This is a genomic window from Streptomyces sp. MBT53 (genome assembly GCF_016654115.1).
Taxonomy (GTDB): domain Bacteria; phylum Actinomycetota; class Actinomycetes; order Streptomycetales; family Streptomycetaceae; genus Streptomyces.
The window spans coordinates 1-41699 of record NZ_JAEQAZ010000094.1 but is presented as its reverse complement, the minus strand read 5'-3'; the positions used below and the strand labels follow the sequence as shown (position 1 = coordinate 41699).

General features: G+C 70.5%; 39 protein-coding genes. 24 read left to right on the top strand and 15 right to left on the bottom strand.

Annotated features, from left to right (window positions below):
• Positions 1–187: 187 nt before the first annotated feature.
• Complete coding sequence (locus JHN45_RS29790) at positions 188–2479, bottom strand: (Fe-S)-binding protein (RefSeq protein WP_201051593.1); 2292 nt, start codon at positions 2477–2479, stop codon at positions 188–190.
• A gap of 213 nt (positions 2480–2692) precedes the next feature.
• On the opposite strand from JHN45_RS29790, the gene JHN45_RS29785 reads away from it, so the two are divergent.
• The 6 genes from JHN45_RS29785 (at position 2693) to JHN45_RS29760 (ending at position 9379) form a co-directional block, all read left to right on the top strand.
• A complete protein-coding gene (locus tag JHN45_RS29785) occupies positions 2693–3715 on the top strand; it encodes an MraY family glycosyltransferase (RefSeq protein WP_201051591.1) in 1023 nt (340 codons plus the stop codon).
• Positions 3716–3811: 96 nt separating this feature from the next.
• On the top strand, positions 3812–5656 hold the full coding sequence (dnaK, locus tag JHN45_RS29780; protein WP_200711412.1) for a molecular chaperone DnaK: 1845 nt from the start codon (positions 3812–3814) through the stop codon (positions 5654–5656).
• Entirely contained in the window at positions 5653–6306 is a 654-nt protein-coding gene (grpE, locus tag JHN45_RS29775; RefSeq protein WP_200711411.1) for a nucleotide exchange factor GrpE, read from the top strand. Before dnaK ends, grpE begins: the two co-directional genes overlap by 4 nt.
• A 42-nt stretch (positions 6307–6348) precedes the next feature.
• Positions 6349–7536, top strand: coding sequence for a molecular chaperone DnaJ (gene dnaJ, locus JHN45_RS29770; RefSeq protein ID WP_200711410.1), 1188 nt, complete (start codon positions 6349–6351; stop codon positions 7534–7536).
• Between the two features lie 5 nt (positions 7537–7541).
• Positions 7542–7991 carry a heat shock protein transcriptional repressor HspR gene (locus tag JHN45_RS29765; protein ID WP_019070405.1) on the top strand — a complete coding sequence of 150 codons (450 nt, stop codon included), beginning with the start codon at positions 7542–7544 and terminating at the stop codon, positions 7989–7991.
• Between the two features lie 281 nt (positions 7992–8272).
• Entirely contained in the window at positions 8273–9379 is a 1107-nt protein-coding gene (locus JHN45_RS29760) for a sugar ABC transporter substrate-binding protein (RefSeq protein ID WP_200711409.1), read from the top strand.
• A 40-nt stretch (positions 9380–9419) separates the two neighbouring features.
• Here JHN45_RS29760 and JHN45_RS29755 read toward each other — a convergent pair whose 3' ends face one another.
• From JHN45_RS29755 to JHN45_RS29745, 3 genes are read right to left on the bottom strand one after another with little or no spacing between them, the layout of a single operon-like run.
• The gene (locus JHN45_RS29755; protein ID WP_200711408.1) at positions 9420–10262 is read right to left on the bottom strand and encodes a transglutaminase family protein; all 843 of its coding nucleotides are present in this window, start codon (positions 10260–10262) and stop codon (positions 9420–9422) included.
• 1 nt (position 10263) lies between these two features.
• Positions 10264–11196 carry an alpha-E domain-containing protein gene (locus JHN45_RS29750; protein ID WP_200711407.1) on the bottom strand — a complete coding sequence of 311 codons (933 nt, stop codon included), beginning with the start codon at positions 11194–11196 and terminating at the stop codon, positions 10264–10266.
• A complete protein-coding gene (locus JHN45_RS29745; protein WP_200711406.1) occupies positions 11193–12740 on the bottom strand; it encodes a circularly permuted type 2 ATP-grasp protein in 1548 nt (515 codons plus the stop codon). The genes JHN45_RS29750 and JHN45_RS29745 overlap by 4 nt, the downstream gene beginning before the upstream one ends.
• 264 nt (positions 12741–13004) lie before the next feature.
• Between JHN45_RS29745 and JHN45_RS29740 the strand changes: the two genes are divergently transcribed.
• Positions 13005–14063 (top strand): helix-turn-helix transcriptional regulator, encoded by a 1059-nt coding sequence (locus tag JHN45_RS29740; RefSeq protein ID WP_200711405.1) that lies wholly within the window; start codon positions 13005–13007, stop codon positions 14061–14063.
• Here the strand turns inward: JHN45_RS29740 and JHN45_RS29735 are convergent.
• From JHN45_RS29735 to JHN45_RS29715, 5 genes are read right to left on the bottom strand one after another with little or no spacing between them, the layout of a single operon-like run.
• Entirely contained in the window at positions 14026–15015 is a 990-nt protein-coding gene (locus JHN45_RS29735; protein ID WP_201051588.1) for a helix-turn-helix transcriptional regulator, read from the bottom strand. The two genes, JHN45_RS29740 and JHN45_RS29735, sit on opposite strands and share 38 nt — an antisense overlap.
• Positions 15012–16004 carry a helix-turn-helix transcriptional regulator gene (locus JHN45_RS29730; RefSeq protein WP_201051586.1) on the bottom strand — a complete coding sequence of 331 codons (993 nt, stop codon included), beginning with the start codon at positions 16002–16004 and terminating at the stop codon, positions 15012–15014. Before JHN45_RS29730 ends, JHN45_RS29735 begins: the two co-directional genes overlap by 4 nt.
• Positions 16001–16999, bottom strand: coding sequence for a helix-turn-helix transcriptional regulator (locus JHN45_RS29725; RefSeq protein ID WP_200711402.1), 999 nt, complete (start codon positions 16997–16999; stop codon positions 16001–16003). Before JHN45_RS29725 ends, JHN45_RS29730 begins: the two co-directional genes overlap by 4 nt.
• Positions 16996–17988, bottom strand: coding sequence for a helix-turn-helix transcriptional regulator (locus tag JHN45_RS29720; RefSeq protein WP_200711401.1), 993 nt, complete (start codon positions 17986–17988; stop codon positions 16996–16998). Before JHN45_RS29720 ends, JHN45_RS29725 begins: the two co-directional genes overlap by 4 nt.
• Positions 17985–19022, bottom strand: coding sequence for a helix-turn-helix transcriptional regulator (locus JHN45_RS29715; protein ID WP_200711400.1), 1038 nt, complete (start codon positions 19020–19022; stop codon positions 17985–17987). Before JHN45_RS29715 ends, JHN45_RS29720 begins: the two co-directional genes overlap by 4 nt.
• A 279-nt stretch (positions 19023–19301) precedes the next feature.
• On the opposite strand from JHN45_RS29715, the gene JHN45_RS29710 reads away from it, so the two are divergent.
• A complete protein-coding gene (locus tag JHN45_RS29710) occupies positions 19302–19637 on the top strand; it encodes a hypothetical protein (protein WP_200711399.1) in 336 nt (111 codons plus the stop codon).
• A gap of 140 nt (positions 19638–19777) precedes the next feature.
• On the opposite strand, the gene JHN45_RS29705 is transcribed toward JHN45_RS29710, so the two are convergent.
• The gene (locus JHN45_RS29705) at positions 19778–20191 is read right to left on the bottom strand and encodes a pyridoxamine 5'-phosphate oxidase family protein (protein WP_200711398.1); all 414 of its coding nucleotides are present in this window, start codon (positions 20189–20191) and stop codon (positions 19778–19780) included.
• A 121-nt stretch (positions 20192–20312) separates the two neighbouring features.
• Between JHN45_RS29705 and clpB the strand changes: the two genes are divergently transcribed.
• On the top strand, positions 20313–22910 hold the full coding sequence (gene clpB, locus JHN45_RS29700) for an ATP-dependent chaperone ClpB (RefSeq protein WP_201051585.1): 2598 nt from the start codon (positions 20313–20315) through the stop codon (positions 22908–22910).
• Positions 22911–22920: 10 nt separating this feature from the next.
• On the opposite strand, the gene JHN45_RS29695 is transcribed toward clpB, so the two are convergent.
• The gene (locus JHN45_RS29695) at positions 22921–23451 is read right to left on the bottom strand and encodes a hypothetical protein (protein ID WP_201051584.1); all 531 of its coding nucleotides are present in this window, start codon (positions 23449–23451) and stop codon (positions 22921–22923) included.
• 108 nt (positions 23452–23559) lie between these two features.
• Here JHN45_RS29695 and JHN45_RS29690 point away from each other — a divergent pair, with 108 nt between their 5' ends.
• Positions 23560–24096: a YbjN domain-containing protein gene (locus JHN45_RS29690; protein WP_200711395.1), complete on the top strand. Its 537-nt coding sequence runs from the start codon at positions 23560–23562 to the stop codon at positions 24094–24096.
• A gap of 144 nt (positions 24097–24240) precedes the next feature.
• On the opposite strand, the gene JHN45_RS29685 is transcribed toward JHN45_RS29690, so the two are convergent.
• The 3 genes from JHN45_RS29685 to JHN45_RS29675 all read right to left on the bottom strand — a co-directional run bounded on the left by JHN45_RS29685 (position 24241) and on the right by JHN45_RS29675 (position 26826).
• Positions 24241–24774, bottom strand: a complete 534-nt coding sequence (locus tag JHN45_RS29685; RefSeq protein WP_201051583.1) for an NADPH-dependent FMN reductase — start codon at positions 24772–24774, stop codon at positions 24241–24243.
• Between the two features lie 40 nt (positions 24775–24814).
• The gene (locus JHN45_RS29680; protein ID WP_201051582.1) at positions 24815–25693 is read right to left on the bottom strand and encodes an oxidoreductase; all 879 of its coding nucleotides are present in this window, start codon (positions 25691–25693) and stop codon (positions 24815–24817) included.
• 143 nt (positions 25694–25836) lie between these two features.
• The gene (locus JHN45_RS29675; RefSeq protein WP_200711392.1) at positions 25837–26826 is read right to left on the bottom strand and encodes an Lrp/AsnC family transcriptional regulator; all 990 of its coding nucleotides are present in this window, start codon (positions 26824–26826) and stop codon (positions 25837–25839) included.
• 100 nt (positions 26827–26926) lie between these two features.
• Between JHN45_RS29675 and JHN45_RS29670 the strand changes: the two genes are divergently transcribed.
• Together JHN45_RS29670 and JHN45_RS29665 are read left to right on the top strand one after the other, a co-directional pair.
• Positions 26927–27937 carry an NADP-dependent oxidoreductase gene (locus tag JHN45_RS29670; protein WP_236584262.1) on the top strand — a complete coding sequence of 337 codons (1011 nt, stop codon included), beginning with the start codon at positions 26927–26929 and terminating at the stop codon, positions 27935–27937.
• 31 nt (positions 27938–27968) lie between these two features.
• On the top strand, positions 27969–28430 hold the full coding sequence (locus tag JHN45_RS29665; protein WP_201051581.1) for a GNAT family N-acetyltransferase: 462 nt from the start codon (positions 27969–27971) through the stop codon (positions 28428–28430).
• Here JHN45_RS29665 and JHN45_RS29660 read toward each other — a convergent pair.
• Positions 28411–29616, bottom strand: a complete 1206-nt coding sequence (locus JHN45_RS29660; protein ID WP_201051579.1) for a pyridoxal phosphate-dependent aminotransferase — start codon at positions 29614–29616, stop codon at positions 28411–28413. The two genes, JHN45_RS29665 and JHN45_RS29660, sit on opposite strands and share 20 nt — an antisense overlap.
• A 129-nt stretch (positions 29617–29745) precedes the next feature.
• Between JHN45_RS29660 and JHN45_RS29655 the strand changes: the two genes are divergently transcribed.
• The 12 genes from JHN45_RS29655 (at position 29746) to JHN45_RS29600 (ending at position 41511) form a co-directional block, all read left to right on the top strand.
• Positions 29746–30060 (top strand): hypothetical protein, encoded by a 315-nt coding sequence (locus JHN45_RS29655; RefSeq protein WP_236584261.1) that lies wholly within the window; start codon positions 29746–29748, stop codon positions 30058–30060.
• A 319-nt stretch (positions 30061–30379) separates the two neighbouring features.
• Positions 30380–30916, top strand: a complete 537-nt coding sequence (locus JHN45_RS29650; RefSeq protein ID WP_019070386.1) for a DUF2617 family protein — start codon at positions 30380–30382, stop codon at positions 30914–30916.
• A 189-nt stretch (positions 30917–31105) separates the two neighbouring features.
• Positions 31106–32701, top strand: coding sequence for a polyamine aminopropyltransferase (locus tag JHN45_RS29645; RefSeq protein WP_201051577.1), 1596 nt, complete (start codon positions 31106–31108; stop codon positions 32699–32701).
• An 80-nt stretch (positions 32702–32781) separates the two neighbouring features.
• Complete coding sequence (locus JHN45_RS29640) at positions 32782–33618, top strand: SRPBCC family protein (RefSeq protein WP_236584260.1); 837 nt, start codon at positions 32782–32784, stop codon at positions 33616–33618.
• A gap of 21 nt (positions 33619–33639) precedes the next feature.
• Positions 33640–34428 carry an aldose 1-epimerase gene (locus JHN45_RS29635; protein WP_201051575.1) on the top strand — a complete coding sequence of 263 codons (789 nt, stop codon included), beginning with the start codon at positions 33640–33642 and terminating at the stop codon, positions 34426–34428.
• 31 nt (positions 34429–34459) lie between these two features.
• Positions 34460–35008, top strand: coding sequence for an orotate phosphoribosyltransferase (gene pyrE, locus JHN45_RS29630; protein ID WP_200711387.1), 549 nt, complete (start codon positions 34460–34462; stop codon positions 35006–35008).
• A 132-nt stretch (positions 35009–35140) separates the two neighbouring features.
• Entirely contained in the window at positions 35141–36163 is a 1023-nt protein-coding gene (gene fbaA, locus JHN45_RS29625; protein ID WP_200711386.1) for a class II fructose-bisphosphate aldolase, read from the top strand.
• A gap of 60 nt (positions 36164–36223) precedes the next feature.
• Positions 36224–37702, top strand: coding sequence for an MFS transporter (locus tag JHN45_RS29620; RefSeq protein WP_201051572.1), 1479 nt, complete (start codon positions 36224–36226; stop codon positions 37700–37702).
• Positions 37703–37748: 46 nt separating this feature from the next.
• Complete coding sequence (locus JHN45_RS29615; RefSeq protein ID WP_033284811.1) at positions 37749–38162, top strand: DUF3151 domain-containing protein; 414 nt, start codon at positions 37749–37751, stop codon at positions 38160–38162.
• A 162-nt stretch (positions 38163–38324) separates the two neighbouring features.
• Complete coding sequence (locus JHN45_RS29610; protein WP_200711384.1) at positions 38325–39164, top strand: tryptophan 2,3-dioxygenase family protein; 840 nt, start codon at positions 38325–38327, stop codon at positions 39162–39164.
• Entirely contained in the window at positions 39157–40350 is a 1194-nt protein-coding gene (kynU, locus tag JHN45_RS29605; RefSeq protein WP_200711383.1) for a kynureninase, read from the top strand. The genes JHN45_RS29610 and kynU overlap by 8 nt, the downstream gene beginning before the upstream one ends.
• A 267-nt stretch (positions 40351–40617) precedes the next feature.
• Positions 40618–41511: a S9 family peptidase gene (locus JHN45_RS29600; protein WP_200711382.1), complete on the top strand. Its 894-nt coding sequence runs from the start codon at positions 40618–40620 to the stop codon at positions 41509–41511.
• The last annotated feature ends 188 nt before the right edge of the window (positions 41512–41699 follow it).

The following is a 41699-nucleotide window of genomic DNA, read 5'->3' as shown; positions in this document are numbered from 1 at the left end:
GTAGGGGGTAGGGGGTAGGGGGTGCGTTTTCCTCAACAAGTCACATGACGGCGGGAGTTGGGCGGCATACGAGCGGCTCGTCGTGAAGGGGCCCGTTTCTCCGCACGGGACGGCACGGCACGGCACGACAACGCCCCGCACTCTCCAGTGAGAGTGCGGGGCGTCGTCGTAGCGGACTGGCTGGTTGTTACTTGACCGGCTCGGGCTCCGGGGCGTTCTCCGGTTCCGCGGTGCCCGCGGGGGGCTCGTCGTCGGTCGGCTTCTTGACCGAGTCCAGGAGGAGCTGGGCCACGTCGACGACCTGGATGGACTCCTTGGCCTTGCCGTCGTTCTTCTTGCCGTTGACCGAGTCGGTGAGCATGACCAGGCAGAAGGGGCAGGCCGTGGACACGATGTCCGGGTTCAGGGAGAGGGCCTCGTCGACGCGCTCGTTGTTGATGCGCTTGCCGATGCGCTCTTCCATCCACATGCGGGCGCCGCCCGCGCCGCAGCAGAAGCCGCGCTCCTTGTGGCGGTGCATTTCCTCGTTGCGGAGGCCGGGGACGCTGGCGATGATCTCGCGCGGGGGCGTGTAGATCTTGTTGTGGCGGCCCAGGTAGCACGGGTCGTGGTAGGTGATCAGACCTTCCACCGGCGTCACCGGGATCAACTTGCCCTCGTCGATCAGGTGTTGGAGCAGCTGGGTGTGGTGGATGACCTCGTAGTCGCCGCCGAGCTGCGGGTACTCGTTGCCGATGGTGTTGAGGCAGTGCGGGCAGGTCGCGACGATCTTCTTCGCGGCGCGGGGCTTCGCCGACTCCGGGACCACCTTGCCGTCGTCGTCCAGTTCCTCGCCGAACGCCATGTTGAGTGCCATGACGTTCTCCATGCCGAGCTCCTGGAAGAGGGGCTCGTTGCCGAGGCGGCGCGCGGAGTCGCCGGTGCACTTCTCGTCGCCGCCCATGATGGCGAACTTGACGCCCGCGATGTGGAGGAGTTCCGCGAAGGCCTTCGTCGTCTTCTTGGCGCGGTCCTCCAGGGCGCCGGCGCAGCCGACCCAGTACAGGTACTCGACCTCGGTGAGGTCCTCGATGTCCTGGCCGACGACGGGGACCTCGAACTCGACCTCCTTGAGCCACTCCAGGCGCTGCTTCTTGGCCAGGCCCCAGGGGTTGCCCTTCTTCTCCAGGTTCTTGAGCATCGTCCCGGCTTCCGACGGGAACGCGGACTCGATCATCACCTGGTAGCGGCGCATGTCGACGATGTGGTCGACGTGCTCGATGTCCACCGGGCACTGCTCGACGCAGGCGCCGCAGGTGGTGCAGGACCACAGGACGTCCGGGTCGATGACGCCGTTGTCTTCGAGCGTGCCGATGAGGGGGCGCTCGGCCTCCGCCAGAGCCGCCGCCGGTACGCCCGCCAGCTGCTCCTCCGTCGCCTTCTCCTCGCCCTCCATGGACTTGCCGCCGCCCGCGAGCAGGTACGGCGCCTTGGCGTGCGCGTGGTCCCGGAGGGACATGATCAGGAGCTTGGGGGAGAGCGGCTTGCCGGTGTTCCAGGCGGGGCACTGCGACTGGCAGCGGCCGCACTCGGTGCAGGTGGAGAAGTCGAGCAGGCCCTTCCAGGAGAACTGCTCGACCTGGGACACGCCGAAGACGTCGTCGTCGCCCGGGTCGGTGAAGTCGATCGGCTTGCCGCCGGACGTCATCGGGAGCAGGGCGCCCAGGGACGTACCGCCGTCCGCGTTGCGCTTGAACCAGATGTTCGGGAAGGCCAGGAAGCGGTGCCAGGCGACGCCCATGTCGGTCTTCAGGGCGACCGTGATCATCCAGATGAAGGAGGTCGCGATCTTCACGCCGGCGAAGAGGTACGTGAGGTTCTGGAGGGTGGAGACGTCCAGGTGCCGAAGGGCCGTCACCACGGGGTACGAGATGAAGAAGGACGCCTCGTACGCGTCGACGTGGTGCTGGGCGCCTTCGAGCGCGTGCAGCATGAAGATGCAGACGCCGACGATGAGGATGACGGCCTCGACGAAGTACGCCTGGCCGAAGTTGGAGCCGGCGAAGCGGGACTTGCGGCCCGGCTTGTTCGGCTTGCTGAGCTGGCGGATGACGATCAGGGCGAGGATGCCGACGACCGTCATGGTGCCGATGAACTCGACGAAGACGTTGTACGGCGCCCATTCGCCGATGACCGGCAGCAGCCAGTCGGCCTGGAAGAGCTGGCCGACGGCGTTGACGATCGTCAGCAGCAGCGAGAAGAAGCCCACCGCCACGAACCAGTGCGCGACCCCGACGACGCCCCAGCGGTTCATCCGGGTGTGCCCGAGGAACTCCTTGGCCACGGTGACGGTGCGCTGTACGGGCTCGTCGGTGCGGGTGCCCGCGGGCACGTTCTGGCCGAGTCGCATGAAGGTGTAGATCTGCAGGACGGCGCGCGCGAACAGCGCCACACCGACCACGATCAGAACCAGCGACACGATGATCGCGGCGAGTTGCATTTCAGGGCTCCTCGGGCCTGCGAGGGGTCATTACCAAACCAAGAACATTACTAAGCGGTAACTTAATCGGTCCGACCGAGATTACCCCCATTCTCTGTCGCACTGTAGCCAGCGGTGCGGTGATCTATGTCGCTGAGGGTCGCCTTAAAAACCTGTGACGGTCCGATCGTGTTATTCGTACTGAATTGGTACATTTGCGTCTAATTTGGAACCGTGCTCTACGGGATTCTCGCCGCCACGACCGCCCTGCTCCTCTCCGCCCTCCTCGCCGCGCTGCTCCGGGTGCCCGCCCTGCGCGCCCGGATCCTCGACCGGCGGCGGCGCACGCGCCCGGTACCGCTGCTCGGGGGACTGGCCGTCGCGATCGCCGTCGCGGCGGTGACCTGGGGGTGCGACTGGACCGGTGTCGCGCCGGTCGGCGACGGCGTCGGCGGACTGCTGGTCACCGGGTCCGCCGTGGCCGCGCTCGGGCTGGTCGCCGACGTGTGGCGGCTCAAGACGCGGTTCCTGGTTCTCGGTACGGCGGTGGCGGCTGCCTGTGTCGTGCCGTACGGCGAGCTCGGGGTGGCCGGCGGGCTGCTGGCGGCGGCCTGGATCGTGTTCGTCGCCGCCGCCTTCAAGGGGCTCGACCACGCCGACGGGCTCGCGGGGACCGTGGGGGTGGTCACCGCCTTCGGGGTGGGCGCCTGTGCCGCGATGGAAGTCATGGACGGGCTCGCGGTGTTGCTGAGTGTGCTGGCCGCCGCGCTCACCGGGTTCCTGATGCACAACTGGCATCCCGCGCGGATCGCGCTCGGCGCCTGCGGATCGCTGTTCACGGGGTTCGTGCTCGCCTCGGCGGCCGTGGTCACCTGTGCCGGGCACGATCTCGCGTCCGGTGCGGGCGTGCTGTTCGCGCTCACCGCCGTCGCGAGCGCCGACGCCGTCCTGGTGCTGCTGTCGCGGCGGCTGGCCGGGCGGGCGCTGCTGCGGGGCGGTCCTGACCATCTCGCCCACCGGCTGCGGCGGTTGGGGCTCACTCCGCAGGGGGCGGTGGTGCTGCTCGGGATCGGGACGTTCTCCGGGGTGCTCGTCGGGGTGCTCGTGCACAACGGGTGGGCGGGTGAATCCGCCGTGATGTGGGTGGCGGGCGGGGCCCTGGTCGTCGTAGGAGGACTGCTCAGAGTCTCTGTCTACGGGGGGCGGCGGGCGGCATCGACGCAGGTCGGGGCGCGGTTGCGTGTAAGGAACGGATAAGAGTTGAGCCTGCTCGACTCAGCTCTGTTGACCCAGCGGTGAGTGTCGTGCACACTTGAGTCCGTTCCACTCAAGTCATTGCTGGAGGAATCAACCATGGCACGTGCGGTCGGCATCGACCTGGGCACGACTAACTCCGTCGTCAGCGTTCTTGAAGGCGGCGAGCCCACCGTCATCACCAACGCAGAGGGCGCCAGGACCACGCCGTCCGTCGTCGCCTTCGCCAAGAACGGCGAGGTGCTCGTCGGAGAGGTGGCCAAGCGCCAGGCGGTCACGAACGTTGACCGGACCATCCGTTCCGTGAAGCGCCACATGGGCACGGACTGGAAGATCGAGCTGGACGGCAAGAGCTTCAACCCGCAGCAGATGAGCGCCTTCATCCTGCAGAAGCTGAAGCGCGACGCCGAGGCGTACCTGGGCGAGAAGGTGGCCGACGCGGTCATCACCGTCCCGGCGTACTTCAACGACTCCGAGCGTCAGGCGACGAAGGAGGCCGGCGAGATCGCGGGCCTGAACGTCCTGCGCATCGTGAACGAGCCGACCGCCGCCGCGCTGGCGTACGGCCTCGACAAGGACGACCAGACGATCCTCGTCTTCGACCTCGGTGGCGGCACCTTCGACGTGTCCCTCCTGGAGATCGGTGACGGCGTCGTCGAGGTGAAGGCCACCAACGGCGACAACCACCTCGGTGGTGACGACTGGGACCAGCGGGTCGTCGACTACCTGGTGAAGCAGTTCGCCGCGGGCCACGGCGTGGACCTGGGCAAGGACAAGATGGCCCTCCAGCGTCTCCGTGAGGCTGCTGAGAAGGCCAAGATCGAGCTGTCCAGCTCCACCGAGACCTCGATCAACCTGCCCTACATCACGGCCTCCGCCGAGGGCCCGCTGCACCTGGACGAGAAGCTCACCCGCGCCCAGTTCCAGCAGCTGACGGCCGACCTGCTGGAGCGCTGCAAGACGCCGTTCCACAACGTCATCAAGGACGCCGGCATCTCCATCAACGAGATCGACCACGTCGTCCTCGTCGGTGGCTCCACCCGGATGCCCGCCGTCGCGGAGATCGTGCGCGAGCTCACCGGCGGCAAGGACGCCAACAAGGGCGTCAACCCGGACGAGGTCGTCGCCATCGGCGCGTCCCTCCAGGCCGGTGTCCTCAAGGGCGAGGTCAAGGACGTCCTGCTCCTCGACGTCACCCCGCTGTCCCTCGGTATCGAGACCAAGGGCGGCATCATGACCAAGCTGATCGAGCGGAACACGACGATCCCGACCAAGCGGTCCGAGATCTTCACCACCGCCGAGGACAACCAGCCCTCCGTGCAGATCCAGGTCTACCAGGGCGAGCGCGAGATCGCGGCGTACAACAAGAAGCTCGGGATGTTCGAGCTGACCGGTCTGCCGCCGGCCCCGCGTGGTGTCCCGCAGATCGAGGTCTCCTTCGACATCGACGCCAACGGCATCATGCATGTCACGGCCAAGGACCTCGGCACCGGCAAGGAGCAGAAGATGACCGTCACCGGCGGCTCCTCGCTGCCGAAGGACGAGGTCGACCGCATGCGCCAGGAGGCCGAGCAGTACGCGGACGAGGACCACCGCCGCCGCGAGGCCGCCGAGTCCCGCAACCAGGGCGAGCAGCTCGTCTACCAGACGGAGAAGTTCCTCAAGGACAACGAGGACAAGGTTCCCGCCGACGTCAAGACCGAGGTCGAGGCCGCCGTCGAGGAGCTGAAGGCCACGCTGAAGGGCGAGGACACCGCCGAGATCCGCACCGCCACCGAGAAGGTCGCCGCGGTCTCGCAGAAGGTCGGCCAGGCCATGTACGCCGACGCCCAGGCCGCGCAGGCCGCGGGCGGCGACGCCCCGGGCGCGGAGGCTCCCCGGGCGGACGACGACGTGGTGGACGCCGAGATCGTGGACGACGAGCGCAAGGACGGTGCCGCGTGACGGAGGAGACCCCGGGCTTCGACGAGAAGCCCGACGTCCCCTCCGGCGCCACCCCCGACGACGCCGAGCCGCAGGCCGCCTCCCCCTCCAGCAGTGGGGAGGGGGCGGCCCCGGCAGGGGACGCAAGTGCTCAGATCGCCGGTCTGACGGCCCAGCTGGACCAGGTGCGCAAGGCGCTCGACGAGCGCACCGCGGACCTCCAGCGGCTCCAGGCCGAGTTCCAGAACTACCGCCGCCGGGTCGAGCGCGACCGGATCGCGGTCAAGGAGATCGCCGTGGCGAACCTCCTGACCGAGCTGATGCCCACGCTCGACAACATCAACCGCGCGCGGGAACACGGTGAACTCGTCGGCGGTTTCAAGTCGGTGGCGGAGTCGCTGGAGACCGCCGCGGCGAAGATGGGACTGCAGCAGTTCGGCAAGGAGGGCGAGCCCTTCGACCCGACGATCCACGAGGCGCTCATGCACTCGTACGCGCCGGACGTCACCGAGACGACCTGCGTGGCGATCCTGCAGCCCGGGTATCGCATCGGTGAGCGCACCATCCGCCCCGCGCGGGTGGCCGTCGCCGAGCCGCAGCCCGGCGCGCAGGCGGTCAAGGACGAGTCCGAGGCCGCCGACGAGAAGGACAACGGCCCTGAGGAGGGCTGACGCAGAGAACGTGGAGACCGGGCGGAAGGAGGGACGTCGAGGATGAGCACCAAGGACTTCATCGAGAAGGACTACTACAAGGTCCTCGGCGTCCCCAAGGACGCCACCGAGGCCGAGATCAAGAAGGCGTACCGGAAGCTCGCCCGCGAGTTCCACCCGGACGCCAACAAGGGCAACGCCAAGGCCGAGGAGCGCTTCAAGGAGATCTCCGAGGCCCACGACATCCTCGGTGACCCCAAGAAGCGCAAGGAGTACGACGACGCCCGCTCCCTCTTCGGCAACGGCGGCTACCGCCCGGGGCCGGGCGGCGCGGGCGGCGGCAACTTCAACTTCGACCTGGGCGACCTCTTCGGAGGCGGCGCCCAGGGCGGCGGCACCGGTGCCCCCGGCGGCTTCGGCGGCGGCATCGGCGACGTCTTCGGCGGCCTGTTCAACCGGGGCGGCGCGGGCACGACCCGTACCCAGCCCAGGCGCGGCCAGGACATCGAGTCCGAGGTCACGCTCAGCTTCACGGAGGCCATCGAAGGGGCCACGGTCCCGCTGCGGATGTCCTCGCAGCAGCCCTGCAAGGCCTGTTCGGGCACCGGCGACAAGAACGGCACACCGCGCGTGTGCCCGACCTGTGTCGGCACCGGCCAGGTGGCGCGCGGCTCCGGCGGCGGCTTCTCGCTGACGGACCCGTGCCCGGACTGCAAGGGCCGGGGCCTGATCGCCGAGCATCCGTGCGCCGAGTGCAAGGGCAGCGGGCGCGCCAAGTCGTCGCGGACCATGCAGGTCCGTATCCCCGCGGGGGTCACGGACGGTCAGCGCATCCGGCTGCGCGGCAAGGGCGCGCCGGGTGAACGGGGCGGTCCCGCGGGCGACTTGTACGTCATGGTGCATGTCGACACGCACCCCGTGTTCGGCCGCAAGGACGACAACCTCACGGTGACGGTCCCGGTGACGTTCGCCGAGGCGGCGCTGGGCGGCGAGGTCAGGGTGCCCACCCTGGGCGGACCCCCGGTGACGCTGAAGCTGCCGCCGGGCACCCCCAACGGCCGCACCATGCGGGCCCGCGGCAAGGGCGCCTTCCGTAAGGACGGCACCCGGGGAGACCTTCTCGTGACCGTCGAGGTGAGTGTCCCGAAGGACGTCACGGGGAATGCTCGTGACGCACTCGAGGCGTACAGAGAGGCCACCGCGGGTGAGGACCCGCGGGCGGAGCTGTTCCAGGCCGCGAAGGGAGCATGAGAGAGATGGACGGCCGTCGACGCAACCCGTACGAGCTGACCGAGGAGACCCCGGTCTACGTCATCTCGGTGGCGGCCCAGCTCTCCGGCCTGCACCCGCAGACGCTGCGCCAGTACGACCGCCTCGGCCTGGTCTCCCCGGACCGCACGGCCGGGCGCGGCCGGCGCTACTCGGCCCGCGACATCGAACTGCTGCGCACCGTCCAGCAGTTGTCGCAGACCGAGGGCATCAACCTGGCCGGCATCAAGCGCATCATCGAGCTGGAGAACCAGGTCGTGGCGCTCCAGCAGCGCGTCGCCGAACTCCAGGCGGCGGTCGACGGAGCGGCGGCGGCGATCCAGCAGCGCGAGGCCGCCGTGCACGCCTCCTACCGCCGGGACCTGGTCCCGTACCAGGAGGTCCAGCAGACCAGCGCGCTGGTGGTGTGGCGGCCGAAGCGTCAGTCCTCGGACTGACACACCGACAAACCGGGAAGGGGCCCGGAGGCTCACCCGCCTCCGGGCCCCTTCCCGGTTGTGCGATCTTTGCCCACTCATGAACTCCCGTTGAGTGGAGGGTCGGTAAAGAGCGTTTGGATGGGATTCCGCAACGTCTCCACATACCAAACGGAACGTGGTGTTGCCATCTCGTTAAGTAGTTCCGCTTGACGCCGACGGCCGCAGCCGCGTTGGCTTTTCAGTCACCTGGGTTGCAATGCTGCGCCCACGTCCGGACGGCACCAGAAGTGAGCTCACCAATGCGTCGTATCGCCATATCCGTGGCCGCGTCCTCGCTGGCCCTGCCCCTGGCCGCCTGTGGCGTGCTCAACTCGTCGGGGAGCAGCTCGGACGCCACCCCGGCCAAGGGCAACGACATCACGGTGGGCGTCCTGATGCCGGAGAAGACGAACACGCGGTACGCGGAGTTCGACTTCCCGATCATCAAGTCGACGGTCAGTGAACTGACCGACAAGAAGGGCAAGGCCGAGTACCAGAACGCGGGCGGTGTCGCGAGCGTCCAGGACACGCAGATGCAGAAGATGATCGACCAGAAGGTCGACATCATCATCCTCGACTCCGTCGACTCGCACCTCATCCTGCCCATGGTGAAGAAGGCCAAGGCCGCCGGCATCCCCGTCATCGCCTACGACCGCCTGGCCGAGGGGCCGATCGACGCGTACGTGTCCTTCGACGGCGAACTGGTCGGCGAGGTGCAGGGCCGCTCCCTGGTCGAGGCGCTGGGCAGCAACGTGGACACCTCCGACAAGGTCGTCATGATCAACGGCTCGCCGACCGACCCCAACGCCGGGGTGTTCAAGGCGGGGGCGCTGTCCGAGCTGCAGGGCAAGGTGACGGTCGCCGCGAGCTACAACACCAAGGCGTGGGACCCGAAGGTCGCCCAGCAGGAGATGACCGAGGCGATCGGCAAGCTCGGCAAGGACAACATCGCCGCGGTGTACTCCGCCAACGACGCGATGGCCGGCGGCATCATCGACGCCCTGAAGGCGGCGGGCGTGACGAAGATGCCGCCCATCACCGGCCAGGACGCCGAACTCTCCGCCGTGCAGCGGATCGTGACCGGCGAGCAGTACATGAGCGTCTACAAGCCCTACCCCGACCTGGCGGAGGCCGCCGCGAAGATCGCGGTCGCCAGGGTCCAGGGCAAGGACATCGAGTTCGACGCCCTCACCCGCGACTCGGTGGACAGCCCCACCAACAAGAAGATCCCCGCGCAGCTGGTGTCCGTGGTCGCGCTGACGAAGGACAACATCGCGTCGACGGTGGTCGCGGACGGGATCTACAAGATCTCCGACATCTGCACGAGCAAGTTCAAGTCGGCGTGCACGGAGGCCGGGCTGAAGTAGGGCGGAGGCCTCCGCGCCGCCATGCCCGAAGGCACGGAGTTCACGCCACCCGCGTGAACTCCACCGTCACCTCCGGCGGTCCGCCCGCCACTCCCCGGTAGATCCCCTTGTGCGGAGTCACGTCGTCGTAGTCCCGCCCCCGCCCGACCACCACATGGGACTCGTCGGGGCGGGTCCGGTTGGTCGGGTCGTAGCCGCACCAGTCGCCCGCCCAGTACTCGATCCAGGCGTGGCTCTGGCCGGCCACCGGGCGGTGGAGTTCCGCCTCGCGTTCGGGGTGGAGATAGCCGGAGACGTAGCGCGTGGGCAGGCCCAGGCCGCGCAGCAGGGCGATGGTGACGTGGGCGATGTCCTGGCAGACGCCCGCGCCCTGTTCCCAGGCCTCGGCGGCGGAGGTGTTCACTCCGGTGACGCCGGGGAGGTAGGCCACCCGGTCGGCGACCAGCCCGGAGACCGCCACCGCCGTCTCGTGCGGGTCCAGTCCTACGGCCGCCTTGCGCGCCTTCTTCAGCAGCTTGGGCGGGACCGTCGTACGGACCGTGGGGCCGATGAACTCCAACAGGCGGGAGTTCGTGGTGCGTTCGGTCACCTCCTGCCAGGTCGGGGCGGGGGCGAGCGCGTCCGCGGGGGAGGTCTCGACCAGGCTCGACGCCGTGATCGTGAGGTCCGCGTGCGGGTCCATCAGGTCGAAGCCGGTGACCTGGGTGCCCCAGTAGTCCCAGTACGACCAGGTGGGGGTCGTGGGGTTCACCGTGACGCGCGCGTCCAGTGTCGTCTGGCCGGGGAGTGTCAGCGGGGTCATCCGCACCTCGTTGTGGGAGGACACGGCCGCCTGGGCGTACGACACGCGGGTGGTGTGGCGGATGCGAAGCCTACGGGTCATCTCAGGCTCCTTCCTGGGCCCACTCGACGGGCCCCTGGTACGGGAAGAACAACTCCGCGACCGCCTCCGCCGAGGCCATGCAGGCGTGCTGCAAGTCCTTGAGGAGCGCGGGGAGTTGTTCCTCCAAGGCGTGCGAGTCCAGGTATTCGAGGCGGGTGCGGAGTCGGCCGATGGGGCGGCGCGCGGGGTCCTGGCGCTGGCGGCCGAGCGCCGTGAGGCACTCCTCGGCCGTCGTCAGCGCGTGCAGTGCCGAGCGGGGGAAGTCCCGGTCCAGGAGCAGGAATTCGGCCACGCGCGGGGTGTCGCCGAAGCCGCCGTAGACGCGCGCGTACGCCTCGTCGGCGCCGGAAGCGCTCAGCAGCGTCGGCCAGTCGGGGGCGTGGGCCGCGTCCAACACCCGTACGGACAGCAGTCGTACGGTCATGTCCACCCGTTCGAGACTCCTGCCCAGGACGACGAAGCGCCAGCTGTCGTCGCGGCTCATCGTGGAGTCGGCGAGGCCGAAGAACAACGCGGCGCGTCTGCGCACGAGTTCGAGGTAGGCGTAGGGGCCGGTACGGCGGGCCGCGAGGCGCTGGTCGGCCAGGGCGTGCCAGGTGGAGTTGAGGCATTCCCACATCTCGGAGGAGACCGCCTCGCGGGCGCTGCGGGCGTTCAGCCGGGCCGCGCCCAGGGCGCCCTCGATGGAGCACGTCGAACGGGCGTCGAAGGCGAGCTGGTCCAACACCTGCTGCATGTCGACGCGTTCACCGCCCGCGTCGACCCCGAGGATCGCGTACAGCGACCGGCAGGCCGCGTCCTCGTCGCGCCAGGGGTCCTCCAGCAGGCGGTGCAGATAGGCGTCGAGGATGCGCCCGGTGGCGTCCGCGCGCTCGACGTAACGGCCCGTCCACGTCAGGGCCTCGGCTATCCGGGAGAGGATCACGTCGTTCACTGCTGCTGCGCCCCTTCCTGTACGACCGCGGGGTTGCCGTCGGGGCCGAGCTGGCGCGGGGCCACCTCGGGGGGTGTGCCGTCCGCGGTGAGCGGCTCGGGCTGTTCGGTGGGGCCCTCGGCGAGTACCCAGGTGTCCTTGGAGCCGCCGCCCTGGCTGGAGTTGACGATCAGGTTGCCCTCCTGGAGGGCGACCCGGGTGAGGCCGCCGGGGAGGACCCAGACGTCGGTGCCGTCGTTCACGGCGAAGGGCCGTAGGTCGATGTGGCGGGGTGCCATGCGTTCACCCGCGAGGGTGGGGGAGGTGGAGAGGGCGACGGGGCGCTGGGCGATCCAGCCGCGCGGGTCGGCGGCGACGGCTTTGCGAGTGCGTTCGAGGGTCTTCGCGTCGGCCTTGGGTCCGATGACGATGCCCTGGCCGCCGGCGCCGTCGACCGGCTTGACGACCAGGTGCTCGATCTGGTCGAGGACCGCCTCCAACTGGCCCGGCTCGTCGGGACGGTAGGACTCCACGTTGGGGAGAATCGGTTCCTCGGAGAGGTAGTAGCGGATGAGGTCGGGGACGTAGGTGTAGAGGAGTTTGTCGTCCGCGATGCCGTTGCCGACGGCGTTCGCGAGTGTGACGTTCCCGGCCTGGGCGGCGTTCATGATGCCCGGGCAGCCGATCACCGAGTCGGGGCGGAAGTGCAGCGGGTCGAGGAAGTCGTCGTCGAGCCGCCGGTATACGACATGGACGGGCACCTCGCCGCGCGTGGTGCGCATCCACACCCGGTTGTTGCGGCACGTCAGGTCGTGCCCCACCACCAGCTGCACGCCCATCAGCCGGGCGAGCAGGGCGTGTTCGAAGTAGGCGGCGTTCCCCGGCCCCGGGGTGAGGACCACGACCCGGGGGTCCTGTGTCCCGGCGGGCGCGGCGGCCCGCAGTGCGGCCAGCAGGCGCCCCGCGTATCCGTCGACGGGGACCACGTGCTGCTCGGCGAAGAGGGACGGGAAGATCCGCGTCATCGCTCTGCGGTTCTCGATGACGTACGACACCCCGCTGGGGACCCGCACGTTGTCCTCCAGCACCCGTAGGTCCCCGGCCTCGTCCCGGACCAGGTCGATGCCGGCGACGTGGATGCGGACCCCGCCCGGTGGCTCGACGCCCTGTGCGGCCCGGTGGAAATGGGCCGAGTTGAGGAGCAGCCGCCAGGGCACGACCCCGTCCTCGAAGGCGCGGCAGTGGGAGTACGCGTCGGAGAGGTAGGCCTCGAGTGCCCTTACCCGTTGCGCCACTCCGCGCTGGATGAGATCCCACTCCAGCGCGTCGATGATCCTCGGCACCAGGTCCAGCGGCCAGGGCCGTTCCTCGCCCGCGAAGGCGTAGGTCACACCGCGGTCGGTGAACGCGCGGGCCATCTGGTCCGCGCGGAAGCGCAGTTCACTCGGCTCGATCGGCTGGAGTGCCGCCAGTACCGGCTCGTAGGCGGTTCTGACCTCACCCGGCCGCACAAACATCTCGTCCCACGCATCGGCCAATGCGTATGCGTCAAATATGTCCGCCATGAGGGGACGTTAGAGGCGGTACGTAACACGGCGATCTCTGAGTGATTTCCGGCAGCTCACGCGGAAAGTGATACGGCGAAGCGGCCGGCGGCCGGGGCCCGGTACCCCCCCCAGCTTGTTGCAAGGTGACACGCGGAGGTGGGGAGATAGTGAGTGATATCGGTGGTTTTCGGGGCCCGTTCGAGGGGGAGCCGTGTTGCGGAGCAGGTCGGGTCCGCGCATAGTTGCGCTGCAAAGAGCCGGGAACCGGGGGTGGGATGGGCAATGACCGGGCACGGGACGGACGCGCATCCACACGGTGCTGACCGACTCTGCGACGCCGGGGACCTCGTGTACTCACGGGCCGTACGGCGGGGCCGGGTGCCGCGCACGGACGCCGAACCGGTGCCGTGTCTGCTGGAGCTCGCCCTCCTCCACCCCGACCCCGACGACATGGACTGGCTGGTGCCGACCTCCCCGCAGGAGGTCATGACCCGGCTGCTGCGCGGGGTCTACGACGAGGTCAGCGAGAGCCACCGGCGGGTGGGTTCGGCGGTCGACGCCTTCGAGCGGTACGCCGGTCTCGGCCGCCGTATCGAGGCGTCCGCGTTGGCGTCCGGGGCGCTGGAGGGCGCCGCGATCCGCGTCCTGGACGGTCTCGCCCGCATCCAGGCGGCGATGGACGCCGCGACGGAGGCCTGCACCGGCGAGGTCCTCACCGTCCAGCCCGGCGGCATCCGTCGCGAACCGGAACTCACCGAGGGCCTGCACCGCGCCCTGGCCCTGCGCTCGCGCGGGGTACGGATGCGCGACCTGTACACCCATGTCGCCCGGCACGGCCAAGGCCTGCTGAACTACCTGGAGTTGATGGGCGACGCGGTCGAGGCACGGACCCTCGACGAGGTCGTCGACCGCCTCATCCTCTTCGACCGGACGGTCGCCTTCATCCCCGCCAACGCCGACCACACCATGGCGCTGGAACTGCGCCACCCGGCGCTGATCGACTACTTCGTCACGGTCTTCGACCGCCTGTGGCGCCTCGCGATCCCCGTAGCCGCCCCCCTGCCCGACACCGGCATCGAGGGCATCTCCCACCGCGAACAGTCCATCGCGGCCCTGCTCGCGGAGGGTCACCAGGACGCGGTGATCGCGGAACGGCTCGGCATAAGCGTCCGCACCTGCCGCGCCCACATCGCCCGGCTGTCGGAGACGCTCGGCGCGGCCAGCCGTACCCAGCTCGGCGTCCGTATCGCCCAGGCGGGCCTGGAGGGCGCCGCGTCACGGATGCCGGACCTGCCCGCCCAGCTCACCCCGGCGGATCAAGAATCCCCGACTGCCCTATGAGGTAGCCGAGTTGGGCGCGGCTTTCGCTGCCGAGGGTGGCGGCGAGTTTGGCGATGTGGACGCGGGCGGTGCGGATGTTCATGCCGAGGCGGTCGGCGATGACGGCGTCGGTGTGGCCTTCCACGAGGAGTCCCGCGATGGCGCGTTGGCGGGTGCTGATGCCGTTGAGGGAGGGCTGTGGGACCGCCTCGGGGTACATGGGGGTGGCCAGGTGCCAGAGGCGGTCGAAGACCGTGACGCAGAAGGCGACCAGGGAGGGATGGCGGACTTCCAGGGCCATCGTGCGGTCCGCGTTGGCGGGGAGGAAGGCGACCGTCCGGTCGACGACGATGAGGCGGTCCGGGATCTCGTCCAGGGTGCGCGCCTCGACGTCGCCGCGGAGCCGTTCGTAGCGCGCGAGCACGGAGGGCGCGTGGCGCAGGGTGTGCTGGTAGAGCGTGCGGATACGGCCGCCGCGGTCGAGCAGGGCCTGGTCGCGCGCCAGCGCCTCGACGTGGGCCTCCGGGGCCGTATGGCTGGAGTGGGAGATGTGCGGCTGGATGGCGAGGAGCTCGCCCGAACTCGCGGCCAGTGCCTGGGCGATGGCGGAGCCGATCCGGTGCACGCCGCTCAGCACACTGAGCGTGGGGACCTGCTCCGGGCCCGCGCGGCGGCCGTCGATCCGCAACAGGGGCTCGAAGGTCTCCGCGAGCCGCTGCTCGCGCCGGCGCTCCGCGGCGACGCGGTCCTCCATGGCGCTCAGCATCCGGTGGAAGGCGACCGCGGGGGTGACCGGTTCCAGGCGCCGTGGATCCGTGACGGAGTGGGTCAGCAGCCCGAAGTCGACGAGACAGGGCGCCCGTTCGGCCTCGGAACCGCTCACCCGCCCTTCGCGCAGGGCCTGTTCGTACACCTCGACGCCCGCCGCGCACAGGTCTTCCACGTCGTGCTCGGGGTGCGGCGGCGTGTTCACTCCGCCGCTCCTTCCTGCTTGAGGATGCCGGATTCCGCGATGAGGTAGCCGAGTTGGGCGCGGCTTTCGCTGCCGAGGGTGGCGGCGAGTTTGGCGATGTGGACGCGGGCGGTGCGGATGTTCATGCCGAGGCGGTCGGCGATGACGGCGTCGGTGTGGCCTTCCACGAGGAGTCCCGCGATGGCGCGCTGGCGGGTGCTGATGCCGTTGAGGGAGGGCTGTGGGACCGCTTCCGGGTACATGGGGGTGGCGAGGTGCCAGAGGCGGTCGAAGACCGTGACGAAGTGGGTGAGCAGCGCCGGGTGGCGGACTTCGAGGGCCTTCGTGCGGTCCGCGTTCGCGGGAATGAAGGCGACCGTGCGGTCGATGACGATGAGGCGGTCGGTGACCTCGTCCAGGGTGCGGGCCTCCGCGTCGCCGCTCAACTGCTCGTAGCGGGCGAGGACGGCGGGCAGATGCCGGAGCGCGTGCGGGTACAGGGTGCGGATGCGACCGCCGCGGTCGAGGAGGGTCTGGTCCTGTTTCAGGGCGTCGAGGCTGAGTTCGAGGGACTCGGGGTTCCGTCTGCGCGGCTGGATCGCCAGCACCTCCCGGGACGCCTCGGCCATGACGGCGGCGATCGTCCCGTTGATCTGGTCGAAGGTGCTCAGGACGTTGATCGTCTCGGTACCGGCGGTCGTCGGCCGGTGGCCGTCGATGAGCATGAGCGGTTCGAAGGCCTCGGCCAGCCGCTCCTCGCGGCGCCGCTCGTCCGCGATGCGCGCCCCCGAGGTGCGCAGCAGCCGGTGCAGCGCCACGGCGGGCGCGACCGGCTCCAGCCGGTCCGGGTCCGTGGTGGTCGGGTGCAGCAGGCCGTGGTCGACGAGGCACGGCGCGGTGTCGGCGTCCGCGCGGTTCACCTGGCCTTCGCGCAGGGCACGTTCGTACACCTGCGTTCCGGCGGGACAGAGGTCTTCCACACGGTGCTCCGTGTGGGGCAGGGATGTCACTCCGTCGCTCCCTCCTCTCTGAGAATCCCCGACTGCCCTATGAGGTAGCCGAGTTGGGCGCGGCTCTCGCTGCCGAGGGTGGCGGCGAGTTTGGCGATGTGGACGCGTGCGGTGCGGATGTTCATGCCGAGGCGGTGGGCGATCACCGCGTCGGTGTGGCCCTCGACGAGCAGTCCCGCGATGGCGTGCTGGCGCGGGCTGATGCCGTTGAGGGAGGGCTGTTGGACCGCCTCGGGATACATGGGGGTGGCGAGGTGCCAGAGGCGGTCGAAGACCGTGACGAAGTGGGTGAGCAGCGCCGGGTGGCGGACTTCGAGGGCCGTCGTGCGGTCCGCGTTCGCCGGGATGAACGCCACCTGCCGGTCGATGACGATGAGGCGGTCGGTGACCTCGTCGAGGGTCCGGGCCTCCGCGTCGCCGCGCAGGTTCTCGTAGCGGGCCATGGCGTACGGGTTGTAGCGATGGGTGTGCTGGTAGAGGGTGCGGATACGGCCGCCGCGGTCCAGCAGGGTCTGGTCGCGGGCGACGGCGATGGCCTCGGCTCGGGCGGTCAGCCGTCTGTCACGGTTGCTGCTGGGCTGGATGGCGAGTATTTCGTCCGTGGCGTCCGCTATGGCCGCGCTGATCGCCGTGTTGATGCGGTCCTTGTCGTCGAGGACCGTGAGGGCCGGCGCTTCCGTGGCCGCCGTACCGGAGTCGCCGAGCCGCGCCAGCGGGCCGAGGAAGCGCTCCAGCCGTTCCTCGCGGCGCCGCTCGTCCGCGATGCGCTCCGCGGACATCCGCAGCAGCCGGTGCAGCACGGAGGCCGGCGCGACCGGCTCCAGCCGGTCCGGGTCCGTGGCGGTCGGATGCAGCAGGCCGAGGCCGATCAGGCACGGCGCGGTGTCGGCGTCCGCGCGGTTCACCTGGCCTTCGCGCAGGGCGCGTTCGTACAGCTCTGCACCGGCGCGACAGAGGTCTTCCACACCGTGTTCCGGATGGCGCGCGGATGTCACTCGGCCGCTCCCTCCTGCCTGAGGATTCCGGATTCCGCGATGAGGTAGCCGAGTTGGGCGCGGCTCTCGCTGCCGAGGGTCGCGGCGAGCTTGGCGATGTGGACGCGGGCGGTGCGGATGTTCATGCCGAGGCGCTGGGCGATCACGGCGTCGGTGTGGCCCTCGACGAGCAGTCCCGCGATGGCGTGCTGGCGCGGGGTGATGCCGTTCGTGGAGGGCTGTTGGACCGCCTCGGGGTGCATGGGGGTGGCCAGGTGCCAGAGGCGGTCGAAGGTCTTCACGAAGTAGTTGATCAGCGTGGGGTGGCGGACTTCGAGGGCGAGGGTGAGGTCCGCGTTCGCCGGGATGAACGCCACCTGCCGGTCGACGACCAGGAGGCGGTCGGTGACCTCGTCCAGGGTGCGGGCCTCCGCGTCGCCGCGCAGCTGCTCGTAGCGGGACAGGGCGACGGGGCTGTAGCGCTGGGTGTGCTGGTAGAGGGTGCGGATGCGGCCGCCGCGGTCCAGCAGGGCCTGGTCGCGGACGAGGGCGAGGGCCCGGGCTTCGGGAGTCGGCCTGGTGTCACGGTTGGTGCTGGGCTGGATGGCGAGCAGCTCGTCCGTGGCGTCCGCCATGGCCTCGCTGATCGCGGTGTTGATGCGGTCCCGGCCGCGGAGGACCGTGAGGGTCGGCGCGTCCGTGGCCGCCGTACCGGAGCCGTCGAGCCCCACCAGCGGGCCGAAGACGGTCTCCAGGCGCTCCTCGCGGCGCCGTTCGTCCGCGATGCGCTCCGCGGACATCCGGTGCAGCCGGTGGAGCACGAAGCCGGGCGCGACGGGCCGTAGCCAGCCCAGGTCCTCGATCTCGGGCTGCAGCAGCCCGAGACCGACCAGACAGGGTGCCTCGTCGGTGTCGTCGACCCGCACCCGCCCGGCCTGCAGGGCGCGGACGTACAGGCTCAGACCTGCCGCGCACAGGTCGTCCGCTCCGTGCGTGTGCGCGTCGGTCACAGTGGGCCGTCTCCTCCCGGCGTGGGGTGGTCCTGGTTGAGGATCCCCGACTGCGCTATCAGGAAGCCGAGCTGCGCGCGGCTGCCGCTGCCCAGGGCCGTGGCGAGCTTGGCGATGTGGGCCCGGCAGGTCCGCACGTTCATGCCGAGGCGGCGCGCGATGGCCTCGTCGACGTGGCCCTCGATGAGGAGCTTGGCGATGGAGTGCTGGATGTCCGTGATGCCGTCGGGCGCGGTTTCGTACGGGGTTCCGGCCTGGAGGGGGACGGCGCGGACCCACATGAACTCGAAGACCTTGATCAGATAGCGGACCAGGCCGGGGTGGCGCAGTTCGAGAGCGACCTGGCGATCCTCGCGTATGGGGATGAAGGCGACGGTCTCGTCGCAGATGATCAGCCGCTCGACGAGTTCGTCGATGGTACGGACCTCGACCTTGCCGCTGGAGATCTGGTCCACGTAGGCCAGGGTCTCCGGGCTGTGCCTGGCGGTGTGCTGGTAGAGCGTCCGCAGCCGGACACCGCGGTCGAGCAGCGGCCTGTCTCGTTCCAGTCCCTTCAGGAGGTTGCTCTCCAGGCGCCGGCCCCCGGGCTGCACGCTGAGCACCTCGGTCTGGCTCTCGGACGTCGCGATGTTGAGTGCGCCGTTGATCCGGTCCCGGCCCTCAAGGACCGTGATGGCGTGGGTGGACGTGGGGCTCTGGGCCGTGGCGGCCATGAAGGGCTCGAAGGCGTCGGCGAGCCGGATGGAGAAACGCCTGCGCTCCGTGATCTCCCGTTCCACGGGATGCAGCCGCTGCGCCAGAGCGACCGAGGGAGCCACGGGGCACAGCCAATTGGGATCGTCGGGGTCCGGGTACAGCAGGGCGAACTCCATCAGGCAGGGAGCGGCCTCCACGTCCGCTCTCGCGATGCGACCAGCGCGAAGTGCGTTGGCGTAGAGCCGACTACCGTCGTCGCAAAGGTCTGTTACAGCATGGGGATGCCCCGATTGCGTCCCTTTTGTCACGAATTCTCCACCCCCCAGGGTCCTGAACATGCAGGAACATGATGCATCGATTGTGTGGCCATGACGTGCCTGAATGAGCCATCGTCTTATCCGACGGGGGTATAGAGGAGACCATCAAGTGAGGACGAAGCCGACTATGCGTAAGAGAATCCTTCGTTCGGTACTTGCCGCTGCTCTGTCCGCCGTCGTCGTTCTTGGGGTCGCGAGCGGCCTGGCCGGTAAGTCGAGTGACGTTCGAGCGGACAGTACTTCGAGTTCGGTGTCTGTCGGCGTGGATCACACCGATGACACTTCCTGGAATTGATCCCGATGTCGACTCCTCCGGACGACCGCAGCTTCCGCCGGGAAATGGCCACGGCCTACCGCTCCGGCTGGCACTTCATCGACCTGGCCACCGCCATCCCCCACAGCGGTGACTCGCTCATGGTGACCGTGTTCGGTGAGCCGGTCGTGGTGACGCGGGACGAGGACGAGGATGTACGTGCCTACCGGTGTCTGCGGCGGCCTCGGGGGGCGCCGCAGCCGGTGCGATGCGCCATCCGGTACGGAATGATCTTTGTGAATCTTGACCAGCGAGACCATCGGCTGGTGGAAACGGATGCCCCCGACGTCCAGACCATCTCAGCCACCCCCCGCAGTGCCTGACGCGATTCCCCCGTCGTAACAGATCGCTCAGGTGCTTCCCCCCGCAGCGGCGTCACCGTGACCTGAACACGGTGACGCCGCTGCAGTTTGGGCGAAATGTCAGGGTATGGGCCCGGCCGTGGTGGCCGGAACTGATCGCTTCACCCCCTCCCCAGCGCCCGCGTCAACTCGATCTCGATCACCACCCGTGACGGGTTCGGCGACGGCGTCCGCCCGTAGCGCCCGGCGTACCGGCGCTCCGCCTCCGCGACCCGGTCCGGCTCCGCGCGCACGAACGCCCGGCCCTCCAGCGTCGCCCAGCGCCGCCCGTCCACCTGGCACACGGCGACCCGCGCCCCGGACGGACCGGCGGCCAGCACGTTCGCCACCTTCCGGCTCGACTTGTTCGCGATGACCCGAGCCAGCCGCGCCTCCGGGTCGTATGTCACTCCGACAGGAACGACGTGCGGGCTGCCGTCGGGGCGCGGGGTCGTGAGGGTGCACAGATGCCGTTCCTGCCAGAAGGTGAGGTACGGCAGGTCGGGGTCGCCCGGGTCGACCGGATATGAGGCCATGGACCCGGAACTTAGTCCCCCGATCCGCCCCGCCACTGCCTTGAGTGGAATAGACTCAACTTTGTGCACGTTGGCCGAGTCAGTCCGTGCACGAAGGCTGTAGGAGGAGGAGTACCGGAACGTGGACGCCGAGCTGACCAACAGGAGCCGGGAAGCGATCAACGCGGCCAGCAGCCGCGCCGTCACCGGAGGGCACGCCGATCTGACCCCGGCGCACCTGCTTCTCTCGCTGCTCGCGGGGGAGGACAACGAGAACATCACCGACCTGCTGGCCGCCGTCGACGCCGACCAGGCCGCCGTACGGTCCGGGGCCGAGCGCGTGCTCGCCTCGCTGCCCAGCGTGACCGGGTCGACCGTCGCGCCCCCGCAGCCCAGCCGCGAACTGCTCGCGGTGCTCGCGGACGCCGACGAGCGCGCGAAAGAACTCGGCGACGAGTACCTCTCGACCGAGCACCTGCTGATCGGCATCGCCGCGAAGGGCGGCGCCGCCGGGGACGTACTCTCCCAGCAGGGGGCCAGTGCGAAGAAGCTGCTGGACGCGTTCCAGAAGAGCAGGGGAGGGCGCCGGGTGACCACACCCGACCCCGAGGGGCAGTACAAGGCGCTGGAGAAGTTCGGTACGGACTTCACGGCCGCCGCGCGCGAGGGCAAGCTCGACCCCGTCATCGGACGGGACCAGGAGATCCGGCGGGTCGTCCAGGTGCTGTCCCGCCGCACCAAGAACAACCCCGTCCTCATCGGCGAGCCCGGCGTCGGCAAGACCGCCGTCGTCGAGGGGCTCGCCCAGCGGATCGTCAAGGGCGACGTGCCGGAGTCCCTCAAGAACAAGCGGCTGGTCTCGCTCGACCTCGGCGCGATGGTCGCGGGCGCGAAGTACCGCGGCGAGTTCGAGGAGCGGCTCAAGACCGTCCTGGCCGAGATCAAGGACTCCGACGGCCAGATCATCACCTTCATCGACGAGCTGCACACCGTCGTGGGCGCGGGCGCCGGCGGCGACTCCGCCATGGACGCCGGCAACATGCTGAAGCCGATGCTCGCCCGCGGCGAACTCCGCATGGTCGGCGCGACCACCCTCGACGAGTACCGCGAGCGCATCGAGAAGGACCCGGCGCTGGAGCGCCGCTTCCAGCAGGTGCTGGTCGCGGAGCCGTCCGTCGAGGACACCATCGCGATCCTGCGCGGCCTGAAGGGCCGTTACGAGGCCCACCACAAGGTCGTCATCGCGGACAGCGCGCTGGTCGCCGCCGCGACCCTCTCCGACCGCTACATCACCTCCCGCTTCCTCCCCGACAAGGCGATCGACCTCGTCGACGAGGCGGCCTCCCGGCTGCGCATGGAGATCGACTCCTCTCCCGTCGAGATCGACGAACTCCAGCGCTCCGTCGACCGGTTGAAGATGGAGGAGCTGGCCCTCGACAAGGAGACCGACGCCGCCTCCATCGAACGCCTGGAGAAGCTGCGCCGCGACCTCGCCGACCGCGAGGAGGAACTCCGCGGCCTCAACGCCCGCTGGGAGAAGGAGAAGCAGTCCCTCAACCGGGTCGGCGAGCTGAAGGAAAAGCTCGACGAACTCCGTGGCCAGGCCGAACGCGCCCAGCGCGACGGCGACTTCGACACCGCCTCCAAGCTGCTCTACGGCGAGATCCCCACCCTGGAGCGGGACTTGGAGGAGGCTTCCCAGGCGGAGGAAGAAGCCTCCAAGGACACCATGGTCAAGGAGGAGGTCGGCCCCGACGACATCGCGGACGTGGTGGGCTCCTGGACCGGCATCCCCGCAGGCCGCCTCCTCGAGGGCGAGACGCAGAAACTCCTGCGCATGGAGGAGGAGTTGGGCCGCCGGCTCATCGGCCAGCAGGAGGCCGTACAGGCGGTCTCCGACGCCGTACGACGCACCCGCGCGGGCATCGCGGACCCCGACCGCCCCACCGGCTCCTTCCTCTTCCTCGGCCCGACGGGCGTAGGCAAGACGGAGCTGGCGAAGGCCCTGGCGGACTTCCTCTTCGACGACGAACGCGCCATGGTCCGCATCGACATGTCGGAGTACGGCGAGAAGCACAGCGTGGCCCGGCTGGTCGGCGCGCCTCCCGGCTACGTCGGCTACGAGGAGGGCGGCCAGCTCACGGAGGCGGTGCGCAGGCGCCCGTACTCGGTGATCCTGCTCGACGAGGTCGAGAAGGCGCACCCGGAGGTCTTCGACGTCCTGCTCCAGGTGCTGGACGACGGCCGGCTGACGGACGGCCAGGGCCGCACGGTCGACTTCCGCAACACGATCCTGATCCTCACGTCCAACCTCGGCAGCACCTTCCTGATCGACCCGCTCACCGGCGAGGACGAGAAGAAGGCACAGGTGCTGGAGGTGGTCAGGGCCTCCTTCAAGCCGGAGTTCCTCAACCGCCTCGACGACCTGGTGGTCTTCTCCGCCCTGAACCGGGAGGAGCTGGGCCGGATCGCCGCGCTCCAGATCGGCCGCCTGGCCAAGCGCCTCGCGGAACGCCGCCTCACCCTGGAGATCACCGACGAGGCCCTGACCTGGCTGGCCGACAACGGCAACGACCCGGCCTACGGCGCGCGACCCCTGCGTCGCCTGGTCCAGACGGCGATCGGCGACCGCCTCGCCAAGGAGATCCTGGCGGGCGAGGTCAAGGACGGCGACACGGTCCGGGTGGACGCGTTCGGCGACGGGCTGATCGTGGGGCCGGCGACCGGGAAGACGCTGTGACGCCCGGCGGTCAGTAGGAACTCGCGTCGAAGCTGACGAGGGCGGTGTCCCCTGCGGACCCGCCCTCGCTCTTGTCTCCGCCCTCGCTCTCGTCCCCGTCCTCGTCCCCGTGCTCGTAGTGCACGCTCACCGTCACGTCGTAGGCGCCGGGGGTGTGCGTGTGCGGGTGCGCGTGCGCTTGCGTTTCGCGGATGACGTGGACGCATCTGTCGTCGTCCCCGTCGCAGGGGAAGTCCGCGGCGTCCGGGAACGACTCGGCCAGCCATCCGCCCACCGCCGAGCGCGGCATGCGGAAACTGCCGTCGTAGGCCTGGCCTCCCCAGGTGTACGAGGTGCAGTCCTCGTCCCGGGTGTCCTCGGGCAGCGTGGTGCCGGAGAAGTCCATGGCCTCGGCGCAGCCGGCCTTGGTGACGGTGCCGGGAGGGTCGTCACCGGAGGCGGTGTAGACCATCGTCCGTACGAACGACCAGCCCGCCCACACCACGAAGAGCAGGCAGATCCCCCACGTCCCCCACAGCAGCCACCGCGTCACCGTCCGCATGTGCGTGACCGTATCCGGTCAGCCCGTGGCGGACAGGCCCGGCAGGGGTTGCCACGCCCCTCCCCGCATGGGGGAGGATGGCGGAATCCGTACGAAGGGAAATACACGGTGAGCATCGACCCGTCCTCGATTCCGAACTTCGGGGGCCAGCCCGAGCCGCAGCAAGGACCGGCGGGCCCCGTCGTCCCGGATCAGGACCTCGTGAAGCAGCTCCTCGAACAGATGGAGCTGAAGTATGTCGTCGACGACGAGGGAGACCTCGCGGCGCCGTGGGAGCAGTTCCGTACGTACTTCATGTTCCGCGGTGAGGACGACCAGCTGGTCTTCTCGGTCCGGACGTTCTACGACCGTCCCCACGAGATCGACTCCAAGCCGCAGCTGCTGGAGTCCATCGACGACTGGAACCGGCGCACCCTGTGGCCCAAGGTCTACAGCCACACTCACGACGACGGCACCGTCCGTCTGATCGGTGAGGCGCAGATGCTGATCGGCACCGGCGTCGACCTGAACCACTTCGTCTCCTCGACGGTCAGCTGGGTGCGCGCCGCCATCGAGTTCGACCGCTGGCTCGTCGAGCAGCTCGGTCTGACCGAGGAGGTCGACGAGGCGGTCGAGAAGCCTGAGGACGAGGGCGACGAGGAGTAGTCCTCGGTCCCGTAGTGCCCGTAGTACCTGCGGTACCTGCAGTACCCGGAGTACTTCATGTACTTCTGTGAACGAGAGCCCGGCCCGGTACGCGACCATCACCGTCGTGTGCGGGGACCGGGCTCTCGTCGTCCCCGCCGGTGGTCATGCGGTGTGCAGGGCTGCGAGGGCCTGGGTCACCGCGGTGGTGACCCGGTCCCCGTCGGTGGCGCGCGGGTTCAGTACGGGGGTCGGGGCCGGGGTGGTGCGGGCGCCGGTGGCGCGGAGGATCGTCTCCAGGTGGTCCTCCGCGCCGTGGGAGTGGTAGCCGACGACCAGGCCGGTGGCGGGCTTTCCGGCGAGGGGGGAGTCGTCGCGGGGGCGGGAGAGCCAGTCCAGGGCGTTCTTCAGGGCGGCCGAGATGCTGGCGTTGTTGACCGGGCTCAGGACCAGCAGGCTGCCGGCCGAGGTGACCTGGGCCCGCAGGGCGGCCACGCCGGGCGGGGCCGGGTCGGTGTCCAAGTCCTCGTTGAACAGGGGGAGTTGGTCCAGGCCGGTGGCCAGGACGACTTCGTGTGCGGGGCCGTCCTGCGCCACGGCCGCGTGGGCGACCCGGGTGGTGACGGCGCCGGTGCGCAGGCTGCCGGACAGGACCAGCGTGCGGTGACGGGCGAGGGGCTGTGGCTGTGGCTGTGGCATGGCGGGGGACTCCAGTAGGGGGCTAAGTCGGCCAGGGGGCTCAGGTGGCGGTCGGGGTGGCGGCGATCGCGTCCAGCGTGCGCAGCGTCTCCGCGGACAGGCCGATCTCGGCGGCGGCGATGTTCTCGGCGAGGTGGGCGCGGGTGGAGGTGCCGGGGATCAGCAGCACCGTGGGGGAGCGGTGCAGCAGCCAGGCCAGCGCGATCTGGCGCGGGGTGGCGCCGAGGCCGGCCGCGACCTGTTCCAGCGCCTTGACCTGCAGCGGCCGGAATCCGCCCAGCGGCCAGAACGGCACGAACGCGATGCCCAGTTCGGCGCACCGGTCCACCAGGGCGTCGTCCTGGCGGAAGGCGATGTTGTAGTGGTTCTGCACCGCGACCACCGGTGCGATCCGCCGGGCGGCCTCGACCTGCTCCGCGCTGACGTTGCTGACGCCGAGGTTGCGGATCAGGCCCTGCTCGCGCAGCTCGGCCAGGACCGTGAACGGTTCGACGATGTCGTCCGCCGCCAGGGTGTCGGTCATCCGCAGGTTCACCAGGTCCAGCGCCTCCAGGCCCAGGTGGTCCAGGTTGTCGTGGACGGCCTGCACCAGTTCCGGCCGGGACAGCGCGGCGGGCCAGCCACGTTCGGCGGTGCGGCGGGCACCGATCTTGGTGGCGATGTGCAGGCCCTCGCGGTACGGGTGCAGGGCCTCGCGGACCAGCCCGTTCACGAGGTGCGGGCCGTAGTAGTCGCTGGTGTCGAGGTGCGTGATGCCCGCGTCCACCGCGGCGCGCAGGACGGCCAGGGCCTCGACGCGGTCGCGGGGCGGGCCGTAGGCCATGGGCCCGGCCAGCTGGAGGGCGCCGTAGCCGACGCGGGTCACCGTCAGGGTGTCGGAGAGGCGCAGGGTGCCGCCGGGAAGTACGTCGTCGCTCATCGCGAGCTCCTTGCTGAGAACACACTCGGGGGTGTTTCGGGGGTGGTCTCAACAGTGCCGTCGCGACGGCGGAACCAACAGCCGATGCAAGCGAAAGCGGGCCGAACCTCCACTGGAGTGGATTCCAGCTGCCTGTACTTCCGTCAGGTCGGGATCAGGCGACCGTCGCGGAGTCGGGTGCCCGCCTGCTTGAGGCGGTGCAGGACCGGGACGACGTCGACCTGGCGGACCGCTTCGAGGGCGCCGACCTTGGTGGTCACGTAGGAGAAGAGGTCGTCCATGGTGCGGCAGGTGACGGTCACCAGGAGGTTGGCCGAACCGGTCACCGCGGCGGCGAAGGTGGTCTCGGGGTGGGCGGAGAGGAGTTCGCCGGTGGCGTCGAGCCGGCCGGGGGCGACGGTGAGCCAGAGGTAGGCGGGGGCGTGGAAGCCGAAGCGTGGGTAGGCCAGGTCCACGGCGACGCGCAGGGCGCCCGCCGCGAGCAGTTCGTCCAGGCGCGCGGAGACCCGGGACTTCGACCAGCCGCAGACGCGCGCGAGTTCGACGACTCCGGCGCGGCCGTCACGGGCGAGTTCGGCCATCAACGGGGCGTCCTGGTCGCGGAGTTCCAGGTCGGCCGCGCTGCCGGTGGTGGTGTGCTGCTGCTGGTCGGAGGTGTGCAGCAGGGCCGCCTGGTCGTCGCTGAGCGGGTCGTCGAAGGCGAGCCACTTGGCGTCGCTGCCCACGTACATGTGCATGACCGCACAGGCGTCGAAGCCCAGGACCCTGGCGGTGCGGGGCAGGCGTTGCAGAACGGATCCGCCCTGGTCGCGGAGGCCGGTATGGGTCTGGCAGACGATCTCGGAACCGCCGGAGGTGACGCTGACGTAGGCGGTGTCCTCGCGGGCGGCCAGCGCGTCCGCGAGGGCGTCGGTGGCGTCGGGCCGGCACCGCACCCGTACGAACCAGGTCTGGTCGCCGAGCCGCACATGGCTGGGCAGGGCGCGCACGCGGACGGCTCCGTCGGCGACCAGGGCGCGGTAGCGGCGGGCCACGGTCTGCTCGGAGACCTCGGCCACGTCGGCGATACGCCGGAAGGAGGCCCGCCCGTCCCGCAGCAGGCATTGAACGATCCGCCGGTCCGTCCGATCCATGACGGAAGTGTAGAGGCGTCGGATCGATCGTCATGGAACTTCGGCCGCGGTACGGCGATCTGGCTGGGAGTGCGAGGTGGGCCGGGCGGACAGTGGTGCCATGACTGGATCCCCACACACCCACCAGACCGACGTCATGCGCGCCGTCACGTTCACCGAGTTCGGTGGCCCGGATGTACTGGCCGTCGCCGAGCGTCCGATGCCCGAGGTCCCCGCCGGGCACGTACGAGTAAGAGTCCACGCGGCGGCCGTGCACCCGCTGGACGTGGTCGCCAGGGCGGGCCGCCTGGGTCCGATGGTGCCCCCGGGACCGACGTACGTGCTCGGTGTGGACGCCGCCGGCACCGTCGACGCGATCGGGGACGGCGTGTCCGGCTTCGACCTCGGGCAGGCGGTGGTGGCGATGTCGAACTGGCCGGAGACCAAGGTCGGTACGCAGGCGGAGTTCGTGGTGCTGCCCGCGGCCTTCCTCGCGCCCGCCCCGGCAGGCGTGACACCGGCCGCCGCGGCGACGCTGCCGCTCAACGCCCACACCGCGGCGCAGGCGCTGCGGATCCTCGGGCTGCGGGCCGGTGACCGCATCGCCGTCACCGGGGCGGCCGGTGCCATCGGCGGGTTCGCGGTCCAGCTGGCCCGGCACCAGGGCCTGCGGGTGGTCGCCGTCGCGGCCCCCGAGGACGAGCCGTACCTCACCGGTCTCGGGGCGACCTTCGTCGCTCGTGGCGACCATCCCGCCTATGCGGTGCGCAAGGCGGCACCGGGCGGGGAGGTCGACGGACTCCTCGACGCCGCGTCGCTCGGGTCCTCGGTGATCGGGGCCGTGCGTGACGGCGGTTCCTTCGTCGCGGTGACACCGCCGAGCGCACCGGCCGCGGAGCGCGGTGTCAGGGTCGGCCTGGTGCAGGCGCGTGCGGACGGCGCCGAACTCGCCGAGCTGGCGGGGCTGGTCGAGAGCGGCCGGCTGGATCTGCGGGTCGCCAGGACGTTCCCGTTCGAGCGGGTCGCGGAAGCGCACACCATGCTGGCGAAGGGCGGGTTCCGCGGGGGCGTCGTGCTGGTGGCCGACTTCGCGTCGTCGCGGGGCGCGGACACGGGTGATCGGCGGAGTTGACGTTCAGGAGGTGTTCGGGTTCGCTGCCGGGATGCCTGGCCTTCGCATTCAACAGCCGGACGACGACGCCACGTTGAAAGACTGGCGGTACGTCCACAACACGATCATCCCGACCCACGTCCTCTCCCTGGACGACGTACGGGAACGTGCCCGGCGCCACCACCTGGAGGTCGCCTACCTCGACGACGGAGACGGTGAACTCGCGGGCTGCAGCACGGTCCGCCCGCCGGCGGACGAGACGCGGACGGCCACCGTCATCGCCCGCGTCCTCGCCCCGCACCGCGGGCGTGGGTTCGGCCAGGAGCTCTACGCCCGCGGGCTCGACCGCGCCCGCGAACTGGGCGCCGAAGTGATCGAGACCGTCGTCCTGTCCTCCAACGAGGACGGACTGCGGTTCGCACTACGGCACGGCTTCGTCGAGACCGAGCGGTATCTGCTGCCCGGGGAGGACATCCCCTGGATAGACCTCCGGCTCAGCCCGCCAGTGACTTGAGCCGCCCCACCGCCTCCTCCAGCACGCCGGTCTGCTTGCAGAACGCGAACCGTACGAACGGTGCCCCCGCCTCCCGGTGGTCGTAGAAGACCGCGTTGGGGATGGCGACGACGCCGGCGAGTTCCGGGAGGGCGCGGCAGAAGGCGAAGCCGTCGCCGTTCTTGGAGAGTTCGGGGCCGAGGGGGCGGATGTCGGTGGTGATGAAGTACGTGCCGGCCGGGCGGAAGACCTCGAAGCCGGCCTCCGTCAGGCCCGTCGCCAGGACGTCCCGCTTGGCGAGCATGTCCGCGCGGAAGGCGTCGAAGTAGGAGTCGGGCAGCTGCAACGCCTCCGCGACCGCGTACTGGAACGGACCCGACGCCACATACGTCAGGAACTGCTTGGCCGAGCGTACGGCCGTGACCAGGTCCGGGGTGCCCGTCACCCAGCCGACCTTCCAGCCGGTGAAGGAGAAGGTCTTGCCGGCCGAGCCGATCGACACCGTGCGCCCCCGCATCCCCGGGAAGGAGACCAGCGGGATGTGCTCGGCCGCGTCGAAGACCAGGTGCTCGTAGACCTCGTCGGTGATCACCAACAGATCGCGTTCCACGGCGAGTTCGGCGATGGCGGTGAGTTCCTCGCGGGTGAGGACGGTGCCGGTCGGGTTGTGCGGGGTGTTGATCAGGAGGAGGCGGGTGCGGTCGGTGACGGCGGCGCGCAGTTCGTCGAGGTCGAGGCGGAACGCCCCTTCGTGCGGGCGGAGCGTGACCGGTACGCGCGTGCCGCCGGCCATCGCGATGCAGGCGGCGTAGGAGTCGTAGTACGGCTCGAACGCGATGACCTCGTCGCCCGGTTCCACCAGGGCCAGCAGCGCCGCGGCGATCGCCTCCGTCGCGCCCGCCGTGACGAGGACCTCGGCGTCGGGGTCGTAGGACAGGCCGTAGCGGCGTTCCTGGTGTGCGGTGATCGCGGTGCGGAGTTCGGGGACTCCGGGGCCGGGCGGGTACTGGTTGCCGCGTCCGTCGCGCAGCGCGCGGACCGCCGCCTCGCGGATCTCCTCGGGGCCGTCCGTGTCGGGGAAACCCTGGCCGAGATTGATCGAGCCGGTCTTCAGGGCGAGGGCGGACATCTCGGCGAAGATCGTCGTCCCGAACTCGGCGAGCCGGCGGTTGAGGAGGGGGCGTGCGCTGGAGGTCATGCCCGTCATCCTGCGCCCAAGCTCTGGACTTCCTCAACTCTGCTTTGGCTGGTGAGACGGCCGGGCATCCCTGCTTCACGCACCACACGAGGCGCCCACGGGGGGCCGCTTCGGGGGAATCGGAAGGAGGGTGACGCCATGTTCGGCATTCTCGGTGGAGACATGTTCTTCGGCATCATCCTGGCGGTGATCGCGGTCGCTTTCGTGGGGGCCCTGGTCCGCGCGGGCCGCAGGAGCAGGATCAGCAAGGGGTCGGGTCGCCGGGCCGGGATCCGCGGCGGGGGAACCGCGGCCGGTACGAGCAGCTGGTGGGCCGAGGACGGCAGCACCTCCTCCGGGGGAGGGCACGGCCACCACCACTCCTGCGGCGGGCACTCCTCCTGCGGAGGCGGCTCGTCGTGCGGCGGAGGGTCGTCCTGCGGGGGCGGAGGCGGCTGCGGAGGGGGCAGCTGACCGGCGCGACGGGGGGCGGAGCGCCCGTCGGGAGTCCGCTCCCGGCGGGCGCTCCGGCGCGCGCTCGACACGCCTGGGCGTACGCCTTGGTTGAACAGTTGAGCTGTGGAGCCCCCTGAGGGATGGAAACCCCACGAAGTTGGGTAAAAACACTGTGGTGGCGCCACCGTTCATGATTCCCTCTAAATCACCAACGCGGCCCCTCGGAAGCCCGCAGACACCTTCTCCTGACTGGGCTGACCGGGCCGATCCCCCGGTGTCTACCGGGGTGCGCCGGACCCACACCTCCCCTTTCTTTGCGTGCTAGCGGAGCCGATCCATGCTCACGACCCTTCAGACCTCCTACACCGACACGCGCGCGGCCGACCTCGCCTGGACCCTGGGGCGCGAGCCGCTGCCCGCGCTGGCCACACTCGACCTGGAACTCGCCGGTGCGCGGCTCCAGTTGAGACTGCTCGGCGCGTCCCACCAGGTACTCCTGGACGAGGAGCGGGGCAGCTGTTCGGAGACGGTCGCGTGCATCCCGGGTTCCAGTACGCCGCTGCCGCTCGGGGTCGCCAAGCGGGTCGGCGACTGGGAGTACGAGTTCGCGGCCCGGGTCGAGGTGCTGTCCCCGGGGCAGTTCGCGGGCCGCGCCCAGGAGCTGCTGGCCCTGGTCGCCGACCATCCCAACGGTCTGGCGGGCGTCTTCCCCGGCAGCCCGCACGCCTTCACCGCGATGCTCGCGCAGCGGTACGAGGGCCAGGTGCACTGGCGCACCTGGCACGCCTATCCGCAGGACGGCCAGTTGGTCGCGACGCGGACGAGGGTGGGGGTGCGGGTGCCGGTGGCCTATCCGGTGCCGTCTCCTGTCTGAGGACCGGTGACCGGTGGCCTGTCCGGTGGCGTCTCCTGTCTGAGGACCGGTGACCGGTGGCCTGTCCGGTGGCGTCCCCTGTCCGAGGATTCGGGGCCGCGGGGATACGACACCGGTCCCGGCCGTCGTAAACACATTCCACACGTGTGGGTGACGAAGCGTGCCCGTCCCGTGACGTAACGTCGCAGCGTGATCGAACCGCACGCGCCGGCCCGGCCGGGCACCCAGCCGCCCTGGGCAGGCCCCGCGCGGCTGCCCGTACGGCCGGGCACGGGCCGGTTCCTGGTGCTCGCGGGGGTCTTCGTCTGCGCGGCCTGCGGACTCGTGTACGAACTCGAACTCGTCGCCCTCGCCTCGTACTTGATCGGCGACTCGGTCACCCAGGCGTCTGTCGTCCTCTCCGTGATGGTCTTCGCGATGGGCATCGGCTCGCTCGCGGCGAAGCGTCTGCGCTGGCACGCGGCGGCCGGTTTCGGCGCGGTCGAGGCGGCCCTCGCGCTGATCGGCGGCTGCAGCGCGATGGCGTTGTACGCGGTCTTCGCCTGGACCGGGAACTGGGGCGGCCTGTGGGCACAGGGCCCGCGCTGCCTCCTGGTCGCCTTCTCCCTCGCGATCGGCCTGCTGATCGGGGCCGAGGTGCCGTTGCTGATGGAGCTGATCCAGCGCATCCGCCGCCAGGACGCGGGCGGCGCGGTCGCCGACCTCTTCGCGGCGGACTACGTGGGCGCACTGGTCGGCGGCCTGGCGTTCCCCTTCCTGCTCCTGCCGTTCCTGGGCCAGTTGACCGGCACCCTGCTCACCGGCACGGTCAACGTGGTCGCCGGCGGCTGTCTGGTCCTCGGCCTGTTCCGCCGCGACCTCACCCGCCGGGGCCGCTGGCTCCTGGTGATCGCCAACCTCACGGTCCTCGGCCTGCTCGCCTCCGCCGCCGTCCTGGTCGACGACTTCGAACGGGCCGCCCGGCACGCGGTCTACGGCAAGGACGTCCGGGTGGCTCTCCAGACGGACGTGCAGGAGGTCGTCCTCACCGGCGGCGACCACGGCCGCCCCCTCGACCTCTTCCTCGACGGCCGCCTGCGGGTCAGCGGACGCGACGAACGCCGCTACCACGAGGCCCTCGTCCACCCCGCGATGGACGGCCCCCACGCGCGCGTGCTCGTCCTCGGCGGCGGCGACGGCCTCGCGGCCCGCGACGTCCTCCGCAACCGGGGCGTGCGCCGCGTCGACATCGTCGAACTCGACGCGGCCGTCGTCCAGTTGGCCCGCCACGACGCCGCCCTTGCCGCGCTCAACGACCACGTCTACGGCGACCGGCGCGTCCACGTCACCACCGGCGACGCCTTCGACCTGCTGCGCCGGGTCCACCCCGGGACGTACGACGTGGTCATCGCCGACCTCCCCGACCCCGGCATCACCGCCAGCACCAAGCTCTACTCCCAGGAGTTCTACGGCCTCGCCCGCCGCGCCCTCACCGAGCGGGGCCGGCTGGTCGTGCACGCGGGGCCGGTCTCCTCCCGGCGCCGCGTCTTCTGGACGGTGGTCTCCACCCTCCGCGCGGCCGGCCTCCACCCCGTCCCGTACCGCGTCGGCGGCCGGGTCTCGGGTTTCGCGGCGGGACCCGACCGTACGGCCGGAACGTCGCGTTCCCCGCGCGACTGGGGGTTCGTGCTGGCGGCGCGGGGGGCGGTGCCCGCGGAGCCGGGGTTGGAGAGCGACGAACGGGCGGCGGAGCGGACGTGGGTGCCGGGCCTGCCGGCTTCCACGTTGGTGCACCCGCGGTACTGATCCCACGCCGGCACCAACACGCCACCACTTCCGAGCAACGGCACGTGCACCTCCGGCCAACCTGGGTAGGCTCCGCAAGCATGGAGCTTGAGGTGCACGTTCCGGTCTCGCCCGAGCGGCTGTGGTCCGCGCTCGGCGACCCCGCCCGGGTCGCCCGCGCCGTCCCCGGCCTCCAGCAGGACGCCGGCACCGAACCCGTCGCCGGCCGCCTGAAGGTCCGCGTCGGCGGCCACTCCATCACCTACCGCGGTTCCGTCCGTGTCACCGCCCGGGACGACGGTACGTACGCCGTCGAGGGCGACGCGACCGAGGCCCGCGGCACCGGCTCGGTCAAACTCGCCCTCACCGTGCGCGTCCGCGAGGCCGACGGCGGCTCCACGATCACCTTCGACGGTACGGCGACGGCGGACGGCCGGGTCACCGAACTGGCCCCGGACGCGGTGAGCGCGGCGACGACCAGGCTGCTTGAGCGGTTCGCGGCGAACCTGGGCGAGGAGCCGGAGCAGGCCGACGACACCGACGCCGTGGATGACGTAGAAGTCGATGACGTGGACGACGTAGAAGCCGATGACGCGGACGATGCGGACGACGCGGACGATGTGGACGATGTGGCAGCGGACGACGTGGATCTCGACGCCCCGGAGACGGACTTGGCGGGTGCCATCGAGGAGCTCCACGTGACCGAGACCTTCGCCGAGACGCCCCAGCCGCCCGCCGAGGCCGCGCACGCGCGCCGCACGATGATCGGCCGCAGCGCGGAGGAGGTCGACCACGCGCCGCCGCGCGGGCGTTACGCACCCGTGCCCGCGCCGCTGACCGTCTCCGCGAACGCCACGCTCCGCTGGGCGGCCCCCGCCGCCGCGCTGGTCCTGGCGTCGGCGATCGTGGTGAACAGGGTGCTGCGCAAACGGCGTTGAGCGGCCCAGTAGGGTCGTGCCGTGAGTAACGAAGAGATCACGCTGACCGCGGGCGACGCGGAGGTGACGGTGCAGCCGGGCAACGGCGGCCGTATCGGAGGACTTCGCGTCGGCGGCACCGAACTGCTGCGCCAGGGCGAGCGGTTCGGGTGCTTCCCGATGGTCCCCTGGTGCGGGCGGATCCGCGACGGCCGCTTCCTGGACGGCGGCACCGTCCACCAGATGCCCCTCAACTCCCCGCCCCACGCCATCCACGGCACCGTCCGCGACGGCGCCTGGCGCACCGCCCGCCGGGCGCCCGACGAGACGGTCATCACGTACGACCTGGTCGAGCCGTGGCCCTTCCCGGGCCGCGTCACCCAGGCCGTCGCGCTGACCGCGGACGCCCTGACGCTCACCATGGCGATCGAGGCGTACGGCGACTCGTTCCCGGCGCAGATCGGCTGGCACCCGTGGTTCAACCGCAACCTCGGCGGCGAGGACGTGCTCGTCGACTTCAGCCCCGCCTGGCAGGAGGAGCGCGGCGACGACCACCTCCCGACCGGCAACCGCGTCGACGTGAAGCCCAGCCCCTGGGACGACTGCTTCGGCATGCCGGACGGCGTCGACGTCACGCTGACCTGGCCGGGACAGCTGGCGCTGAAGGTGACGAGCCCCGAGCAGTGGGTCGTCGTCTACGACGAGCAGGAGGCCGCCGTCTGCGTGGAACCGCAGACCGGCCCGCCGAACGGCCTCAACACCCTGCCCCGCCTGGTCACCCCGATCGAGCCGCTGGAAGCCACGATGACCTGGGCCTGGACGCGCTTCTAGGCCGGTGGACATCGCCTCTAAGCTGGGCGGCATGACGGACGTACGCGGCGCGCTGCTGCAGCAGATCAAGGACAAGGCCGTGGTGCACGGCAAGGTGACCCTGTCGTCGGGTCTGGAGGCCGACTACTACATCGACCTCCGGCGCGTCACCCTCGACGGGGAGGCCGCCCCGCTCGTCGGGCAGGTGCTGCTGGACCTGACCGCCGATCTCGACTTCGACGCGGTCGGCGGCCTGACGATGGGCGCCGACCCGGTCGCCACGTCGATGCTGCACGCCGCCGCCGCGCGTGGACAGCAGCTGGACGCCTTCGTCGTGCGCAAGGCCGCGAAGGCGCACGGCATGCAGCGCCAGGTGGAGGGTCCGGAGATCGCGGGCCGCCGGGTCCTGGTCGTCGAGGACACCTCCACCACGGGCGGTTCCCCGCTGACCGCCGTCGAGGCCGTGCGCGCGGCCGGTGCCGAGGTCGTCGGCGTCGCGACCATCGTGGACCGGGCGACCGGCGCCGCCGAGAAGATCGAGGCGGGCGCGGGGGTGCCGTACCTCTTCGCGTACTCCAAGGACGACCTGGGCCTGGACTGACCGCCCACTCTCAGCATCCGGCCGCGTCTGGAAAGATGGGCACGACGATGACGTCGCACCCAAGGTCTAGGTCAGGGCCGTAGTACGCAGATCGCGAAGATCGCCAACCCGCAGATACCAAGGAGCGGACACATGCCCATCGCAACCCCCGAGGTCTACAACGAGATGCTCGACCGGGCGAAGGCAGGCAAGTTCGCCTACCCGGCCATCAATGTGACCTCGACCCAGACCCTGCACGCTGCGCTGCGCGGCTTCGCGGAGGCCGAGAGCGACGGCATCGTCCAGATCTCCACGGGTGGCGCCGAGTTCCTGGGCGGCCAGTACGCCAAGGAGATGGTCACGGGTTCCGTGGCGCTCGCCGAGTTCGCGCACATCGTCGCCGCGAAGTACCCGGTCACGGTCGCGCTGCACACCGACCACTGCCCCAAGGACAAGCTCGACGGCTACGTCCGTCCGCTGCTCGCCGTCTCCGAGGAGCGCGTGAAGGCCGGCGGCAACCCGCTGTTCCAGTCGCACATGTGGGACGGCTCGGCGGAGACCCTCGCCGACAACCTCGCCATCGCGCAGGAGCTGCTGGCCCGCGCCGCCGCCGCGAAGATCATCCTTGAGGTGGAGATCACCCCGACCGGCGGTGAGGAGGACGGCGTCTCGCACGAGATCAACGACTCCCTCTACACCACGGTCGACGACGCGATCCGTACGGTCGAGGCGCTCGGCCTCGGCGAGAAGGGCCGCTACCTGCTGGCCGCGTCCTTCGGCAACGTGCACGGCGTGTACAAGCCGGGCAACGTCGTGCTCCGCCCCGAACTGCTCAAGGAGCTGAGCGACGGCGTGGCCGCGAAGTACGGCAAGGCGTCCCCGTTCGACTTCGTCTTCCACGGCGGCTCCGGCTCCACCGAGCAGGAGATCGCCACCGCGCTGGAGAACGGCGTGGTGAAGATGAACCTCGACACCGACACCCAGTACGCGTTCACGCGCCCGGTCGCGGACCACATGCTGAAGAACTACGACGGTGTCCTGAAGGTCGACGGCGAGGTCGGCTCCAAGAAGACCTACGACCCGCGCACCTGGGGCAAGCTCGCCGAGGCGTCGATGGCCGCGCGCGTCACGGAGGCCTGCGCCAACCTGCGCTCGACGGGCACGAAGATCAAGTAACCGATACGGTCTGCCGCGACCCCGGTGCTACGGCACCGGGGTCGTTGTATACCTGGGGGCATGTCCTCCGATGTGCGCATCGCCTCGCCCCAGGGCAAGTGGGTCCTGCTCACCACGGTCCTCGGCTCCAGCATGGCCATGGTGGACTCCACCGTCGTCAATGTGGCCCTGCCGCGCATCGGCCGCGACCTGAACGCCGACCTGGCCGCCCTCCAGTGGACGGTCAACGCGTACATGCTGACGCTGGCCGGACTGATCCTCCTCGGCGGCTCGCTCGGCGACCGTTACGGACGCCGCAAGATCTTCGTCCTGGGCGTGGTGTGGTTCGCGGCGGCCTCCCTGCTGTGCGGATTCGCCCCCAATGCCGGGGTCCTGATCGCCGCCCGCGCGCTCCAGGGCATCGGCGGCGCGCTCCTCACCCCCGGCTCCCTCGCCCTCATCCAGGCCTCCTTCCACCCCGACGACCGGGCCAGGGCGGTCGGCCTGTGGTCCGGTTTCGGCGGTATCGGCGCGGCGATCGGCCCGTTCCTGGGCGGCTGGCTGGTGGACGGCCCCGGCTGGCGCTGGGTGTTCCTGATCAACGTCCCGATGGCGCTGGTCTGCGCCCCCATCGCCGTACGCCACGTCCCCGAGTCGGCGGACGGCCGCGCGCACGGCCGCTTCGACGTACTGGGCGCGGCACTGGGCGCGGTCGCGTTGGCGTTGGTGACGTACGCGCTGATCGAGGCGGCCGACGGCCCGCTGCCCGTCGTGATCGTCACCGCCGCGGCGGGCGTGGCCGCGGGAGTCGCGTTCGTCCACGTCGAGAAGCGCAGCCCCGATCCGATGATGCCGCCGGGCATCTTCGCGTCCCGCCAGTTCACGGCGGTCAACCTGGTCACGCTCTGCGTGTACGCGGCCTTCAGCGGTTTCTTCTTCCTGACGGCGCTCCAACTCCAGGTGGTGGCAGGCTATTCGGCGCTGGAGGCCGGCACGGCACTGCTCCCCACGACCGCCCTGATGCTTCTCTTCTCGGCCCGCTCGGGCGAACTGGCCCAGCGCATCGGCCCCCGCATCCCGCTCACCGTCGGCCCGTTGTTGTGCGCGGCGGCGATGCTCCTGATGCTGCGCGTCGGCCCGGACGCCTCCTACCTCACCGACGTCGTACCGGCCCTCCTCGTGATGGGCGCCGGCATGGTCATCCTGGTCGCCCCCCTCACGGCCACCGTTCTCGCCTCCGTCGACACCGCCCGCGCGGGCCTGGCCAGCGGCATCAACAACGCGGCGGCCCGCGCGGCCGGCCTCATCGCGATCGCCGCGCTGCCGCTGCTCGCCGGGATGGGCTCGGAGGCGTACCGCTCGGCGACCGCCTTCGACCACGCCTTCGACCGGGCGATGGGGTGGTGCGCGGGGGTGCTGGTGGTGGGCTCGGTCCTGGCCTTTACGACGGTCCGCCGCCCGCCCCCGGACTGCCACCGCCCGGAGTGCCTCACCCACGGCTCGATCACGGCCCCGCCCCTGGAACCACGGGTGGGGAAGGGGCGTCTCGACGCGGGGTAGCGGGCGGATGCCGGGCAATGGCCGCCCCTGGGGGAGACTGGAACCCATGACGATTCACGAGAACCTCCTCGGGGGACCGCCCCCGACCCACCTCCCCGAAGACCCCGGGCCGCGCGACCTTCTCGCGAGCGGGGCGACGCCCGCCGATGTCGCCGCGAAGTATCCGACCTCCTCGCTCGCCTGGGCCCTGCTGGCCGACGACGCGTTCGAGCGGGGCAGCGTCGTGGAGTCGTACGCCTATGCCCGTACGGGCTACCACCGCGGGCTGGACTCGCTGCGGCGCAACGGCTGGAAGGGCCACGGACCGGTGCCGTGGGAGCACGAGCCGAACCGTGGCTTCCTGCGCGCGCTGCACGCCCTCGCGCGGGCCGCGCAGGCGATCGGGGAGCAGGAGGAGTACGCGCGGTGCAGCCAGTTCCTGAAGGATTCCTCGCCGACGGCGGCCCAGACGCTGGGCTAGTCCTGTAGTCCGGGTGCGGTGATGCGGGTCCGCCTGGTGTGACCAGGCGGACCTTGCGGTCTTGCGGGACGATTGTGCAGGATGCCCGGTGGGGACCGGGGCCCCCGTGTCGGAATTCGGCAGGGGCGGACCGCTACCCGGAGTACGCATCAGGAGACAGCGATGTCCCAGCAGGCTCAGGAAACGCAGGAGCCCGAGGCCCCGCATCTCGACTTCCAGGGAACGACCCCCTACGAGGACTACGTCCAGGCGGACGTCCTCACCCACCTCCAGCACACCCGCTCCGACGACCCCGGCGAGATGGTCTTCCTGGTCACCACCCAGGTCATGGAGCTGTGGTTCACGGTCATCGTGCACGAGTGGGAGACCGCCGCGCGGGCCCTGCGCGAGGACCGGGTGCCGGTCGCGATCGACGCGCTGAAGCGTTCCGTACGGGAACTGGAGGCGCTCAACGCCTCCTGGCGGCCCCTCGGACAGCTCACGCCGGCCCAGTTCAACTCGTACCGCGCGGCCCTCGGCGAGGGCTCCGGCTTCCAGTCCGCGATGTACCGCCGGATGGAGTTCCTGCTCGGCGAGAAGTCCGCGTCCATGCTCGTCCCGCACCGCGGCGCACCGCGCGTGCACGCCGAGTTGGAGAAGGCACTGCACGAACCGAGCCTCTACGACGAGGTGTTGAGGCTCCTCGACCGGCGCGGGCACACGGTCCCCGAGGCCGTGCTCACGCGTGACGTGTCGCTGCGCTACGAGCCGTCGGCGGAGGTGGAGGAGGTGTGGACCGCCCTCTACTCCGGTGACTCCGGCGACGAACTCGCCCGGCTCGGCGAGGCGTTGACCGATGTCGCCGAGCTGGTGTGGCGATGGCGCAACGACCATCTCGTCGCCACCCGGCGCGCGATGGGCGCGAAGACCGGGACGGGCGGCTCCGCCGGGGTGGCCTGGCTGGAGAAGCGCGCGCAGAAGAACGTGTTCCCCGAGCTGTGGACGGCGCGCTCCCATGTCTGAACTCGCGCTGAAGGCAGAGAAGTTGGACGCCGCCGACGAACTCGCGGGCGTGCGTTCGCAGTTCGTCCTGGACGACGTGGTGTATCTGGACGGGAACTCGCTCGGCGCGCTGCCGGTGGCGGTCCCGGGCCGGGTCGAGGACGTCGTACGGCGGCAGTGGGGCGAGCTGCGGATCCGGTCCTGGGACGAGAGCGGGTGGTGGACCGCGCCCGAGCGGATCGGCGACCGGATCGCCCCACTGGTCGGGGCCGCGGCCGGGCAGATCGTCGTCGGCGACTCCACAAGTATCAATGTGTTCAAGGCTGTTGTGGCGGCCGTGCGGATGGCGGGCGGCTCGGGGCGGGACGAGATCGTCGTGGACGCGACGACCTTCCCCACGGACGGGTACATCGCCTCGTCGGCGGCCCGGATGACCGGCTGCACGGTGCGGCCGGTGACCCCGGCCGAGGTGCCGGGCGTGCTCGGCGACCGTACGGCGGCGGTGCTCCTCAACCACGTCGACTACCGCACCGGCCGGCTGCACGACCTGCCCGCGCTCACCGCCGCCGTACACGCGGCGGGTGCCGTGGCCGTCTGGGACCTGTGCCACAGCGCGGGCGCCCTGCCGGTCGGGCTCGACGAGCACGGGGTGGACCTCGCGGTCGGCTGCACCTACAAGTACCTGAACGGCGGCCCGGGTTCACCGGCGTACCTGTATGTGCGGTCCGATCTCCAGAGCCGTTTCGACTCCCCGCTCCCGGGCTGGAACTCGCACGCCGAACCCTTCGGCATGCGGCCCGCCTACGAACCGGCGCCGGGCGCGCTGCGCGGCCGGGTGGGCACCCCGGACATCCTGTCCATGCTCGCCCTGGAGGCGGCCCTCGACGTGTGGGACGCCGACGGCGTCTCGGTCGGGGCGGTGCGGGCCAAGTCCCTCGCGCTGACGGACTTCTTCCTGGAGTGCGTGGCGTCGTACGTGCCGTCCGGACGGGTGGAGTCGGTGACTCCGGTCGCCCATGCGGAGCGGGGGAGCCAGGTCGCGCTGCGCTGCGCGGACGCGGGTGACGTGATGGCGCGGCTGATCGAACGGGGTGTGGTCGGCGACTTCCGGCACCCGGACGTGCTGCGGTTCGGATTCACGCCGCTGTACGTCGGTTTCGCGGACGTGGAGCGGGCGGCGCGGGTGCTGGGGGACCTGGTCCGTTAGGAACTCCGGGAACTGTGTACCTCGATCTAACTGCCGTAGGTCACTGGAGCGGTTAGAAGTCGACGAAGGGCCAGTGACGTGCCGGTGACGTGCACCGCAGAACCGTTTACGCCTCACCGAGCGTGACAACCGCGGTCCGCGTGCACGTCACCGGCCTGGTAGCGTCCCGGCCGACGGCCGAATTTCTCCGCGTGTTTCGCTCCTGGTCGCCATATCCCGTCACATCCGTATCCGTCCAAGTCCGTTTCGTCGCTGAGAGGTTGGAGCATGCCGGACGACGCCGCTGCCGCACGTGCCGCCGCAGCCGCCGTGGAAGAGGAGTCGGCCTTCTCGCATCCCGCCGTGGATCCCGACAGCACCGCCGCGTACGGCGACCACCCCGACCAGGTGATCGACTTCTACGCCCCGCACGGCGAGCGGGTGCCGGGCGAACCGGCGCCGCTGGTCGTCGTCCTGCACGGGGGCGCGTGGCGGGCGCCGTACGACCGCCTGCACATCACCCCGTTCGCGGACTTCCTGGCCCGCCGGGGGTTCGCGGTGGCCAATGTCGAGTACCGGCGGGGTGCGGCGCTGCCCGCGCAGGGCGGTACGGGCCCGGTCGCGGGCCGCTGGCCGGAGACCTTCGACGACGTCGCGGCGGCGCTCGACGCGCTGCCCGCTCTCGTCCGGGAGGCGCTTCCGCAGGCCGATCCGCGCCGCACGGTGCTCACCGGCCACTCCGCGGGCGGTCATCTCGCGCTGTGGGCGGCGGCCCGGCACGTCCTCCCCAAGGACGCCCCCTGGCGCACCGACGCCCCCGCCGCGCTGCGCGGTGTGGTCGCCCTCGCCCCGATCGCCGACTTCACGGTCGCCGAGAAGCTCGCGGTGTGCGGGGGAGCGGCGGGTCAACTCCTGGGTGGAGATGCCAAGTTCGCGGAACGACTGCCGTACGCCGATCCGACGCTCCTGCTTCCCACCGGCATCGCGACCGCGCTGGTCCAGGGCCGCGCCGACCTCGTGGTCCCGCAGGCGGTCGCCGAGTCGTACGCGGACGCGGCGGCGAAGTCCGGCGAGGTCGTGGGCCTCACGCTCCTTGAGGACGTCGGCCATTTCCCCCTGATCGACCCGGCGGCGGACGCGTGCGCGGTGGTGGCGGAGGAGATCGCACAACTGGCGTGGTGAGCCGCCGACTTCGGTCGGGCTTCGTCCACTTCTGTCCACCCCGGTCATACCCGTAATACCTGAGAGCTACAGCGCAGGTGAGTTCCCTGGCGGGACGCGGACGACGACCGCGGATCCGTAATTTCCCTTTCAGATCGGCCGGACGGCGGCCGGTGCGGGAGGGGGACGGACATGGGGCTGGGTACGGG

Excerpts from the sequence above, each read along its gene's own strand:
- JHN45_RS29640 (WP_236584260.1), top strand. The coding sequence starts at position 32,782 with ATGGAGCTTGAGGTGCACGTTCCGGTCTCGCCCGAGCGGCTGTGGTCC.
- JHN45_RS29675 (WP_200711392.1), bottom strand. The coding sequence starts at position 26,826 with ATGGATCGGACGGACCGGCGGATCGTTCAATGCCTGCTGCGGGACGGG.
- JHN45_RS29660 (WP_201051579.1), bottom strand. The coding sequence starts at position 29,616 with ATGACGGGCATGACCTCCAGCGCACGCCCCCTCCTCAACCGCCGGCTC.
- JHN45_RS29755 (WP_200711408.1), bottom strand. The coding sequence starts at position 10,262 with ATGACCCGTAGGCTTCGCATCCGCCACACCACCCGCGTGTCGTACGCC.
- dnaJ (WP_200711410.1), top strand. The coding sequence starts at position 6,349 with ATGAGCACCAAGGACTTCATCGAGAAGGACTACTACAAGGTCCTCGGC.
- JHN45_RS29650 (WP_019070386.1), top strand. The coding sequence starts at position 30,380 with ATGCTCACGACCCTTCAGACCTCCTACACCGACACGCGCGCGGCCGAC.
- JHN45_RS29665 (WP_201051581.1), top strand. The coding sequence starts at position 27,969 with ATGCCTGGCCTTCGCATTCAACAGCCGGACGACGACGCCACGTTGAAA.
- JHN45_RS29680 (WP_201051582.1), bottom strand. The coding sequence starts at position 25,693 with ATGAGCGACGACGTACTTCCCGGCGGCACCCTGCGCCTCTCCGACACC.
- JHN45_RS29670 (WP_236584262.1), top strand. The coding sequence starts at position 26,927 with ATGACTGGATCCCCACACACCCACCAGACCGACGTCATGCGCGCCGTC.
- JHN45_RS29705 (WP_200711398.1), bottom strand. The coding sequence starts at position 20,191 with ATGGCCTCATATCCGGTCGACCCGGGCGACCCCGACCTGCCGTACCTC.
- JHN45_RS29695 (WP_201051584.1), bottom strand. The coding sequence starts at position 23,451 with ATGCGGACGGTGACGCGGTGGCTGCTGTGGGGGACGTGGGGGATCTGC.
- dnaK (WP_200711412.1), top strand. The coding sequence starts at position 3,812 with ATGGCACGTGCGGTCGGCATCGACCTGGGCACGACTAACTCCGTCGTC.
- JHN45_RS29760 (WP_200711409.1), top strand. The coding sequence starts at position 8,273 with ATGCGTCGTATCGCCATATCCGTGGCCGCGTCCTCGCTGGCCCTGCCC.
- JHN45_RS29710 (WP_200711399.1), top strand. The coding sequence starts at position 19,302 with ATGTCGACTCCTCCGGACGACCGCAGCTTCCGCCGGGAAATGGCCACG.
- JHN45_RS29790 (WP_201051593.1), bottom strand. The coding sequence starts at position 2,479 with ATGCAACTCGCCGCGATCATCGTGTCGCTGGTTCTGATCGTGGTCGGT.
- kynU (WP_200711383.1), top strand. The coding sequence starts at position 39,157 with ATGTCTGAACTCGCGCTGAAGGCAGAGAAGTTGGACGCCGCCGACGAA.
- JHN45_RS29685 (WP_201051583.1), bottom strand. The coding sequence starts at position 24,774 with ATGCCACAGCCACAGCCACAGCCCCTCGCCCGTCACCGCACGCTGGTC.
- fbaA (WP_200711386.1), top strand. The coding sequence starts at position 35,141 with ATGCCCATCGCAACCCCCGAGGTCTACAACGAGATGCTCGACCGGGCG.
- JHN45_RS29620 (WP_201051572.1), top strand. The coding sequence starts at position 36,224 with ATGTCCTCCGATGTGCGCATCGCCTCGCCCCAGGGCAAGTGGGTCCTG.
- JHN45_RS29740 (WP_200711405.1), top strand. The coding sequence starts at position 13,005 with ATGACCGGGCACGGGACGGACGCGCATCCACACGGTGCTGACCGACTC.
- JHN45_RS29655 (WP_236584261.1), top strand. The coding sequence starts at position 29,746 with ATGTTCGGCATTCTCGGTGGAGACATGTTCTTCGGCATCATCCTGGCG.
- JHN45_RS29745 (WP_200711406.1), bottom strand. The coding sequence starts at position 12,740 with ATGGCGGACATATTTGACGCATACGCATTGGCCGATGCGTGGGACGAG.
- JHN45_RS29765 (WP_019070405.1), top strand. The coding sequence starts at position 7,542 with ATGGACGGCCGTCGACGCAACCCGTACGAGCTGACCGAGGAGACCCCG.
- JHN45_RS29715 (WP_200711400.1), bottom strand. The coding sequence starts at position 19,022 with ATGTTCAGGACCCTGGGGGGTGGAGAATTCGTGACAAAAGGGACGCAA.
- pyrE (WP_200711387.1), top strand. The coding sequence starts at position 34,460 with ATGACGGACGTACGCGGCGCGCTGCTGCAGCAGATCAAGGACAAGGCC.
- JHN45_RS29610 (WP_200711384.1), top strand. The coding sequence starts at position 38,325 with ATGTCCCAGCAGGCTCAGGAAACGCAGGAGCCCGAGGCCCCGCATCTC.
- JHN45_RS29615 (WP_033284811.1), top strand. The coding sequence starts at position 37,749 with ATGACGATTCACGAGAACCTCCTCGGGGGACCGCCCCCGACCCACCTC.
- JHN45_RS29600 (WP_200711382.1), top strand. The coding sequence starts at position 40,618 with ATGCCGGACGACGCCGCTGCCGCACGTGCCGCCGCAGCCGCCGTGGAA.